The sequence below is a fragment of the Sphaerimonospora mesophila genome (genome assembly GCF_001417795.1).
In the GTDB taxonomy this organism is placed as follows: Bacteria; Actinomycetota; Actinomycetes; order Streptosporangiales; family Streptosporangiaceae; genus Sphaerimonospora; species Sphaerimonospora mesophila.
This window is the reverse complement of record NZ_BCBX01000053.1, coordinates 1-56998: the sequence shown is the minus strand read 5'-3', so window position 1 is coordinate 56998 and position 56998 is coordinate 1. Positions and strand designations below refer to the sequence as shown.

General features: G+C 68.2%; 55 protein-coding genes, 1 tRNA gene and 3 pseudogenes (1 of these 59 cut by a window edge). 39 read left to right on the top strand and 20 right to left on the bottom strand.

Going from position 1 to position 56998, the window contains the following annotated elements; all coding sequences use genetic code 11:
• From AP234_RS35585 to AP234_RS30800, 3 genes and pseudogenes are all read right to left on the bottom strand, one after another.
• Window positions 1-316: pseudogene (locus AP234_RS35585) on the bottom strand (IS701 family transposase) (it extends 963 nt beyond the left edge of the window).
• Window positions 317-414: 98 nt separating this feature from the next.
• Window positions 415-834, bottom strand: coding sequence for a DUF5980 family protein (locus AP234_RS30805; RefSeq protein ID WP_235558483.1), 420 nt, complete (start codon window positions 832-834; stop codon window positions 415-417).
• Between the two features lie 299 nt (window positions 835-1133).
• Window positions 1134-1445 carry an HAD hydrolase-like protein gene (locus AP234_RS30800; RefSeq protein ID WP_431999125.1) on the bottom strand — a complete coding sequence of 104 codons (312 nt, stop codon included), beginning with the start codon at window positions 1443-1445 and terminating at the stop codon, window positions 1134-1136.
• Between the two features lie 39 nt (window positions 1446-1484).
• On the opposite strand from AP234_RS30800, the pseudogene AP234_RS38230 reads away from it, so the two are divergent.
• From AP234_RS38230 to AP234_RS30780, 4 genes and pseudogenes are all read left to right on the top strand, one after another.
• Window positions 1485-2031, top strand: a pseudogene (locus tag AP234_RS38230) (transposase); the annotation flags it as partial.
• Window positions 2032-2115: 84 nt separating this feature from the next.
• Window positions 2116-2388 (top strand): hypothetical protein, encoded by a 273-nt coding sequence (locus AP234_RS30790; RefSeq protein WP_055483272.1) that lies wholly within the window; start codon window positions 2116-2118, stop codon window positions 2386-2388.
• 167 nt (window positions 2389-2555) lie between these two features.
• Window positions 2556-3725, top strand: coding sequence for a VLRF1 family aeRF1-type release factor (locus AP234_RS30785; RefSeq protein WP_055483271.1), 1170 nt, complete (start codon window positions 2556-2558; stop codon window positions 3723-3725).
• Between the two features lie 99 nt (window positions 3726-3824).
• On the top strand, window positions 3825-4316 hold the full coding sequence (locus AP234_RS30780; protein WP_152990711.1) for a hypothetical protein: 492 nt from the start codon (window positions 3825-3827) through the stop codon (window positions 4314-4316).
• A gap of 79 nt (window positions 4317-4395) precedes the next feature.
• On the opposite strand, the gene AP234_RS30775 is transcribed toward AP234_RS30780, so the two are convergent.
• The gene (locus AP234_RS30775) at window positions 4396-4974 is read right to left on the bottom strand and encodes a maltokinase N-terminal cap-like domain-containing protein (RefSeq protein ID WP_055483269.1); all 579 of its coding nucleotides are present in this window, start codon (window positions 4972-4974) and stop codon (window positions 4396-4398) included.
• A gap of 135 nt (window positions 4975-5109) precedes the next feature.
• Window positions 5110-5652 (bottom strand): hypothetical protein, encoded by a 543-nt coding sequence (locus AP234_RS30770; protein ID WP_055483268.1) that lies wholly within the window; start codon window positions 5650-5652, stop codon window positions 5110-5112.
• A 296-nt stretch (window positions 5653-5948) separates the two neighbouring features.
• Here AP234_RS30770 and AP234_RS30765 point away from each other — a divergent pair, with 296 nt between their 5' ends.
• The gene (locus AP234_RS30765; RefSeq protein ID WP_062414657.1) at window positions 5949-6380 is read left to right on the top strand and encodes a DoxX family protein; all 432 of its coding nucleotides are present in this window, start codon (window positions 5949-5951) and stop codon (window positions 6378-6380) included.
• Window positions 6381-6486: 106 nt separating this feature from the next.
• Entirely contained in the window at window positions 6487-7737 is a 1251-nt protein-coding gene (locus AP234_RS30760; RefSeq protein ID WP_055483266.1) for an FAD-dependent oxidoreductase, read from the top strand.
• 249 nt (window positions 7738-7986) lie between these two features.
• Here the strand turns inward: AP234_RS30760 and AP234_RS30755 are convergent, their stop codons facing one another.
• From AP234_RS30755 to AP234_RS30745, 3 genes are all read right to left on the bottom strand, one after another.
• Window positions 7987-9570 carry an FAD-dependent monooxygenase gene (locus tag AP234_RS30755; protein WP_055483265.1) on the bottom strand — a complete coding sequence of 528 codons (1584 nt, stop codon included), beginning with the start codon at window positions 9568-9570 and terminating at the stop codon, window positions 7987-7989.
• A gap of 178 nt (window positions 9571-9748) precedes the next feature.
• Complete coding sequence (locus tag AP234_RS30750; RefSeq protein WP_055483264.1) at window positions 9749-10372, bottom strand: TetR family transcriptional regulator; 624 nt, start codon at window positions 10370-10372, stop codon at window positions 9749-9751.
• Window positions 10373-10480: 108 nt separating this feature from the next.
• Window positions 10481-11701: a cysteine desulfurase-like protein gene (locus tag AP234_RS30745; protein ID WP_055483263.1), complete on the bottom strand. Its 1221-nt coding sequence runs from the start codon at window positions 11699-11701 to the stop codon at window positions 10481-10483.
• 475 nt (window positions 11702-12176) lie between these two features.
• On the opposite strand from AP234_RS30745, the gene AP234_RS39300 reads away from it, so the two are divergent.
• A complete protein-coding gene (locus AP234_RS39300) occupies window positions 12177-12305 on the top strand; it encodes a hypothetical protein (RefSeq protein WP_268778093.1) in 129 nt (42 codons plus the stop codon).
• A 4-nt stretch (window positions 12306-12309) separates the two neighbouring features.
• Here the strand turns inward: AP234_RS39300 and AP234_RS30740 are convergent, their stop codons facing one another.
• Window positions 12310-12897 carry a GNAT family N-acetyltransferase gene (locus tag AP234_RS30740; protein WP_083502593.1) on the bottom strand — a complete coding sequence of 196 codons (588 nt, stop codon included), beginning with the start codon at window positions 12895-12897 and terminating at the stop codon, window positions 12310-12312.
• A gap of 131 nt (window positions 12898-13028) precedes the next feature.
• On the opposite strand from AP234_RS30740, the gene AP234_RS30735 reads away from it, so the two are divergent.
• Window positions 13029-13979: a hypothetical protein gene (locus tag AP234_RS30735; RefSeq protein ID WP_160330524.1), complete on the top strand. Its 951-nt coding sequence runs from the start codon at window positions 13029-13031 to the stop codon at window positions 13977-13979.
• 698 nt (window positions 13980-14677) lie between these two features.
• Here AP234_RS30735 and AP234_RS36795 read toward each other — a convergent pair.
• From AP234_RS36795 to AP234_RS30725, 3 genes are all read right to left on the bottom strand, one after another.
• Window positions 14678-15889, bottom strand: coding sequence for a hypothetical protein (locus AP234_RS36795; protein WP_152990707.1), 1212 nt, complete (start codon window positions 15887-15889; stop codon window positions 14678-14680).
• Window positions 15890-15933: 44 nt separating this feature from the next.
• Complete coding sequence (locus tag AP234_RS35580; protein WP_200926790.1) at window positions 15934-16638, bottom strand: ATP-binding cassette domain-containing protein; 705 nt, start codon at window positions 16636-16638, stop codon at window positions 15934-15936.
• A 205-nt stretch (window positions 16639-16843) separates the two neighbouring features.
• On the bottom strand, window positions 16844-17179 hold the full coding sequence (locus AP234_RS30725) for a hypothetical protein (protein WP_055483260.1): 336 nt from the start codon (window positions 17177-17179) through the stop codon (window positions 16844-16846).
• 805 nt (window positions 17180-17984) lie between these two features.
• Here AP234_RS30725 and AP234_RS30720 point away from each other — a divergent pair.
• From AP234_RS30720 to AP234_RS30685, 8 genes are all read left to right on the top strand, one after another.
• Window positions 17985-19898, top strand: coding sequence for a glycosyltransferase family 2 protein (locus AP234_RS30720; protein ID WP_055483259.1), 1914 nt, complete (start codon window positions 17985-17987; stop codon window positions 19896-19898).
• A gap of 371 nt (window positions 19899-20269) precedes the next feature.
• The gene (locus tag AP234_RS30715; protein ID WP_055483258.1) at window positions 20270-21304 is read left to right on the top strand and encodes an energy-coupling factor ABC transporter permease; all 1035 of its coding nucleotides are present in this window, start codon (window positions 20270-20272) and stop codon (window positions 21302-21304) included.
• Between the two features lie 13 nt (window positions 21305-21317).
• On the top strand, window positions 21318-22082 hold the full coding sequence (cbiQ, locus tag AP234_RS30710) for a cobalt ECF transporter T component CbiQ (RefSeq protein WP_055483257.1): 765 nt from the start codon (window positions 21318-21320) through the stop codon (window positions 22080-22082).
• On the top strand, window positions 22079-22837 hold the full coding sequence (locus AP234_RS30705; protein ID WP_055483256.1) for an energy-coupling factor ABC transporter ATP-binding protein: 759 nt from the start codon (window positions 22079-22081) through the stop codon (window positions 22835-22837). Before cbiQ ends, AP234_RS30705 begins: the two co-directional genes overlap by 4 nt.
• A 37-nt stretch (window positions 22838-22874) precedes the next feature.
• Complete coding sequence (locus AP234_RS30700) at window positions 22875-23222, top strand: anti-sigma factor antagonist (RefSeq protein WP_055483255.1); 348 nt, start codon at window positions 22875-22877, stop codon at window positions 23220-23222.
• Window positions 23223-23255: 33 nt separating this feature from the next.
• On the top strand, window positions 23256-24035 hold the full coding sequence (locus tag AP234_RS30695; RefSeq protein ID WP_055483254.1) for an SDR family NAD(P)-dependent oxidoreductase: 780 nt from the start codon (window positions 23256-23258) through the stop codon (window positions 24033-24035).
• 36 nt (window positions 24036-24071) lie between these two features.
• Entirely contained in the window at window positions 24072-24836 is a 765-nt protein-coding gene (locus AP234_RS30690; protein WP_055483253.1) for a crotonase/enoyl-CoA hydratase family protein, read from the top strand.
• Window positions 24837-24928: 92 nt separating this feature from the next.
• Window positions 24929-25552: a rhomboid family intramembrane serine protease gene (locus AP234_RS30685; protein WP_055483252.1), complete on the top strand. Its 624-nt coding sequence runs from the start codon at window positions 24929-24931 to the stop codon at window positions 25550-25552.
• A gap of 97 nt (window positions 25553-25649) precedes the next feature.
• Here the strand turns inward: AP234_RS30685 and serC are convergent, their stop codons facing one another.
• The gene (gene serC / locus AP234_RS30680) at window positions 25650-26765 is read right to left on the bottom strand and encodes a phosphoserine transaminase (RefSeq protein WP_055483251.1); all 1116 of its coding nucleotides are present in this window, start codon (window positions 26763-26765) and stop codon (window positions 25650-25652) included.
• A 193-nt stretch (window positions 26766-26958) separates the two neighbouring features.
• Window positions 26959-28065 carry a citrate synthase 2 gene (locus AP234_RS30675; RefSeq protein ID WP_055483250.1) on the bottom strand — a complete coding sequence of 369 codons (1107 nt, stop codon included), beginning with the start codon at window positions 28063-28065 and terminating at the stop codon, window positions 26959-26961.
• A 169-nt stretch (window positions 28066-28234) separates the two neighbouring features.
• On the opposite strand from AP234_RS30675, the gene pdxH reads away from it, so the two are divergent.
• Window positions 28235-28891 (top strand): pyridoxamine 5'-phosphate oxidase, encoded by a 657-nt coding sequence (gene pdxH / locus AP234_RS30670; RefSeq protein WP_055483249.1) that lies wholly within the window; start codon window positions 28235-28237, stop codon window positions 28889-28891.
• Window positions 28892-28914: 23 nt separating this feature from the next.
• Here the strand turns inward: pdxH and AP234_RS30665 are convergent, their stop codons facing one another.
• The gene (locus AP234_RS30665; protein WP_055483248.1) at window positions 28915-29526 is read right to left on the bottom strand and encodes a UdgX family uracil-DNA binding protein; all 612 of its coding nucleotides are present in this window, start codon (window positions 29524-29526) and stop codon (window positions 28915-28917) included.
• 77 nt (window positions 29527-29603) lie between these two features.
• On the opposite strand from AP234_RS30665, the gene AP234_RS30660 reads away from it, so the two are divergent.
• The 3 genes from AP234_RS30660 (at window position 29604) to AP234_RS37705 (ending at window position 32915) form a co-directional block, all read left to right on the top strand.
• Window positions 29604-30308, top strand: coding sequence for a metal-dependent transcriptional regulator (locus AP234_RS30660; protein ID WP_055483247.1), 705 nt, complete (start codon window positions 29604-29606; stop codon window positions 30306-30308).
• A 144-nt stretch (window positions 30309-30452) separates the two neighbouring features.
• Window positions 30453-32687 carry a SpoIIE family protein phosphatase gene (locus tag AP234_RS30655; RefSeq protein WP_055483246.1) on the top strand — a complete coding sequence of 745 codons (2235 nt, stop codon included), beginning with the start codon at window positions 30453-30455 and terminating at the stop codon, window positions 32685-32687.
• A gap of 66 nt (window positions 32688-32753) precedes the next feature.
• Complete coding sequence (locus tag AP234_RS37705; RefSeq protein ID WP_162842224.1) at window positions 32754-32915, top strand: hypothetical protein; 162 nt, start codon at window positions 32754-32756, stop codon at window positions 32913-32915.
• A 421-nt stretch (window positions 32916-33336) separates the two neighbouring features.
• On the opposite strand, the gene AP234_RS30650 is transcribed toward AP234_RS37705, so the two are convergent.
• On the bottom strand, window positions 33337-34482 hold the full coding sequence (locus tag AP234_RS30650) for an acyl-CoA dehydrogenase family protein (RefSeq protein ID WP_055483245.1): 1146 nt from the start codon (window positions 34480-34482) through the stop codon (window positions 33337-33339).
• A 248-nt stretch (window positions 34483-34730) separates the two neighbouring features.
• On the opposite strand from AP234_RS30650, the gene AP234_RS30645 reads away from it, so the two are divergent.
• The 6 genes from AP234_RS30645 to AP234_RS30620 all read left to right on the top strand — a co-directional run bounded on the left by AP234_RS30645 (window position 34731) and on the right by AP234_RS30620 (window position 41626).
• Window positions 34731-36176, top strand: a complete 1446-nt coding sequence (locus AP234_RS30645; protein WP_152990706.1) for a hypothetical protein — start codon at window positions 34731-34733, stop codon at window positions 36174-36176.
• 13 nt (window positions 36177-36189) lie between these two features.
• Window positions 36190-37077 carry a class F sortase gene (locus AP234_RS30640; RefSeq protein WP_083502591.1) on the top strand — a complete coding sequence of 296 codons (888 nt, stop codon included), beginning with the start codon at window positions 36190-36192 and terminating at the stop codon, window positions 37075-37077.
• A gap of 239 nt (window positions 37078-37316) precedes the next feature.
• Window positions 37317-38243 carry a hypothetical protein gene (locus AP234_RS30635; protein WP_152990705.1) on the top strand — a complete coding sequence of 309 codons (927 nt, stop codon included), beginning with the start codon at window positions 37317-37319 and terminating at the stop codon, window positions 38241-38243.
• A 9-nt stretch (window positions 38244-38252) separates the two neighbouring features.
• Window positions 38253-39200: a class F sortase gene (locus tag AP234_RS30630; protein ID WP_055483241.1), complete on the top strand. Its 948-nt coding sequence runs from the start codon at window positions 38253-38255 to the stop codon at window positions 39198-39200.
• A gap of 90 nt (window positions 39201-39290) precedes the next feature.
• Window positions 39291-40373 carry a hypothetical protein gene (locus AP234_RS30625; RefSeq protein WP_055483240.1) on the top strand — a complete coding sequence of 361 codons (1083 nt, stop codon included), beginning with the start codon at window positions 39291-39293 and terminating at the stop codon, window positions 40371-40373.
• A gap of 107 nt (window positions 40374-40480) precedes the next feature.
• A complete protein-coding gene (locus AP234_RS30620; RefSeq protein ID WP_055483239.1) occupies window positions 40481-41626 on the top strand; it encodes an acetyl-CoA C-acetyltransferase in 1146 nt (381 codons plus the stop codon).
• A gap of 57 nt (window positions 41627-41683) precedes the next feature.
• Here the strand turns inward: AP234_RS30620 and AP234_RS30615 are convergent, their stop codons facing one another.
• Window positions 41684-43561 (bottom strand): acyl-CoA dehydrogenase family protein, encoded by a 1878-nt coding sequence (locus AP234_RS30615; protein ID WP_055483238.1) that lies wholly within the window; start codon window positions 43559-43561, stop codon window positions 41684-41686.
• Between the two features lie 176 nt (window positions 43562-43737).
• Window positions 43738-44469 (bottom strand): methyltransferase, encoded by a 732-nt coding sequence (locus AP234_RS30610; RefSeq protein ID WP_055483237.1) that lies wholly within the window; start codon window positions 44467-44469, stop codon window positions 43738-43740.
• 132 nt (window positions 44470-44601) lie between these two features.
• On the opposite strand from AP234_RS30610, the gene AP234_RS30605 reads away from it, so the two are divergent.
• Window positions 44602-45156 (top strand): RNA polymerase sigma factor, encoded by a 555-nt coding sequence (locus tag AP234_RS30605; RefSeq protein WP_055483236.1) that lies wholly within the window; start codon window positions 44602-44604, stop codon window positions 45154-45156.
• Complete coding sequence (locus AP234_RS30600) at window positions 45140-45874, top strand: hypothetical protein (protein WP_055483235.1); 735 nt, start codon at window positions 45140-45142, stop codon at window positions 45872-45874. Before AP234_RS30605 ends, AP234_RS30600 begins: the two co-directional genes overlap by 17 nt.
• A 333-nt stretch (window positions 45875-46207) precedes the next feature.
• Here the strand turns inward: AP234_RS30600 and AP234_RS30595 are convergent, their stop codons facing one another.
• Window positions 46208-47227, bottom strand: coding sequence for an adenosine deaminase (locus tag AP234_RS30595; RefSeq protein ID WP_083502590.1), 1020 nt, complete (start codon window positions 47225-47227; stop codon window positions 46208-46210).
• Between the two features lie 131 nt (window positions 47228-47358).
• Window positions 47359-48564: a pyridoxal phosphate-dependent aminotransferase gene (locus AP234_RS30590; protein ID WP_055483233.1), complete on the bottom strand. Its 1206-nt coding sequence runs from the start codon at window positions 48562-48564 to the stop codon at window positions 47359-47361.
• A 245-nt stretch (window positions 48565-48809) separates the two neighbouring features.
• On the opposite strand from AP234_RS30590, the gene AP234_RS30585 reads away from it, so the two are divergent.
• From AP234_RS30585 to AP234_RS30535, 11 genes and pseudogenes are all read left to right on the top strand, one after another.
• A tRNA-Trp gene (locus AP234_RS30585) sits at window positions 48810-48882 on the top strand.
• A gap of 77 nt (window positions 48883-48959) precedes the next feature.
• Complete coding sequence (secE, locus tag AP234_RS30580; RefSeq protein WP_055483232.1) at window positions 48960-49220, top strand: preprotein translocase subunit SecE; 261 nt, start codon at window positions 48960-48962, stop codon at window positions 49218-49220.
• Between the two features lie 61 nt (window positions 49221-49281).
• Complete coding sequence (nusG, locus tag AP234_RS30575; protein ID WP_055483231.1) at window positions 49282-50046, top strand: transcription termination/antitermination protein NusG; 765 nt, start codon at window positions 49282-49284, stop codon at window positions 50044-50046.
• A 79-nt stretch (window positions 50047-50125) separates the two neighbouring features.
• The gene (gene rplK / locus AP234_RS30570) at window positions 50126-50557 is read left to right on the top strand and encodes a 50S ribosomal protein L11 (RefSeq protein WP_055483230.1); all 432 of its coding nucleotides are present in this window, start codon (window positions 50126-50128) and stop codon (window positions 50555-50557) included.
• Window positions 50558-50680: 123 nt separating this feature from the next.
• Window positions 50681-51394 carry a 50S ribosomal protein L1 gene (gene rplA, locus AP234_RS30565; protein WP_055483229.1) on the top strand — a complete coding sequence of 238 codons (714 nt, stop codon included), beginning with the start codon at window positions 50681-50683 and terminating at the stop codon, window positions 51392-51394.
• A gap of 261 nt (window positions 51395-51655) precedes the next feature.
• Window positions 51656-52486: an LppX_LprAFG lipoprotein gene (locus tag AP234_RS30560; RefSeq protein ID WP_055483228.1), complete on the top strand. Its 831-nt coding sequence runs from the start codon at window positions 51656-51658 to the stop codon at window positions 52484-52486.
• A gap of 222 nt (window positions 52487-52708) precedes the next feature.
• Window positions 52709-53233, top strand: a complete 525-nt coding sequence (gene rplJ / locus AP234_RS30555) for a 50S ribosomal protein L10 (protein ID WP_055483227.1) — start codon at window positions 52709-52711, stop codon at window positions 53231-53233.
• An 81-nt stretch (window positions 53234-53314) separates the two neighbouring features.
• On the top strand, window positions 53315-53710 hold the full coding sequence (gene rplL / locus AP234_RS30550) for a 50S ribosomal protein L7/L12 (RefSeq protein ID WP_055483226.1): 396 nt from the start codon (window positions 53315-53317) through the stop codon (window positions 53708-53710).
• Between the two features lie 266 nt (window positions 53711-53976).
• Window positions 53977-54471: a hypothetical protein gene (locus tag AP234_RS30545; RefSeq protein ID WP_055483225.1), complete on the top strand. Its 495-nt coding sequence runs from the start codon at window positions 53977-53979 to the stop codon at window positions 54469-54471.
• A gap of 11 nt (window positions 54472-54482) precedes the next feature.
• Window positions 54483-54980, top strand: a complete 498-nt coding sequence (locus tag AP234_RS30540; RefSeq protein WP_235558480.1) for a hypothetical protein — start codon at window positions 54483-54485, stop codon at window positions 54978-54980.
• A 431-nt stretch (window positions 54981-55411) separates the two neighbouring features.
• Window positions 55412-56998 (top strand): annotated as a pseudogene (locus AP234_RS30535) (DNA-directed RNA polymerase subunit beta); the annotation flags it as partial.

Below are 56998 nucleotides of genomic sequence, written 5' to 3'. Positions count from 1 at the left end.
AGCCGTTCGCGTCGACGATCAGGACACCGCCCTCGCCGGGGTGCTCGCTCACGTAGCCGCGCACATCGTCGCGTACGGCCTCGGCGTCCCAGCGTGCGGTGCGCAGCAGGCGCTGCATGGTCTGCGGGCCGGTCAGCCCGGCGTGCTCGGCCAGGTTCCAGCAGTTCTTCCGCTCGACGTCCGACAGCAGGCCCCGGACGTAGGCATTCGCGGCCCGACGGGGCTCTACTCGGCCGAATCGGTGCGCGATCCGTGTCATCAGCTCGTTGAGGGTGACGATCCAGCGGTCAGGGTCTACGCTGTCGGCCACGGCCATCACGCGATTTTCAGGTGTCTTCACAAACTCCGCATGATCACGTGATGGCCGTTCTCATGTCACCTCAACGGCGAAGATCGCGAAGTGTCACTGGAGTATTAGTAGCAGCGCTCCTTAACCGTGATGGTGACGGGGTCGGACAGGGTCTGTGTTCCGTCCGAAGCGGTCATCTGCGCCGTGTAGACGCCGATTGGGAGCGGGTCGAACTCTGCGAAGACCCAGCCGTTGACCGTCGTCGAACCGTTGGGCTTGGTGTGATTCGAGCCGGGAGGGATCTGGGCGGACTCGGTGACGACCCCCCCGGGAGGCAGGTTTTCCACCGTGACGTGGACGGTCGACGACCAGGTGCCGACGACAGCGGCCAGGAAGTAGGTCCAGTGAGAATAGCCCTGCTGGATGCAGATTTGATTTTCCCCCATGAGGTCCCATGTCGATGCGGAGGTGGGTGTGCTGCCGGCTAATGCGATGGACAGTCCTGCCGTCACACCGAGCGCAGCTCTGGCGGCGCGGTGACTCATTTTCACGGCTGCCTCCCTTGATTCTCGCAGAAACCTCTGACTCGGCAATCATTGATGATTCAACGACTCTTGGCAAGAAGTTTCTGGTTCTTATGAAATTTTCATTTCCGAGGGCGCCGCGACGCGGTCCCCGATCCGCGCAGCCGCCGGGGACGCCGCTATCGGCTCGGCTCGCGCTCGCGTTATCCCTGCTCGCCGTACTCGGAGGGGGCAACCTCCCGCAAGGGTCGTCACCGACGGCGGCCACTAACTGTTTCTCGTCAAGGGTGACCAGCCCACCCTGCATCGCAGGTGAAACATCACTTGACACTCCCCAGGGGGCGCTTGTCGGAGTGCTCATCGGTGTGCGGTCGCGAGGACGGCGCTGACGACGGCCGGGGTGTCGCCGAGGTCGGTGAGGACGGCTCGGCGCCCGCCTCGCGAAGGGCGGCCGCGTCGTAGGTCCCGGTGGCGACGGCGATCACCCGGGCGCCGCCCAGGTGCCCGGCCAGGACGTCGTTCGGGGTGTCGCCGATGAGCACGGTGTTGCCGGCGGTGAACGCCTGGCCGTACTTGCGGGCGGCCCGTTCCTGGGCCGGGCGGACCAGTTCGGGGCGTTCCTCGTGGTCCATGCCGTACGCGCCGACCTCGAAGTCCACGAAATGATCGAGGTCGCCGCGCACGTCCCCGGCGACCATTGGCACCTCTACAGCGCCGGGCACGGCGCCAAGGGGCACCGCTGGTACGCCTGGGCCTGGACACGCATCCACCCACCGCCCCGGTCACCGGTGGCTGCTGATCCGCCGCAATCTGTCCACCGGGGAACTGGCCTTCTACCGCTGCCACGCACCCACCCCGGTGCCGCTGGCCGCCCTGGTGCGCATCGCCGGCATCCGCTGGGCGGTGGAGGAGTCCTTCCAAGCCGCCAAGGGCCAGGTCGGGCTGGACCACTACCAGGTCCGCAGCCGGGACGGCCGGCACCGCCACATCACCCTGGCGATGCTCGCCCTGGCCTTCCTCGCCGCGCTGGCCGCCACCCAGCCCGACGGCGGCGAAAAGCTTCCGCCCTTGACCATGCCCGAGATCCGCCGCCTGATGGCCGCCCTCACCATCACCCGACACCGCCGGACCGAGGAAATCCCGCACTGGTCACACTGGCGACACCACCATCAAGCCACCGCCCGCCGATGCCACCACAAGCGCAGATCCCAACCATGATCTCAAAGTGTCAGGAGTACTAGGTTGGTCTTCTGGTACCGCCAACGCACTGGATCTTGCTCGCGCCAAGGGGAGGTGCTGTGAATGCTCGTTGACATGCTGATCGTTTACGCTCTTCCCGTGGTCGTGACCGTCCTGTCTCTGCTGGTCACGTCCTCGCGACCGTGGCGCAAGGTCCTCTACCTCACGGCTTCCATCGGTGTCTGTGTCCTGCTGGCGGTGCTCGGCGGCCTGCTCATCGAAGACCGACCAGGGTTGTGGTTGTTCGTCTTCGGCCCAGCGGCGCTCATCACCGGAATCCGGTTGATCGTCACAGCCGTCCTCGACCTGCCTGCCTCGGAGCATGTCGCAGGCTGATCGTCGGATCATGAGCGGGCTCCGAAAGGGTGGCCGGTGCCATCGGTTCAGCGATCACACCTTATGGATGGTCTTGTGCCGATGTGTGCGGATTTGCCGCAGGGGTACGGATAGGCGCTAGGCGTGTTCGCGACCGCCGGTGCACCTCCGCGGAAGGGTGAGAAGACTTGACGACCATCGACCAGCTCGACGACAAGGAACTGCTGGAGCTGTCCCGTCGTACCGACCCGCTCGGTGTGCTGTCCCTCTATGTGAACGCCGACCCGACCGGGAGCCCCGAGGCGGCGGCGATCGACATCAACAATCGGTACAGGGAACTGCAGCGCCGGATCGGGGAGGATCGCACCTCCGAACGGAGCCGCGAGGTGAGCGCCGCGCTGGAGCGGCTGAAGCCTGAGCTGGAGCTTCTCACGCGCCCGGCCACGCCTGGCCGCGGCCGCATCGCGTTCGCCGCGCTGTCCGGCGACTGGATCCTCCGTCTGGACGGTCAGATGCCGGTGCCCAACCGCGTCGTGCTCGATGATGGTCCCTTCGTCCACCCGTTGCTGGAACTGCTCGACGAAGGCCGGCCGGCGGGCGTGATCCTGGTCTCGGGCCAGGACGCACGGCTCCTGGAATGGCGTCTCGGCAAGCTCCGACTCGTGAGCCTGCTGGAGCAGGAGGAGGCCGAGGCGTCGCACGAGAGGGCGGGCCAGATCGGAGGCGGCCCCACCGGCCAGTTTCACACCCCCATGCTCGAGCAGCGGCAGGCTCGTCAGCAGGAGCGTGCGCAGCGGTTCCTGGACCGGGTGGCGGAGACCGCCACGGACATGATGGATGAACGACGGTGGGAGCGGATCCTGGTCAGCGGTGGAGATCGCTGGACGCAGCCGGTCGCCGCGAAGCTCCCCGAAGCGCTCCAGGACCGGGTGATCCAGGACCTTCGGGTGCTCACGGGTATGGATGACGAAGGGCTGCGGAGCGCCGTCACCGAGCGGCTGCACGAGGACCACGCCTTGCGGGAGCGGCGGCTGGTCGAGCAGGTCCGGGAAGCCGCCCTCGCCAGGACCGGTGCCCTGGGCCTGTCGGAGGTGGCCGCTGCGCTGAACGAGGGTCGGGTCGCCCACCTGGTGTACGACCCGGAGGTCCGTTATTCGGGGTCGGTCGGAACCGATGGCGCGTTGTACGCGGGCGCCGAGGTCGGCACCGATGGTGGACCCGGCACACCCGAACCCCGCTTGACCGAGCGGCTCGTCGAGCGTGCGTTCTCCACGGGAGCGCGGGTGAGTCCGATCGAGGGCGCCGCCACCGGCGCGCTCAGCGAGGCGGTCGGCATCGGCGCGCTCCTGCGCTGGTGAGGCGCGGGTCGCAACCCGCAAAGGTCGTCGCGCCGGCGCCTCCCGGAGATCGCGATATCGCCGAGTGCTCTCCGGAGCCAGGGACGTATGCTCTCGATCATGCGCCGAAGCGTGGTGACGGTCCTGGTCGTGCTGGCGGTGGCGGGCTGCACGGCCGCGCCGGAGCAGCCCAAGCCACCTCCTGTGGTCGCGTTCACACAGGAGATGGCGGAGGCGGTCCTCGCCGAGGTCGTGGCCGGAGTCGGCAAGAACGGCATCGCCGATTTCTGCGCCGAGTTCGCGCGCAGTGAGGAGACCTGTGCGACTCTCCTGGAGGGTGCCTTAAGGGAGTGTCTGCTACCCGGAGACAAGCCCACCGTGAGGCAAGCGGTCCACGAGTCGGCCACGCGCGAGTACGAAGAGACCTGGCGGTTGGTCGTTCAGGGCAGAACGCTCGACGGCCAGCAGTACGTCTCGGATTTCCCGGTCGTCCTGTCGGCGGGTGAGCCGAAGGCGGCATTGGGCATCTACTGGACGGGTCAGGGGTCTGGCAGGGATATGAACGACCCTTCGAACCACACGGTCAACCCGAAGAACGCTTGTCCCAGGTGACCACTCGCCTCGCTGCGGATCGTGGGCGGAGACGTACTCAAGGGGCAACGGGACAAGCGGTTCGTCCGGGTCGGGGGACCTACGCCCGCGTGACGGCCGCGAACACGCCCCGCGCGGTCGTTCCATTCGGCCAGGTCCATCCGGCGATCAGGCGACCCGGCGATCCGTCCGCCGTCTCACCCGGCCGAAGGACGCGGTTGACCTGCACTTCGAGCCCGTCTTCAGGGCCGATGCCGTGCACGATGACGGTCGGGTCCGGGGTGTCGCTCTCGCTCTGATGCTGCGGTGTCGTCTCGCCGCGCAGAAGAGCGCGCAACTGCGCCACCACCACCGGGTCGTGGACACCGTCATAGATCCACCGGGTGCCGAGCACCCCGTGTTCGGCGGTGCCGATCAGCGCCCCGCCGGGGACGCCCTCCAGAGCCGCGCCACGGTAGCTCATCGGCACCAGGTACGCCACCGGCTCCTGCCCGGCGGTGTCCGTCACGACCATGAACTCGATCCCGACCTCGCCCTCCGGATCGTCCAACCGGAATCCACCGGCCTTGGCCAGTTCGGGCCTGGCCGATTCACCCGCGTACCAGCTCTGCTTCGGCAGCCACTCGGTGAGCAGCTCCACCTTGCCGGGTGTCATGGTGGTGCGGTGGATGTAGGCCATGTGGGTCCCTCACATGCGATTCCGGGCTCGTCTTCCAACGGTGTGATTGAACCTATAGAAGTCGATGATGCTTCCCGAAGCGACTGAAAATGGGCCGCCCGGCCCATGGGGGATCGCCGCCGCGCGGCCAGGCCGTCAGGAGTAGGCGGCGATCATGCCGACCACGATCACCACCAGGGACAGGGCGGTGAGCGCCGTTCCCATCCTCAGGGCGATTTTGCGCCCCTGTCCGGCTCGGAAGACGTACAGCAGCACATAGGGCAGGAAGGCCAGCGAGCCGAGGCCGGTGGCGGGGAGCGTCATCGCCCGCAGCACGCCCTTCGTGCCGGACGGTAGGGCCCGATCCCGCTCAGGGGTGAGCCGGGCCCGCGTGACGTCCCCCACCTCTGACTCGGGCGGTACGGCCACCATGATCGCGTCTCCGCCCCCGTCAGGGACGAACCTGCCCGCGCAGTCGTACCGTCCTCGTCCGAGGGAGACGCAGGAGACGACGGTGAGGGTGCCCGGGGTGCCGATCTTCCCGGTCGCGAGCCGGAGGTCCGGCGCCGCGGTCACGATCGGCAGCACGCCGAGCGTGAGCCAGCAGATCAGGAGGACGCTCATGCCGAACTTTCCCGGCATGCGGCGGCCCGGGGTCGCGGTCGGGGTGGGCTCCCCGGCGGCATCGGTCAGGTCCATGGAGTCAGCTTGGATTCGCGGACTTGGGGCTGACCTGTGACCGGCTTGCCGGACCGCGAGGCCGTTGCGGATCCCGGGGTGGTCGCCGTCTCACCTCGAGCGAAAGGCTGCCGTGACCGACGCGGCCTGGGCAGGCGGGAGGCGAATCGCTGGACAGAGCATTGACCGGACAAGGTTGTGCGTCCCCTGGACTGCCATAACGTCAGATAAGGCTCTGTCGGTCCGAGGATCTGTCCACCGCTCGTCATGATCGGGCGTGGATGTCCGTGAGTGGTGGCAGGGAACAGGGGACTCCTGTGATTGAAAAGGCACGGCCGATCGCCCTGCTGCTCGCCCGCCTCGCTCTCGGCTTCATCTTCTTCGCGCACGGATGGGAGAAATTCGCATCCGGCATCGACGCCACGGCCGCCTATCTCCGGTCGGAGGGCGTCCCGCTTCCCTGGCTCTCCGCCCTGGGGACCGCCGTCCTCGAACTGGTCGGCGGCGTCGCCCTGGTGCTCGGACTGCTGCTGCCGGTGTTCGGCACGTTGTTCACGCTCGACATGCTGGGCGCGTTCGTCTTCGTGCACGCGAACAAGGGCATCTTCGTGAGCACCGATGGCTTCGAGTTGGTTCTCGGCCTGGCCGCCGCGAGCCTGGCCATCGCCTTCACCGGCGGGGGCGCCCTGGCCGCCGACGACCTGTGGCGAGGCCGCCGGAACAGAGCCGCCGAGCACCCGGTGCGTTGAACCTCTCCGGTCCGGCTTGCCCACAAGGATGACGGGACACTGATTTAATCTAATCGTCTTTAGTCAAAATCGTCCCATCACTCACCGGCAGCAGGGAGCACGCGAGATGGCACAGTCCACGTTCGTGATAGTCGGAGCGAGTTTGGCCGGTGCGAAGGCGGCCGAGGCGCTGCGCGGACAGGGGTTCGACGGACGCATCGTGCTGATCGGGGACGAGCAGGAGCCGCCGTACGAGCGTCCGCCGCTGTCCAAGGGATATCTGCAGGGTAAGCAGGAGCGAGAGAAGATCTTCGTACACCCGCCGGAGTGGTACGCCGAGCAGCGCGTCGATCTGCGCCTGGGCCGTACGGTCGACGCCATCGACCGGGATCGGCGCGTGGTCACCGTCTCCGGCGGCGACCAGGCGGGTCTCGACGAGATCGGCTACGACAAGCTGCTGCTCACCACCGGAGCCTCCCCGCGCCGCCTGCCCGTCCCCGGCGCCGACCTCGACGGCGTCTTCTACCTCCGCAGCGTCGGCGACTGCGAGCGCATCCGGCAGGTCTTCCAGACCGCCTCCCGCGTCGTCTTCGTCGGGGGAGGCTGGATCGGCCTGGAGACGGCCGCCGCCGCCAGGCAGGCCGGCGTCGCCGCGACCGTCGTGGAGGCGGACGAGTTGCCGCTGCTGCGTGTCCTGGGTCCGCGTATCGCGTCCGTCTTCGCCGACCTCCACCGTGAGAACGGCGTGGACCTGCGACTGGGTGCGCAGGTCACCGAGATCGTCGGCGAGCGCGGCCGCGCCACCGGAGTGCGGCTCGCCGACGGCACCCGGATCGACGGCGACGCGGTCGTGGTCGGCGTCGGCATCACGCCGAACATCCGGCTCGCCGCCGAGGCCGGCCTGAAGGTCGGGAACGGCATCGTGGTCGACGCCTCGCTGCGGACCGGCGACCCGGACGTCTACGCCGCCGGAGACGTGGCCAACGCCTACCACCCGGTGCTCGGCAAGCACATCCGGGTGGAGCACTGGGCGAATGCCCTGAACCAGCCTCAGGCGGCCGCGCGGTCGATGCTGGGCGAGCCCGTGGCGTACGACCGCATTCCGTACTTCTTCACAGATCAGTACGACCTGGGCATGGAGTACGCGGGCTACGCCGAGCCCGGTCAGTACGACGACGTGGTCGTACGCGGTGACCTCGCCCGGCGGGAGTTCATCGCGTTCTGGCTGGCGGACGGCCGGGTGCTGGCCGGGATGAACGTGAACATCTGGGACGTCATAGGGCAGATCCAGGGTCTGATCCGGTCGGGTGCCCAGGTCGACCGGGACAGGCTCGCCGACCCCGACGTGCCCCTGGACCAGTTGACGGCCGGCGGGTGACGCGGGGCAGCAGCCCTGGCCGGGATCTGGACTAGCTCGAGAGATCCGAGTAAGGCGGCACCGGTACGTTCGAGGTGCCGCCTCAGCCAGGGACCCGGGCCCGTCCGAGGGGATGGCGGTAGGAGGGCGGCGATGCCGTCGAGGACGAAGTCCAGGCCGGGTGCGAACCGTTCCTCCAAGGTGGGGCCTCCGGCGTGGCGAGCCACTCCGTCAGCTCGTCACCCCCGACCGGTCCGCGCTCGATCAGCGTCATGCCATCGAGTGGGCGGCGCCGAACCACCCGGCCATGGCCGTACGGAGCCCGTCACGTTCCCGTTCGTCGGGGTACGGCGAGGCCGAGGCCCACGCCACGTAGCAGTCCGGACGGAGAAGCAGGGCGGACGGGGAATCCGACGGCGCCGTGGTGGGCCGGGGGCGTGCCGCGATGGCGTCCACCCGGTCGTGCCGACCGGACACCGCCTCGGTGAGCGATCCGTCGGGGGTCATGTCAAGAAGCAGCGGCCGCGCGGTCCTGGTCAGCTCGGCGAGCCGTACGGTGCCCTTCTCCGTCTCCAGGAGCAGGTCGGGGGCCCACCGGCCGACCAGCGGGTGGGCGTCGGCGGAGCCCGGGGCGTACCTGATGTCCGCCCCCGACATCATGTCGGCGATGTGCCGGACGTTCCTGCGGTCGCGCAGCAACTCGGCGAACAGCTCGCGCAGCGCGGTGACCTCGCTGCCGGGGGCGATCAGCGCCGACTGCGCCTGGGTGTGCATGACCACCCGTTCGGCGGCCGGCCGCCGCTCGGTCTCGTAGCTGTCCAGCAGCCCCGGAGGGGCCCAGCCGTGAATCTCCGCGGCGAGCTTCCACCCCAGGTTGATCGCGTCCTGCAGGCCCAGGTTGAGCCCGGGGCCGCCGAGCGCGCTGTGCACGTGCGCCGCGTCGCCGACCAGCAGCACATGACGGTCACGGAACCGGGCGGCCAGCCGCGTGTTGCCGCCGACCACGCGGCGCAGCAGGTGAGGTCCCGGGCCGTCGGGCGGGCCGAGCGGCACGTCGACCCCGAGCACCCGGCGGATGCTCTCGCGCATCTCGTCCAGCGTCAGCTCCGGGGCGGACCCGTCGTCGGTCCGGTCCGGCTCCCACTCCAGCGTCGTGACCAGGGGCGAACGGGGTGGAAACGATGCGAACGCGAATATTCCTCCGCGTTCTGTGCGGTGGTGCATGTTCAGCGGGATGAGTCCGTAGCCGGGCACGTTCAGCCCGCCGGTCGTCGGGTCGACCAACTCGGGCGGCACGCTGACACTGGCGGTACGCGAGATCGTCTCGTCCCTGGTCACGCCGGGGAAGCCGATGCCGGACAGCTTGCGTGTCACGCTGCGCCCGCCGTCGGCGCCGACCAGATAGCGGGCGCGCAGGCGGTAGGCGCCGCCGGGCCCGGACACGTCCACGACGACCGCGTCCTCGTCCTGCTGGAGCCCGGTCAGCTCGTGACCCCGGCGGATCTCCACGCCGAGTTCGACGGCGCGTTCCTCCAAGACCTGCTCGATGCGGAGTTGCGGCACCGGCAGCAGGTGCAACGGGTTGTCGGCGCCGAGCGGGCCCAGGTTCAGGGGGAGCGCGCCGAACATGTACCGCGGCGTGGGCCGGGGCGACTCGTCGCCGCCGAGGCGCTCGTACAGACCGCGGCGGTCGAGCATACGCACGACCTGGCCCACCAGGCCGTTGGCCCGGTTCTCCGTGGTGCGTTCCGGCAGGCGCTCCAGCACGATCGGCCGTACGCCGGCCAGGGCCAACTCGCAGGCGAGCATCAGCCCGTTCGGGCCTGCTCCGGCGATCACGACGTCGATGGACATGACGGTCCTCCTCGGGGACGTGTTCGAAGGCATGGTGAACCGACCCGGCGGCGCGCGGACTCGCGGACGGGTGATCGGTCGCGGCGGGGTGATGGCGTCGCGGCGGACGACGCAGGCTTGGGTACGGAAGCCCGGGTATGGAAACCCGACTACGGGAACCCGGGTACGGGGATCGGGGTCAGGGTTCTGGCAGCCCGGCGGAGAGCCGGCGGAGCGCGTCCTCCATCAGCGATGTGATCGGCACCGGCGGCTCGGCGTGCAGCCACTGCTCCGTGACCACCCTGATCGCGGCTCCGACCGCGCCCGCCACCAGGCGTGGATAGAGGTCGCGGGCGGCGTCGGTGCCCGTGCGTTCGGCGATCGTCGCGGCCAACTCGGCCTCGATGATGGTGCCGCCCTTGAGGAAATCGCCCTGCAGTGACGGTTCGCTCATCATCACGCGAACGCCGTCCTGCCACTGCTGGTCGGGCAGGTCGGGGCCGGGCGTCGGCCCCAGCGCGAGTCGTGTCAGCACGGCGGTGGTGATGGCCTCCCACAGGGGCTCGGAGGCCGGGCGACGGCGCAACTCCTGCATGATCAGGCGGGCTCGGTCGAGGTGCCGGGCCACGATCGCCTCGCCTTTGCTGGAGAAGTAGTTGTTGAAGGTGCGTGGAGAGACACCGGCTTCTGCGGCGATGTCCTCCACCCGGACGTTGTCGAACCCCCGTTCCACGGTGAGCCGGATGGCAGCCCAACTCAGCGCGATGCGGGTCTCCTGCTTCTTGCGCTCGCGCAGACCCATTCGCTCAGCGGGCTCATCCATGCTCACGGACACCACCCTAGCAAACTTTGCGGGTCACGCAAAGATACGCGTCACGCAATGGTGCGTGACGCGCAAACTTCTCGAGAGTTCGGAACCGGGTTCCCGTCGCTACCCGCGGCCGCCCTGCCGCGGCAGATCGTCCAGCGCCTCGAGGAGCCGGTCGACGTCCGAGCGGTCGTTGTAGTGGACGAGTCCGGCCCGTACGGCGGAGCCCTCGTCGCGGATGCCGAGAGCCTGTGTGAGCTCCCAGGCGTAGCAGTGTCCGTCCCACACGTTGATCTTGCGGGCCGCGAGGTGCTCGGCGACCCGCTGCGGCGAGTGTCCGGCCACGTTGAAGTAGACGGTGGCCGTGCGACGGCTCGGCGAGCCGATCGGTCTGACGTGCGACAACGACGACAGCCCCTTGAGCAGATGGGCCAGCTCGGCCTGCTCGTACGCCTCGACCGCCGCCATCGAGGCGAGCAGCCGTTCCCTGCGGGTCCCGGTGGCGTCCGGATCCAGCTCGGCGAGGTGATCGACCGCCGCGGCGACCCCGGCCAGGTCGGCGAAGGGCAGGGTGCCGGTCTCGAACCGGTCGGGCACCTCCGACGGGGAGGAGGCCAGTTTGTCGGGCCGGAGCCGTTCCAGCAGCTCGGGCCGGGCGATGACGGCTCCGATGTGCGGGCCCGACCACTTGTACGAGCTGGTCGCGTAGAAGTCGGCGCCGAGCGCGGCCACGTCGATCGGCTTGTGCGGGGTGGCGTGCACGCCGTCCACGTACGTCAGCGCTCCCACCGCGTGGGCACGTTCGGTGATCCGCGTGACGTCGGGCATGGTGCCCAGGATGTTGCTCGCGGCGGTGACCGCGACGAGCCTGGTGCGTTCCGTGACGAGCTCGTCGTACTGCTCGGCGGGCAGTTCTCCGCTCGGCACGTCGACGGAAGCCCAGCGGATGCGGGCTCCGGCCCGGGTCGCGGCCTGCACCCACGGCCGTACGTTGGCGTCGTGGTCGAGCCGGGACAGCACGATCTCGTCGTCCGGCCCCCAGTCCTTCGCCAGCGCGTACGCGAACCGATAGGTCAGCGTGGTCATATTGGGGCCGAAGACGACGCCGCGTGGATCTCCGCCGACGAGGTCGGCGACGGCCTGCCTGGCCCGGCCCACGATGGCGTCGGAACGCGCGCTGGCCGGGAACGCCCCGTGCGAGTTGCCGATGCCCGTGGTGTAGGCGGCGGCGATGGCGTCGATCACCGGCTGGGGCACCTGCGTGCCCGCGGCGGCGTCCAGCCAGGCGTAGCCGTCGGACAAAGCGGGATAAAGGGCGCGGACACGTTCGATGTCGAAGCTCATGGCTCACCAGTGTCGTGAGATATCGGGCCGGAGGGAAGGGGCGGATATCCGTCGATATCGGGAGGAACATGGCGAAAGTCGTGATCGCCCTTGGCGGCACGATGGTCGGTCTCAACCGAGACTCCTGGCCGCGTGGCCGAAACCTCCCTGATCGATCTTCCGTTCTCTTGATACGCAGAGTTGAGCTGGGAGAAAGAGTTGAGCTGGGAGAAAGAGTTGAGCTGGGAGAAAGAGTTGAGCTGGGAGAAAGAGTTGAGCTGGGAGAAAGAGTTGAGCTGGGAGAAAGAGTTGAGCTGGGAGAAAGAGTTGAGCTGGGAGAAGGAGTGCGTCGAGGCGGACCTGACCATCGACGGGACCACGATCCCCAGTGTCGGGGTCCGGCTCACGGGCAACTCCACGGAAGGGGCGGTGCCGGACACATGGCACCCAGAAGCCCCTGGCCGACGGGACCGCCGGCGAACTGCTGGACGACATCGTGGCGTCCTACATGCTCGACGCCCGGGCCGATGCCGCCAGGGCCGAAACCGCGGCCGACACTCTCCGCACCACCCCCGAGGCGAGGACCGAGCCGTTGCGCGCCGACGAAGCAATCGCCGGTTTGTAGCCGATTAATGGCGGGTGCTGTCGGACGCTGCCGGGTTCATCGGCGATGATTCCTGCACAGGAGAGCTTCCGCTGTGTCTCACGTCTTTTGCATATCTGACCTCCGGAATCGAGATTCCGTCGACGGACCATTCGGCCTGCGACCCGTCGAAGCCGAACCCGGCGCGCTCGTAGAAGCGTCTCGCGCGGTGGTTTTCGGCCAACACCCACAGGGTGAGAGCAGTGAACCCGGCCCTTTCCGCCCGCCTTATCAGTTCTTCCATGAGCGTGCGGCCGACCCCTGTGCCGATCCGCGCCACTGCCACGTACAACGCGTACACCTCACCGTCGGTGTCGGTGGCGTCGTCGTCACGGCAGGGGCCCAGGACTCCCCAGCCCACCACACCCCGATCGTCCTCGGCGACGACGTTCTGGATGCGGGGATCCTTCTGGAACACGCTCCTGCGACGCTCCGCGTCGGCCTCGACGCTGAGTCCGTCCAGATAATCGTCGGGAACGATCCCGCGATATGCCGTTCTCCAGCCGGTGACCCGTAGCGTGGACACCGCCCAGATGTCATGGGCGGCCATATCGCGGGTGCTGACACCACTCACGAGAGCTCTCCCCGGTCAGGCGAATCCGATGCCGAGATCCTATGGTCGAGATGAAATCCAGCCAATCGGATATTCTCAGTGGCCCTGATCGTTGCCTGACGGCGTGTCCATCGGCGAGGAAGAGGAAATTCATGGCGCCCCGACATTTTCCGGCCGTTGCGATAGGCGTCCTGCTGGCGGGCCTGGTGACCGCGGGTGTCGCCACTGTTTTCAGCAGAGGTAGCGCAGGGGCGGACAGGTCGTCGGTGCCGGTGCCCACGTCCACCGCCGACCTCGTCCTCCCGATGGACGCCCACGACCTGACGCCCGCGCAGCAGCTGGAGGTGGCGCGGGCTTATGCCGAGCTTGTCGAAGAGTGCATGCGGGTGTTCGGGCACGACTTTCGGATCAAGGTGGCCGACTCGACCCCTTATCCCCGAAATGTGGGCTATATCACCTGGCTCGGCGACAATCAGGTTGAAAGATACGGTTACGGGACACCGCCGGGTCGAGTGGACGATCCATACGAATCCCGTAGTGTTTCGGACGCGGAGTTTCGCGTTCTGGAGGGCAAGGCCGCCCACGTGGGCGGCAAGAAGGTCCCCGTCGGAGGATGCAGCGGTGCGGCCGAAGGAATCCTCAACGCCGGCGCGCCGAGCTTCGACGGCCGGAGGACGCCAGGGAGGGTGGACGCCTTGCGCCTCCCGAACTTCATGGACGACGTGTCCTGGTCCGCGCACAAGGATCCAGGACTCCACGTTGCCGATGCGGCCTGGGCCGAGTGCATGCACCACGCCGGTTACGCCTACTCTCAGCCGCTGGAAGCCGTGGGCGATCCGCGCTGGGCCATCACGGCCAAGAACGACCATGATCCCCCTCCGCAGGGGACTCCGGCGGAGATCCAGACCGCGGTGGACGACCATCGGTGCCGCCTGGAGACCAACTACTACGGGAAGCGCCAAGCGATCTACGCCGCGTACCAGCAGAAAATCATCGATGCGAATCCGCGGTTGTTCGCCGACTTGCGGATCCTGATGGACACGCGCCTGCGCAACGCCCGGCAGGTCAACAGCGGCGCACCGGCCGTACGTCCCTGGGACTGAACACCGCGCCTCCGGATTTCGACGGACGGACGAGGGAAAGGGCGAGCCGCCTTCACCTCACGCAGTCGACGTAGATGAGCTGAACCTGGTGATCGTCAGTCCGAATATTCGGGGTGGGAGTGTCAGGGCGGCCAGGCCAGCGGCCAGTACGGCACCCGCCGCGATCCAGGACCAGCCGTTGTCGTAGACCTGGAACTGCCAGGCCCACCAGTGGGGGTGAGCCCCGTCGACCCCCCCAGAAGTCGACGATAACGAAGTCGGCGATCGGGAGGATCCACGAGAGTGACCGGCCGAAGAGACGGCCAGATACGAGTGCGAGTCCGGCGTAGAGGGCAAGATTCCGGATCGCCTCGACGGCACCGCCGACAGATCCGGCCACCACTGTGACCGTGCTGATAAGCGTGGCAGCGAGCAAGAGCGATAGCACTACATGTACCACTTCGGCTCTCACCAATCGCTGGGTGGCCGCCTGTTCAAGTGATCCCATGGAACTATGAAGGCTACCTGCTGCGAAGGCGGCGAAGGGAATAGTCGTCGCGGCCACGCTCGCCATCTCGGACCATCCTCGGCTGTTGGCGGCGGGTAGGACGATATCGCCACTACCCGCCCAGCAGGCGATCGCTGTCGCCGCCGCATAGCCGATCAACATCTGCGGGAGATGATGTGCCCGAGAATAGAGCAGGGTATTGGCCAACAAGTCAGCCATGACAGTTTGCGCCGATCTGCCGGATTGCCGTCAGGCGGTCCTTTATCCAATCGGCCTGCCCTGACTCCGGCAGGTGAATAACCTGCACGATCTCCTTTATATCGACCCCCGGTGGGCCGCCGCCCTCCCCCAGGGCTGCGGCGTTCCCAAAAGTTCGTACCTGCAGATATGCGTCAAGGCGGAAAACCTCGTGGCTGAATTGCTGCTCGACGTCCTGGGGTACTTCACAGTCGGGCACTGTGCGCGCGGTGACCGCTGATGACAGGAAGAAGGGCACTGACACAGGGCCGGCGAGGATCTGGAAATCTGATCCTGCTTCGGGAACGGACGCGTCGCGTAGCCCTCGTTCGTAGAAAGTGTCCGGGAGTTTGAGCATGCCGTTCGGAAGAGCGACCAGTCGAGCGACCATCGCATCGATCGTTCCGAGGTATTTCCTGTTCTCCGGCCATACGCATACTCTTGGAGATTCGTCAGAGCACAGGGGATCAGCGGGAGCGGGTCGGGCAACTAGTAGAGGCCCCGCCGTGACCACCGTGGCAAGGCCGGAAAACAGCATGGCCGCCGCGATCCCCCTGATAGGAGCAGTATTCAGCCGCCATCCCGCATCGCGGACAACCTGCCGTGGTGGAAGTGTCAACGCCATTGCGGTCAGTAAGAGGGTGAGGGTGAATCGGGTGATGAGTGCGGAAGGCGAAACCTCTGCCTGGACATGTCCTGAAAGAACGTAAAACCGTATGGGAGGAACCATGACCTGCCCGAACAGGCATACCGCGACCGCGATGGGCGGGATGAATCTGGACTGCCAAAGCTTGCCGGCCAGGTGCCCGATGCTGACGCTGAGTGTTATCAGACATGCGCCGAGGAGGAGATAGGACGGCCAGAGGAAACCCGGTCCCGCGTCCGGCGCACTCACGATGAAGGCGAGCGCCACGCCGGGAACGTAGGCGATCAGCCCAAAGATCAACGAGCTTAGCCATACCGGCAGTTCGATCCGCCACCGCGGCTGCATGGCGGCAGCGAGTTGCTCTGTGGTGCCTGCCCGGTGGACTCGTCCAGCGGTCCAGGCCGCGCCACCTCCAAGGAGGATTCCAAAGAAGAACGCGGGAAGTTGGGCCGCCGCGCTGGCCTCCGGCCAGACACCGATCCACCAGGTGCTCCTGCCGAACAGCATGGCAAGGTCCAGAGCGATGAGCAGGGGTAGCAACCAACGCAGCGGAGAGCGACGTAATTCTATCCGTAGCACATGCCTCATGCGGACACCCTCAGCCCTGCAAGCAGACTCATGTAGCCACGTTCCAGAGGGGTGTCGCCGTCGGAGGTAGGGTGGGCGGCGGCGGCAAGGCTATCCGGATCGCCCTGCCAAATCAGACGTCCATTCGCCATCACCGCAATGTCGTCGCAGACTGCTGCCACATCTTCCACGAGATGAGTGCTGAGTACGACCCCGGTCCCAGAATCACGGAGCTTGCGCACTACGGATCGGAATTCCAATCGCTGAGCTGGATCGAGACCCACGGTTGGCTCATCCAACAGCACAAGCCTCGGCCGTCCCACGATCGCCGAGGCGATCCCGCATCGGCGGATCATCCCACCCGACAAAGACTTCATTTTGGCTCTCGACCGATCGGAGAGATCGACGAAGGCGATGGCCTCGTGCGTTGCGGCATCAGCGGCGGAATCTGGCAGGCCGCGAAGCCATGCGCAATATCGGACGAAGTCGTGTACGGTGAAGCCTGGATAAAAACCGAAATGTTGCGGGAGATATCCAATATGTCGCCGTGCTCGCTGCGCATCGCGCTGCGACTCCACAGGAACCCCGCAGATCCACACAGTGCCGCGGGTGGGCGGCACCACGGTCGCCAAAGTTCGCAACAGTGTGGTTTTGCCGGCACCGTTCGGTCCTAGCAGGCCGAGAACTCCCGGACGCACGTCTAGATCCAGATCGAGGATCACTTCACGTCTGCCGTATCCCTGCCCGACACCCCGAAGTATCGCGACTGGTCCCACGTATTCCCCCTAGCCCTGTCAACGACCCATTAGTACGGGTGCCCACAACTGTGGGCACCCGCTGAGGAGATCGTGCTCTCTCGTTCTGTTGAGAGCTTACGCGGAGGGCTAGTACTTCAGGCCCGGAACCACCCGCAAGCTCTCGCATTCATTACCAGAACTCGAGCCACGCCCTGTTCACCTTGAACGTGCACTCGTTACTGTCGAAGGTACCGGAGAAACCCTTCTGGATGGTGAACGGGCCATCTTCCTTGTCTAGCTCCCAGTCGCAGTCACCCTCGACGTAGACGGGCCAGATTGTTTGGGTTGCCTTCGAACACTTGCCCGCAAATGCGGTGTTCCACCACTGCGCGTAGCAGCCATACGTCGAAGGTGAGGTACCGGCGGCGCTTGCGGTGGGAGCTATTCCGACCACGGCTCCGGCGACCAGTGCGGATCCGAGAGCCAGGCCGACTCCGGCCCGCTTGAGGCCCAGCAGGGGTCTCATTTGGTGATACTCTCCTTACTGCATCGTAGATGCGCTGCGGGCGCTGATTCTTCGCGGGACTGGCGTCCGCAGCTCTGACGCGCCTAAGCGGATCATAAAACTCTGTGACATTGCAAGCGAGGCGCACAAAAAGGGTCAAGTTGCCAGTAAATGTATGGCTGTTGACGCTGGTCTAGGCTCAGCCGCTCAGGACCTCGGAGTCGCGATCTGCCTTGCCGGTTGTCAGGTTCGCAGACAGGCCCCGTTTCGAAGTGATACGAGATGAACGATCTGGCCATGCATCGAGGTGTCCCGAGCCTTGGCGGGCAGAGCGGCCGGCAGATCCGACGCCGAACCTCGTACGGATAGAGATCGTTGCTCTCTGGCGGTCAGGCCGCGCCGGTCTGCTTGTGGCGCATTCTCGCTGGCATGCCGCAAGGCAACCATCGATCCGGCGCCGCCTGGCAACGGACCGTAAGACCGAGATCAACTGTTGTGCTCGGTCACGCCGGCGGAGCCGGACGGCCAGACCTGCCCAAATGACCTGCGGGATCTCGGCTGGGGTGGGTTTGGAATCCGCGGGACCCGTGTTGGCCGCCGTCGATGGGGCGGGGGCGGTTTCCCTGTATGGCAAAGGAACACTCCGGGAGGCCGCCCGTGCAAGCCACACGCCGGCGGGCGGCAGACGGGTTCTGATCGACCCGAGACCAAACCCTGCGACTCGGGGCTATCAGGGCCCAAGGCAGGGGCCCGAGGAAAGCGCCATCCGGCGGGTCGCGGCGGATGGCCGATGCTTCACCCCCTCCGCGTCACATAATGGTGGACGATGGATACGGAGCGTGATGGAAGGGTCGACGTCAGCATCGTGGTGCCGACGTACAACTGCCGCGCGCACCTCGACGACTGCCTGACGTCCCTCCTCGTGCAGCGCGTCAGCAAAGAGATCATCGTCGTGGACGACGGCTCCCGTGACGGCACGCCCCGGCTCCTCGACCTCTACGCGACACACCATCCCCGCCTGATCACCGTGATCCATCAGCGGCACGCCGGCCTGCGCGGCCGGCTGCGCAATGTGGGGCTCGCGGCGGCGACCGGGCGCTATGTCCTCTTCTTCGATCCGGCGGACCGGCTCGGTACGGAAGCGCTGCGGCGGATGGTCGCCATGGCCGACCGGAACGGCTCCGACATCGTGCTCGGGAAGAGCGTCGGCCGGGGCCGTACCGTTCCCCGTCCGCCCGCGGCGCTCTACCGCGAGAACGTCGAGCGAGTGTCCTTACGCGGCGGCGCCGTCTACGACGATCTCTCCTGCGCCAAGCTGTTCCGCCGAACGCTGCTCGAACGGCATGACATCCGCTTCGACGAGACACTCCGCCTCGGTGCGGACGCGGGGGCGGACTCCGCGGTGGATTCCGACACGGACGCCGCCCTGGACATGGTCTTCGCCGTGCACGCCTACTGCCATGCGCGAGTGATCTCGGTGGTCGCCGACCACGACTGCTATCACCGGCATCCCCATGCCGTCCGCTTCGACATCCAGGCCTCGGATCCGGATCAGGACGGTCCCGACCCTGAGCCGGTGCGCCGGCAGTCGCCGCCGGCGGGCCCGGAACCGCTCGCCTGGCTGCGCATGGTCCGTACGCCGATCGAGCTGATGGCGCGGCATGTCCCGCCGGGGCCGCTGCGCGATCACCTGCTGCTGCGTCATTTCCGGCTGGACGTCTTCGCCCAGCTCGGCGCGCCGTTCCTGGCGGCCGGCGAGGCCGAGCGCGAGAAGATCGCGCATGAGGTCGCCGGCATCTGCGCCGACTGGCTGACCGAGGGGGTGCGAGACCGGCTGGACGGCGCCGACCGTGCCAGGGCCGGGGCGCTGCACGATCCAGAGCGGCTCGTACGGCTCGCGCGGGTGGAGACGGCACTCCTGCGGCACCGCCTGACCGGCGTCGAGTGGCACGGCGGCCGAATGGTGGTCTCCGGACACATCTCGCTCGCCGGTCTCGGTGGGCGGCCCGGGGTCGTGCTGCGTGAGCGTACCTCGCTCGAGGAGCGGCGGCCCCCGGTCACGCGGGTGGCCGACCTGTTCAGTGCCGTGATCGAGGCGTCCTCGCTCCCCACCGGCGTGTGGGACGTGTACGCGGCCGTGGAGTGCGAGGGCGCGTGCAGGTCGGTCAGGCTCGGCCGCAGGCGGACCGCCGACCTGTGCGTTCCCGGTCCCCGGTTCGCCGACGGCGTCGTGGTCGTGCCGTTCCTCACCCGGGCGCACGGCCATCTCAGTCTCGACGTCGGAGGCCACGTATCCAGGGTCCCCGGCTCGGTACGGCTCACGCGCACCCGATGGGTGGGCAGACGCCTGCGGATCGAGGGCAGCGTGCACATCGGCAAGGCGCCGGGAGCGGCGGCGGCACGACGGCTGATCTGGCGCGAGCGGGCATCGGGCCTGGAACGCCGAGCGGTGGTGCGGGCGATCGGGCCGCAGAAGTTCGCGGGGGAGACGGGCCGCCTCCGCCCCGGGATCTGGGACGCCCATCTGGAGCTCGACGTGGGCGGCCCGCCCGCGAGGTTCCCGGTGAAGGTGGTCGGTGGGCCGGAGACGCTGGAGCGGCCGCTGCGCTGGTGGTACGGCCCGGCGCAGTGGACGGCCAGGCCGTACGCCACGGCGGTCAACCGCCGTCTCAGCGTCGCGGTGCGCGTGGCCACCCCGCTCACGCTGCTCCGGCGGGCGCTTCGCCGCTTCCGCCTCTGAACGTCAGAGCCCACCGACCCCTGCCCGTGATCTTGCGAATACTCTCACTTCGAGCCATGAGCAGGGATTTCACATCCGGGATCTTGCGGTTTCTCGCCGACTTATCCCCTGAGCGGCGAAAACGCTCTTCCTGATCTTGCACTCACGACTGCAAGATCAGCGTGCCCATAAGCGCAGGTCGGGCGACTGGCCCGCGAGTATCTGCAAGATCATGGATTCTGTTTGTGCAGGTCAAAGGTGTGGCTTGCGAGAAACTGCAAGATCACGGGGAGGTTGTTGGGGGGATAGGGGGAGTAGCTGCAAATCATTTGCAACTACAATTCGATGTCTTACAGTTGGCGGGTAGCCACCCACCATCGAGGGGGTTCGCCGTGCACGTGCCCGATGGATTCTTCGATCTGCCCGTATCGGTCGGCGCCGGTGCCGTCGCCGTGGCCGGGCTGGCCGTCTGCCTGCGCGGCGCCCGACGCGAGCTGGACGACCGGACCGCGCCGATGGCCGGTCTGGTGGCGGCGTTCATCTTCGCGGTGCAGATGCTCAACTTCCCCGTGGCGGCCGGGACCAGCGGGCACCTGCTCGGCGGGGCGCTGGCGGCGATACTCGTCGGGCCGTACACCGCGGTCTTATGCGTGTCCGTGGTGCTGCTCGTCCAGGGATTCTTCTTCGCCGACGGCGGCCTGACCGCGCTGGGCGTCAACATCACGCTCATGGCGATGGTGACGGCGATCGTCGGCTGGGGCGTCTTCCGGCTGATCACGCGGAGCGCGCCGGGCAGCCGTGCCGTCATCGTGGCCGCGTCGTTCGTGGCCGCGCTGGTGTCCGTGCCGGCCTCGGCGCTCGTGTTCACGCTGCTGTTCTGGATCGGCGGCACCGCGCCCATCGACGTCGCGTCGGTGGCCGCCGCGATGGGCGGCGTGCACGTGCTCATCGGGATCGGGGAGGGGCTGATCACCTCGCTCACCGTGAGCAGCGTGCTGGCGGTCCGGCCCGATCTGGTGTACGGCGCACGCGGCCTCGCCAAGCGCCTGGTGCTGCGTACGGCCGAGGGCATCGAGGCCCCGCTCGTAGCGGCTCCGGCCACGGGAGAGGCTCCGGTCGGTCGCATCCGTCCGCTGCTCATCGGCGGCGGCCTCGTCGCGATCCTGCTCGCCGGCGTGGTGTCCTTCTACGCGTCCGGTTCCCCCGACGGTCTGGAGAAGGTCGCAGCGGACAAGGGGCTGAACGCGCACGAGGAGGAGCACGGCCTGAGCGACGCGCCGCTTGCCGACTACGGCGTCAAGGGCATCGAAGACGAACGGCTCTCCGTCGGACTCGCCGGGGTGGCCGGTGTCGGCATCACCGTTCTCGCCGGTGGCGCGGTCTTCTACACCGTACGGCGCCGCCGCCGGCACAGGGCCGCCGTGTGATCATGGAACGTCAGTGAGCGCCGGGCACCACCACCGGCTCTATCTGCCGGGTGACACTCCCGTGCACCTGCTGCCGCCGCAGTGCAAGCTGGTGGCGGTGGCGGCGTTCGCGGTGGCCGTGGTCGCGACGCCGCGCGAGCGGCTGTGGGCCTTCGCGGTCCACGCGCTGCTGCTGACGGTCGTGGCGGCGGTGGCGCGGGTGCCGGCCGGGCTCATCCTGCGTCGTATGGTCATCGAGGTGCCGTTCGTACTGTTCGCCGTGGCGATTCCGATCATCGGCACGGGTGAGCGGACCGAGGTGCTGGGGATGTCGCTCAGCGTTCCGGGTATGTGGGCGGCGTGGAACATCCTGGCCAAGGCGAGCCTCGGCGTGGTCGCCTCGATCCTGCTGGCGGCGACCACCGAGCCCCGGGCGATGCTCCTGGGCGCGGAGCGGCTCCGCCTGCCGCCGCTCCTCGTGCAGATCGCGTCGTTCATGCTGCGCTATATGGATGTGATCCTCGACCAGATGCGCCGGATGCGGGTCGCCCGGGAGTCGCGGGCGTTCGTGGCCAGGGACCTCCGCCAGGCCCCGGTGCTGGCCAGATCGGCGGGTGCGCTGTTCATCAGGTCGTACGAACGGGGGGAGCGGGTGCATCTCGCCATGCTGAGCCGGGGCTACACCGGGGAAATGCCGATAACGCGGGATCTGTCGGCGTCGGGACGAGACTGGGGGATGGCCGCCGTGCTGCCCTGTCTCGCCGCGGCGACGGCCGTGCTCTCCTGGAGTCTCACGTGACGGGGACGGGCGCGCCGCCGTCGCTGCGGGTCAGCCGGTTGGCGTACGCGTACCCCGACGGCACGCAGGCGCTGTTCGGCGTCGACCTGACGATCCGGCGCGGAGAGCGGGTCGCGCTGCTCGGCCCGAACGGCGCGGGGAAGACCACGCTGGTCATGCACCTCAACGGCATCCTGACGGCCGGGCACGGCACGGTCGAGGTGGCCGGGCTGCCGGTGCGCAAGGACACCCTCCTCGAGATCCGCCGCCGGGTCGGCCTGGTCTTCCAGGATCCCGACGACCAGCTCTTCATGCCGACGGTCCGAGACGACGTCGCCTTCGGCCCGGCCAACCTCGGGGTGCGGGGCGACGAGCTCGACCGGCGGGTGCGGGACGCGCTGACCAGGGTCGGCATGCTGGATGTGATCGACCGGCCGCCGCACCATCTGTCGTTCGGACAGCGGCGACGGGTGGCGGTCGCGACGGTGCTGGCGATGGAGCCGGAGATCCTCGTGCTCGACGAGCCCTCGTCCAACCTCGATCCCGCCTCGCGCCGCGAGCTGGCCGACATCCTGAAAAATCTGGATGTGACGGTGCTGATGGTCACGCATGATCTTCCGTACGCGCTGGAACTGTGCGAGCGCTCGCTGATCCTGTCCGACGGCGTGATCGCGGCGGACGGACCGACGCGTTCGCTGCTCGCCGACGCCGATCTGCTCGCCGCCCACCGCCTGGAACTGCCGTACGGCTTCGCCGTCCCCGCTCTTCAGCAGTGATCGCCCAGTAAAGTGGGCCTCGTTGGGAGGTGGGACGATGAAGCTGCGGCTCGCGCGCCGTTCGCTCCCCGATGCCGTCGTCGTGGTGGCGGTGGAGGGAGAGCTGGATCTCTTCACCGCCCCGTTCCTGCGGGACGAGGTGCGCGACGCCATCCAGAAGGACGGCCCGACACTCGTCCTCGACCTCACGGATCTGTCGTTCATGGACTCGAGCGGGCTCAGCGTGCTGATCGAGGCGTGGCGGCTGGCCACCAGCGAGGGCGGCATCGTCTCCCTCGCGGCGCCGCAGCCACCCGTGGCCCGAATATTGCGCACTACCGGTCTCGATCGGCGCATAAAGGTATATCCGGATGTCGAGACCGCGATTTTGCCCGACCCTGAGTAGAACTTCATTCGGTTGCCACGTTAAGGTCCGGCTATGGATCTGAACGGAGCATCAGCAATCGTCTCAGGTGGTGCGAGCGGCCTCGGCGAGGCCACGGTACGCGAGCTGGCGCGGGTCGGCGCGACAGTGGTGATCGCGGACCTGAACGCCGAACGCGGCAAGGCGATCGCCGACGAGATCGGCGGTGTGTTCGCGCAGACGGACGTGTCCGACGAGGCATCCGTGCAGGCGGCCGTGGAGGCGGCGGTCGCCACCGGCAAGCCGCTGCGCGCCGTGATCAGCAGCGCGGGCATCGGCTGGGCGCAGCGGACCGTCAACCGCGACGGGTCGCCGCACGACCTCGCGTCGTACCGCAAGGTGATCGACGTCAACCTCATCGGCACCTTCAACCTCATGCGCGTCGGCGCAGCGGCCATGGCCAGGACCGAACCGGTCGACGCCGACGGCGCGCGCGGCGTGGTCATCAACACCGCCTCGGTCGCCGGCATCGAGGGCCAGACCGGTCAGGTGGCGTACTCGGCCTCGAAGGGCGGCATCATCGGCATGACGCTGCCGGCCGCACGCGACCTCGCAGCCATCGGGGTGCGCGTGCTGACCATCGCGCCCGGCATCATCGACACCCCGATCTACGGCAAGATCGGGGACAAGAACGCCGATGAATTCAAGGCGAAACTCATCGCCCCGGTGGCGTTCCCGAAGCGGCTGGGCCACGCCTCCGAGTTCGCCCACCTGGTCCGCTCGCTGATCGAGAACGACTACATGAACGGCGAGGTCATCCGCTTCGACGGCGGCATCCGCTTCCAGCCGAAGTGAGCCAGTCCGACTCAAACGCCATCGGCGGAGGTGTGCATGTCCGATGAGGTTCTCGTAGCGGTCGACGACGGGGTGGCCGTCATCACCATCAACCGGCCCAGGGCCAGGAACGCGATCAACGGCGCGGTGGCGCGCGGGATCGCCGCCTCCCTCGACGAACTGGACGAGCGCAAGGATGTGACCGCGATCGTCATCACCGGGGCGGGCGGCACGTTCTGCGCCGGTATGGACCTGAAGGGCTTCCTCGGCGGCGACTTCCCGGTCGTCGAGGGGCGCGGGTTCGGTGGGATCATCGAGAGCCCGCCGCGCAAGCCGCTCGTCGCGGCCGTCGAGGGATACGCCCTCGCCGGTGGTTTCGAGATCGCACTCTCCTGCGACGTCATCGTCGCCTCGCAAGAGGCGAAGTTCGGCCTGCCCGAGCCCAAACGCGGCCTGGTCGCCGCCGCGGGCGGGGTCATACGGCTGCCGCGCCGGATTCCCTACCATGTGGCGATGGAGATCGCGCTGACCGGCGATCACTACCCCGCCGCCCGGCTCTACGAGCTGGGGCTGGTCAACCGCGTCACCCCGGTCGGCGAGGCGCTGGCAGGGGCGCTCGAGCTGGCCCGCAAGATCGCGGCGAACGCGCCGCTGGCCGTCGCCGCGACCAAGCGGATCGTCGTCGAGTCGGCCGACTGGTCGCGGGAGGAGATGTTCGCGAGGCAGAACGAGATCACCGGCCCGGTCTTCGCGTCGAAGGACGCGATGGAGGGCGCCGCGGCCTTCGCCGAGAAGCGCTCCCCCAACTGGTCGGGGGAGTAGCTCTCCTCGGTCCTACGATCCCGGCGCGGTTCCCGCCTTCCGCGCCGGGATTGTCGCACCCGTTCCGGCCCGTCACTGCGTACGGTAAAGGCATGAGTGATTTCGGGCCGGGGCTTCCCCCGGCGGGCCGGCCGACGGGTGGTCGCGTCCTCGGCCTCGTGAGCGGGGCGCTGGGCAGCGCGGTCTTGATGATCGCCCTCGTGTCCGCCATGTGGCTGATCGAGTTCGTCGACTACTTCGGCGGCATGGGGCTGGACAACTACGGCATCGTCTCCCACGAGGTGGACGGCCTGCCGGGCATCCTGCTCGCCCCGTTCCTGCACGCGGGCTTCGACCACCTCATGGCCAACACGCTGCCGCTGCTCATCCTGGGCTTCCTGGCCGCCATCCGGGGGATCGGCAGGTTCCTCGCGGCCAGCCTCGTCATCATCCTGGTCAGCGGGCTGGGCGTCTGGTTCGTCAACGCGCCCGACACGCTGACCGTGGGCGCGAGCGGCCTGGTGTTCGGCTATTTCGGCTATGTCGTGGCCCGCGGCCTCTTCGACCGCCGGGCTCTCGACATCGTCCTCGGCGTGCTCGTCGCCGTGCTCTACTACTCGATCCTGTGGGGGGTCCTGCCCACCCAGCCCGGCATCTCCTGGCAGGGGCACCTGTTCGGCCTCGTCGGCGGCGTCCTCGCCGCCTGGCTGCTGCGCCGCCGCCCGGCGGCTCTGTGAGCCGCCGAGTCACGCCAGGCCGTACGGCACGGGCATGCGCGAGCCGTACGGCACGGACACGCCTGGAGCCGTGCCGTACGGCCTGTGCTGCGGAGGCTCAGAGCCGGTCGACGACGTAGTCGACGCAGGCGGTCAGCGCCTCGATGTCGGCCGGGTCGATGGCCGGGAACATGGCGATGCGCAGCTGGTTGCGGCCGAGTTTGCGGTACGGCTCGGTGTCCACGATGCCGTTGGCGCGCAGCACCTTGGCGACCGCGGCGGCGTCCACCTCGTCGACGAAGTCGATCGTGCCGACGACGTTGGAGCGCTGCGCCGGGTCGGCCACGAACGGCGTGGTGTAGGAGGTCTTCTCCGCCCACGTGTACAGCCGGGAGGCCGAGTCGGCCGTCCGGGCCGTCGTCCAGGCCAGGCCGCCCTGGGCGTTCATCCACTCGATCTGGTCGGCCAGCAGGAACAGCGTGGCGACCGCCGGGGTGTTGTAGGTCTGGTCCTTCACCGAGTTGTCGATCGCGGTCGGCAGGCTGAAGAACTCGGGGACGTACCGCCCGCTTTCGGCGATCTCGGTCACCCGGGCCAGGGCCTTCGGCGAGAACAGCGCGATCCACAGGCCGCCGTCGGAGGCGAAGCTCTTCTGCGGCGCGAAGTAGTAGACGTCGAACTCCGACGCCGAGACCGGCAGGCCCCCGGCGCCGCTGGTGGCGTCGACGAGCACGAGGGAGTCGTCGCCCTCGGTCGGCCGCTTGATCGGCATGGCGACGCCGGTGGAGGTCTCGTTGTGGGTGAGCGCGTAGACGTCCACCCCGTCCTCGGCGACGGCGGCCGGGTGGCTGCCGGGGTCGGCCTTGATGACCGAAGGATCGGCCAGCCAGGGGGCCTTCTTGGCCACGGTGGCGAACTTGCTGGAGAACTCTCCGAAGTGCAGGTGCTGCGACTTCTCCCGGATGAGCCCGAAGGCCGCGATGTCCCAGAACGCCGTGGTGCCGCCGTTGCCCAGCACGACCTCGTACCCCTCGGGGAGGGAGAACAGCTCGGACAGGCCGGCCCGGACCCTGCCCACGAGGTTCTTGACGGGCTTCTGGCGGTGGGACGTCCCCATCACGCTCGCTCCGGCATCGGCGAGAGCCGCGAGCTGCTCGGGACGTACCTTCGAGGGCCCGCAGCCGAAGCGGCCGTCGGCGGGCTTGATGTCAGCGGGAATCACGATGTCAGCCACGGGTTCCAGAGTAGTGAGCCGCGGCGGTGGTCCAGACCGCAGGTCCGGATGGTGAGACGGATTGTCCGTGAAACCGCTGCGGCCCAGGTAGAAGCACGTGCGGCCGGTGACGTAAGAGAACAAGGAGGCCGAAACGGTGAAAAGGGCCCGCGGCGGTAGGCGGCCGCGGGCCCTCAGGGGGTCGTGACGTCAGTCAGGGCTTGCCGATGACCTCGGCGGCGCCGGGCACGTCGCCGATCGAGCGCTTCGGCGGGCCCACGTAGTTGGCGCTGGGGCGGACGAGCCTGCCCGTGCGCTTCTGCTCCAGGATGTGGGCGGCCCAACCGGCGGTGCGGGCGCAGGTGAACATCGAGGTGAACATGTGGGACGGGACCTCGGCGAAGTCGAGGACGACCGCCGCCCAGTACTCCACGTTGGTCGCGAGCACCCGGTCGGGCTTGCGGGCGTGCAGCTCCTCCAGCGCCGCAGTCTCCAGCGCCGCCGCGACCTCGTAGCGCGGCGCACTCAACTCCTTCGCGGTACGGCGCAGCACCCGGGCGCGGGGGTCCTCGGCCCGGTAGACCCGGTGGCCGAAGCCCATGAGGCGGTTGCCCCGGTCCAGCTCTCCCTGGACGTACTTGCGCGCGTCGCCCAGCTTCTCGACACCTTCGATCATGTGCAGCACCCGGGCCGGAGCGCCGCCGTGCAGCGGGCCGGACATCGCGCCGACCGCACCGGACAGGGCGGCGGCCACGTCGGCCCCGGTGGAGGCGATCACACGTGCGGTGAACGTCGAGGCGTTCATGCCGTGCTCCGCCGCGGAGGTCCAATAGGCGTCGATGGCCTTGACATGCTTGGGGTCGGGCTCACCCCGCCAGCGGATCATGAAGCGTTCGACGATGCTCTCCGCCTCGTCGACGCGCTTCTGCGGCACCATCGGCAGGCCGAGACCGCGCGCCGACTGCGCCACGAAGGACAGGGCGGTCACCGAGGCGCGGGCGAGGTCTTCGCGTGCCTGGGTGTCGTCGATGTCGAGCAGCGGCCGGAAGCCATAGGTGGGCGCCAGCATCGCCAGCGCGCTCTGTACGTCGACGCGGATGTCGCCGGAATGGACGGGAACGGGGTACGGCTCCGCCGGAGGCAGCCCCGGCAGGAACTCGTTGTCGACGAGCAGCCCCCACACGTTGCCGAAGGGGACGTTGCCCACGAGCTCTTCGATGTCGACGCCCCGATAACGTAGGGCGCCCCCTTCTTTGTCCGGTTCCGCGATCTCGGTCTCGAACGCCACCACGCCTTCGAGCCCGGGTTTGAAGTCGGACATTCTCGGCCGCCTCCCTCTCTTGTGAAGTCCAGAGCCTTGATGTCGAGATACCGGCGCGTCAATTTAACCCTCACGGTGACCTTGCCGTGCCGCCGCCCCTCCCTAACGCCGTTCTCCCTGGTAGGGGTGATGCTCCGGGCATGCGCTGAGCGCGCAACAATACCGTTCCGTGGACAGCGCGCATCTGCCGGGGCTCCGGCACAGCTACGAGGGAGAGCCCCTGCTCGAATCGGATCTGGCCGACGACCCGGTGGCGCAGTTCACGCTGTGGTTCGCCGACGCGGTCGCCGCCGGTCTGCCCGAGCCCAACGCCATGGTCCTCGCGACCAGCTCGGCCGGGGGGCGCCCCTCCGCCCGCACCGTCCTCCTCAAGGGGTTCGACGAGCGCGGTTTCGTCTTCTTCACGAACTACGAGTCCCGCAAGGGGCGCGACCTCGGCGAGAACCCGCTCGCCTGCCTGCTGTTCCCCTGGCATCCGATCAGGCGGCAGGTCAGGATCGAGGGCCACGCCGTACGGCTCCCGCGGGAGGACAGCGCGGCCTACTTCCGGTCTCGCCCGTACGGCTCCCGCATCGGCGCGTGGGCCTCCCGCCAGTCGGCGGTGGTGGAGTCGCGTGAGGCACTGGACGCCCGCTACCGGGAGCTCGCCAGACGGTGGCCGGAGGATCCGCCGGTGCCGGACTTCTGGGGCGGGTTCCGCGTGGTGCCGTCCGAGGTCGAGTTCTGGCAGGGACAGACCGACCGCATGCACGACCGCATCCGCTATCGGCTGACCGGCGGCGTCGGCGCGCGCGACGGCTGGACGCGGGAACGCCTGGCTCCTTAGAGACCTCCCGGCACGGGCCGAGATCACGTGATCGCGGCGGCGGCCCGCAGGTCGGCGAGGAACCCGGCGTAGGCCGTGTCACGGTCGGGCGCCCGCAGGATCGCCGACGGATGGATCGTGGCCACATAGTAGGCGCCGTCGCGGCGGGGCACGGGCTCGCCACGGTGCCGGGTCACCCGGAACGACGGTCCGAGCAGCGCGCGTGCCGCCGTCGCGCCCATCACGATCGTCACGTCCGGGTCCACCAGCAGCATCTCGGCCTCAAGCCAGGGGCGGCAGGCGCCGATCTCGGCCGCCGTCGGTCTCTGGTGGATCCTGCGTCCGCCGCGCGGCTCGAACTTGAAGTGCTTGACGGCGTTGGTCAGGTAGACCGCTTCCCGGTCGATCCCCGCCTCCTCGAGCGCTCTGTCGAGCATCCGGCCGGCCGGTCCGACGAACGGGGCGCCGCGACGGTCCTCCTGGTCGCCGGGCTGCTCGCCGACGAGCATGAACCGGGCATCGGGGACGCCCTCCCCGAAGACGGTCTGCGTGGCGTTCCGGTAGAGATCGCAGCCCTGGCAGCGGCGTGCGGCGTCCGCCAGCGCGGGCAGGTTCAGCTCGGCCGGAAGGAATCGCTCCGCACCGATGTTTCCCATCCTGAGACGCTTCCCCAATATGGTCAGCTGGGAACGCGCAGAAGGTCGTAGCCTCATTTACAAGGACTGGAGGAGCCTTGACCGCACACGGCCTGATCGATACGACGGAGATGTACCTTCGCACGATCTTCGAGCTTGAAGAGGAAGGCATCGTGCCGCTGCGCGCCCGGATCGCCGAGCGGCTGCAGCAGAGCGGACCGACGGTCAGCCAGACGGTTGCGAGGATGGAGCGTGACGGTCTTGTGAAGGTGCAGGGGGACCGGCACCTCACCATGACCGATCTCGGGCGCAGGCTCGCCATCAGGGTGATGCGCAAGCACCGGTTGGCCGAGTGTCTGCTCACCCAGGTGATCGGCCTGCCGTGGGAGGAGGTCCACGTCGAGGCGTGCCGTTGGGAGCATGTGATGTCCGAGGCGGTGGAGACCCGGCTTGTCGATCTTCTTGGCAACCCTCAGATCTGCCCGCACGGCAACCCCATCCCGGGTCTGGCGGAGCTGGGCGTGGCGCAGTCCGCTATGACCGGGGATGAGACGATCTCGACCATGGCGAGCGTCGCCGGGCCGGGCCCGATCCCCGTTGTAGTGCGGCGAATCAGCGAACAAGTGCAAAGCGACCCCGCCGTGATGCTTAAACTCAAGCAAGTTGGGATACAACCCGGACGCGAGGTGACGCTCGCGGCTAGCGACGACGGTGTGCGGGTGACGGGTGATGGTGAAGCGGGCGGCACTGCCGTGGACCTACCGCGGGACGTCGCCGCGCACGTCTTCGTCACCAGACGATGACGGAAAGAGTTGTGCCTGGTTGAATCCGGATAGGGAGTCTCTCCTCCTCTCTCAGACCCAGCAGCCCCTCATGACCTCAGGAGCCCCTGCAGGAGCGCATGTGGCAGCCATAGCGAACACGCGTCCCCGGGGGGTGGCCGGGGGATGAAACGTTGGGGAGACCTGTCCCAGGAGACGGCCGACCATCTGACCGCCGGATCGGTGCTCGACCAGGCTGAGATGGCGGTGGTCGTCACCGACCGTTTCAGCAACGTCCTCTACTGGAATCCGTACGCCGAGCGACTGTTCGGCAGGACGGGGACACCATCCGGCGACGAGCCCCTGGTGTCCCTCGGAATCATGGAGAAGGACCACCCGCACGCCATCGACCTGGCCAGGCACGTGCTGCGCGGCGGGGTGTGGGAGGGCACGTTCGACGTCGTACGCGACGACGGCACGGTGGTCTACGTACGGGCCCAGGCCGTACCGCTGCGGCACCCGTCGGGTCCGATCAGCGGCATCGTGGTCATCGCGCGCGAGGCGATGCGCAGCAACGAGCGGGAGAAGGACCGGTTCGGCCTGCTCGAGCGCATCGGCGAGCGGCTCGCCGGATCCCTGTACGTCGAGGAGACGCTCAACCGGGTCGCGGAGATGCTGGTCCCGCAGTTCGCCGACCACTGCTTCATCGAGCTGGTCCAGGGCGACCGGCTGGTGCGCAAGGTGTCCAAGCACGTGCACGGCTGGATGCCGCCGCCGGGCACCTGGCTGCCGGTGGGCTCGGAGATCAGATATCCGCTCGGCCACTACGCCGACACCGCGCTGCGCCGGCAGGAGACCATCCTCGTCGAGGACTTCTCGCAGGTGAGCTTCCCGATGCCGAGCGAGGGCTCGGCCCGGCTGTTCGCCGAGGTCGGGATGACCTCAGCTATCGTCGCGCCACTGTGCGTACGCGGTGAGACGCTGGGCCTGATGTATCTCGGGCTGTCCAACCTCACCGACCGGCGCTCCCCGCACTACGACACCTTCGACCGGGACTTCCTGGGCGCGGTCGCCACCCGGGTCGCGCTCGCCGTGGACAACGCGCTGCTGTTCGAGGAGGAGCGGCACACCGCCGAATCGTTCCAGAAGCATCTGCTGCCGCGTGATCTCCCCTCGTTCGACGGGCTGGAGATCGCCCACCGCTACTGTCCCGCCGCACCGCTCGCCTCGCACGGACAGGGCATTCAGACCCAGGTGGGCGGCGACTGGTACGACGTGATCCCGCTGTCGGCCGGCCGGGTCGGCATCGTCATCGGAGACGTGGAGGGGCGGGGCGCCAAGGCGGCCGCCGTCATGGGCCAGCTCAGGGCCGCGTTGCGGGCCTTCGCGCAGGACGACAAGCCGCCCGCCGACATCCTCGCCCGGCTCGACGAGTGGACCCGGGTCGTGGCCGCGCCGGAGCGCGACGACTTCGGCGCCGACATCACCAATCCGCCGATCGTCACCTGTCAGTACCTCGTGTACGACGCGTGGTCGCGGCAGCTCTCCTTCGCCAACGCCGGTCACGCGCCGCCGCTGCTGATCGTCGACGGCAAGGTCACGGAGCTGGACATCACCGAGGTGGGTCAGCCGCTCGGCGTCCGGGCCAAGGGCGTGCACGCCGATCTCGTCTACAAGGAGGAGACCCTGACCCTGCCGCCCGGCGCGACGCTGCTCCTCTACACAGACGGCCTGGTCGACCGCCGCCCCCTCCGTGACTTCGGCGGCCCCTCGTCCGAGGACCCGGAGGAGGACGAGGCGCTGCGGATGCTCCGCGACGAGCTCGCCAAGGTCTCCGCCGAACCGGTCGAGCGCATCGCGGACGCGGCCACCGTCGCCGTTCCCGGCGAGATCGACGACGACATGGCGATCCTCGTGGTCAGGTCGGTCGGCACCGAACTGGAGCTACAGGAGCGTACGTTCCCCGCGCAGCCGATCATGGTGGGGGAGGCCCGGCGGATGGCGTCCGAGGCGTTCGAGCGCTGGCAGGTACCCCAGGAACGGGCCGACCTCGCCTGCCTGCTGGTCTCCGAGGTCGTGACCAACGTCGTGCTCCACGCGGCCGGTGCCAGTGTGCCACGCCGTGAGCTGGTGCTCGAAGGCCCGCCGCTGCCGTTCGACGAGTCATGGGACGTGCCGGGTTTCGAGGAGGACATCGCCGGCGAGAAGGAGTTCACGCTCCGGTTGCGCTGCGGCAAGGACGCGATCTGGGTCGAGGTGTTCGACCAGGATCTGCGTCTGCCCCGCATCCGCAGCGCCGCCGAGACCGATGAGGGCGGCCGGGGCCTCTACCTCGTCGACCAGCTCGCCAAGCGCTGGGGTTCCCGGCCGACCAGGGAGGGCAAGGCCGTCTGGTTCGAGATCCCCGTCGGCGGTCGCTGAGCGTTTCCGCCGACGGCTGGGCCGGTTGCCCGCGCGCACAGGGGAAAACGGCCGCATACTGATCGCATGGACCCTGGACTCATCCTTCTGGTCTTCCTGGCGTTCCTGTTCGCGTGGCTGCTGAACCGGGTCCGCAGGTTCTTCCGGCTGGGACCGATGGGCTACGCGGGCGTGATGATCGTTTTCGTCATCGTCATGCTCGCCATCTGGGGCCAGCACGTCACCTGACCCCTGACCGCACCCCCACCGACCCCATGCCCGTGATCTTGCGAATTCTCGCACTCCGGGTCCCTGAGCAGGCCGGGCGACCTTCGTGATCTTGCAGAAACTCGCACGCGATGCCTGCGATCAGCACGGATATCGTTAATGACCTTGCAATGGGAGATCGCGTACGGCACGGTCGCAGGCGGGCGACGTCCCTCAGAGGCGCCAGGGCATCGGCCGAGTAACGGACACCGCTGAGGACGTCCCTGATCAGTTCCGGTCGCTGCGCCGGGAGGAAGCTCCGGTCCGCTGCCAGGCCCCGCTGAGCGGGGCCTGGCATGCGGTCCTCGTTCCCTCCCGCTCCGCTCCCTGCCGCCCCGGCTGACGACTCTTGACTGACCGACCCTCTAGAACTCGACGGACCTTCTAGAACTCGACGGATCTTCTAGAAGTCGAAGGAGCGACCGATGATCTCCTTCATGATCTCGGTCGTGCCGCCGTAGATGGTCTGGACACGACTGTCCAGCCAGGCCTTGGCGACGGGATATTCGAGCATGTAGCCGTACCCTCCGTGGAGTTGGAGGCAGCGGTCGATCACCTTGTTCTGCAGCTCGGTCGTCCACCACTTGGCCTTGGCGGCGTCCACGGCCGTGAGTTCGCCCGCGTTGAGGGCGAGCACGCACTTGTCCACATAGTGGCGGGCGATCTCCACCTCGGTGGCCAGCTCGGCCAGCAGGAACCGGGTGTTCTGGAACCGGCCGATGCTCTTGCCGAACGCCTTGCGGCCCCGGCAGTACTCGATGGTCGTTTCCAACGCGGCCTCGGCGGCGGCCACCGCCGCCACCGCGATCGACAGGCGCTCCTGCGGCAGGTTGTTCATCAGCTGGATGAAGCCCTGGCCGTCCTCGTCGCCGAGCCGGTTGGTCACCGGGACGCGGACGTTCTCGAAGAACAACTCGGCGGTGTCCTGGGCGTGCATGCCGACCTTCTCGAGGTTGCGCCCGCGGGTGAACCCCGTCATGCCGCGCTCGACCACGAGCAGCGTGGTGCCGCGGGCGCCCGCCGTGGGGTCGGTCTTGGCGACGACCACGACCAGGTCGGAGTTGATGCCGTTGGTGATGAACGTCTTCTGTCCGTTGACCACGTAGTGGTCGCCCTCGCGAATGGCGGTGGTACGGATGCCCTGCAGATCGCTGCCGGCCCCCGGCTCGGTCATCGCGATCGCCGTGATCAGCTCCCCGGAGACGAACCCGGGCAGCCAGCGCCGCTTCTGCTCGTCGTCGGTCAGGTCAACGAGGTATGGCGCCATGATGTCGTTGTGCAGGCCGAACCCCAGACCGGTGGCACCCGCCCGGATGATCTCTTCGACGATGACCGTGTTGTAGCGGAAGTCCGTGATGCCGGCCCCGCCGTACTCCTCCGGGACGGAGAAGCCGAACATGCCCAGCTCGCCGGCCTTCTTCCACACCTCGCGGGGGACGATGCCGTCCTTCTCCCACTGGCCGTGACGGGGGATCACCTCACGGGCGAGGAATTCGCGGACAGTCTCGCGGAAGAGCAGGTGCTCCTCGTCGAAGAGGTCTCGCCGCATCTGGTACGCCTCCGGTTCGTGGGCTGGACGACTGGACGGATCGGGCGACCCGACCAGAATACGATTCTGTTACCGATGGGTCGATGGGTCGATCGACATGGTCACCCATCCCATTGGGGGCATGGGGTCACAAATCCGCCAACATCACTGCATTCGCCCGTGTAGGTCCAGGGCCAAGCCGTAAGATCTACCTTCGATTTACTGTGCTCTCGCCTGTCTGGGGCGGCCCCTCGCGATCGGAGTGTGCGGTGGTTCGGTGGAATGCGCGGCGGCGCAACGTGCTCGCCGTCGCGGTCGTGAGCGTCGTCGGAGGTGGTTTGCTCGCGCTTCCGCTGACCACGGCCCAGGCGGAGATGGCCCAGGTCGACCTGATCTACAGGTGCACCAGGGGCGTCGCGACGACGCCCGACAGTCGGCCGGTCGAGTTGAAGGTCACCCTCACCGTGCAGACCGCGCTGGCCGTCGGGGAGCCGCTCAACGTCAAGTGGAACGTGGCCTACCAGAACAACACGAGCTTCCTGTCTCCCGGCCTGTTCCAGCCGGGCGGACGCCTCCTGGCGACCGGCAAGGTCGGCGTCCTCGGCGATCCATGGCAGGGGGAGCTGCACTCGCTCGGCGCGAAGGACCAGGAGCTCCTGCAGGCCGGAGGGAGCCTGGCGCTGCCCGAGGCGATCTCCGGGGCGGTGAGCACGACGGAAAGCGGCGTGTTCGAGATCGAGCCCCGCAACCTCCTCATCGACTTCACTCCGCCGGCATCGGAGGAGGTCGTCAACGACGACGCCGGTGTACCGGTGATCGAATATCACGGTGACGGCTGGCAAGACTTCAACGATCGCGACCCCAAGTTCAATGACATCCACAACGACGTACACGCGACCGAAAAGAAGTATTCGACGGCGACGTTCAAGTTCACCGGCACGGGTGTCGACTTCATCACCGAGCAGGACCATCGTGCCGGCAAGGTGGGGTTCAAGATCGACGGCAAGCCGGGCATCCCGGCGACCGCCGACGCATCCAAGGACGCCAATGGCAATCCGGTCGTGGTCGTCAACCAGGGCAACCACACGCTCTGGGGCGTGCGCGACCTGCCGTACGGCGAGCACAAGCTCGTCGTCGAGAATCTCGACGACAAGTGGATGATGGTGGACGGCTTCCGGGCGGTCACGGAAGAGATCCTCACCCCGCCGAAGCAGTTCCAGGCGACGTGCAAGCCGGTGAAGAAGCCGACGGCCATCAGGGTCGTCATCGGCGGGGGCTCGGCCACGAACCCACCGGAGAGCCCGGGAACGACACCGTCGGTCACCCCTTCGGGTTCGGACGGCCCCCCGACGAGCCCAGCGACCAGCCCCGGGCAAAGCCCGAACGGCAGCTCCAGCCCCAGCCCCGGCACGAACAATCCCGGGACCAACGGGAGCCCGCGTCCGACCGTGACCGTGACGAACACGGCGACGGCGTCGACCTCGCCGAAGCCGACCACGACGACCACGGTGACGATGACCGCGACGCCGACCGTCGCCCAGGTGGAGGTGACCCCCAAGGGCGGGGCGCAGACCGGTGAGGCTCCGGAGGACGCCTCGTCGGGAGGGCTGCTCCTCGGCTCGGGCGGTCTGATGCTGCTCGTCGGCGTCTGGGGCGGCGTGGCGCTGCTCAGGCGCAGGGCCGCCCACTCGGGTGAGTCGGCGGAGACGCTCTGAGGGGATCGCGACGATGACGTCCACTCCAGCCGGTGGCCCCTCCCCAGGGGAGGGCGCCGTACCCGCCGAAGGGGCTTCCCCCGCCACAGCCGCCAAGCCGGCGCGTAAGTCGCTGCCGCAGCCCGTCCTCGCGACGTTGCTCGTGGGCGGCTCCTTCGGCGGGATCATCGCGGTGATGATCGGGATGCTGGCCGTGCTGTCGCCGTCGTCCCCGGCTGAGCCCGATCCGCTGCCCGGCGGGCGGGTGAACGTCCAGGGCGCGGGCAACATCGCCTACCTTCCGCCGACCGTCGGGCCCGGGGGGCCGGACGCTCCGCTGACCGCGGCCGACCCGGCGGCGCCTCCGCCCTCTCCGGCGCTCGAGCCGTTCCCCCCGCTCACGCTCACTCCGAAAACGGCCTCGGCGGCGTCGAAGCGGGTGTCGGCGGCGAAGAAGGCCAAGGGCAGGCCGACGAGGATCAGCATCCCGTCGATCGGGGTGTCCGCCCCGGTCGGTTCGATCGGCGTCGACAAGAACGGCGAGATCGAGGCCCCGCCGCTGAGCAAGCCCAACCTCACCGGTTGGTACCGTTTCGGCCCCGCGCCCGGCGACCAGGGTCCCGCGGTCATCCTCGGCCACGTGAACACCCGGCGTGGCGCCGCGGTGTTCAGCCGGGTGCGCGAGCTCAAGCGCGGCAACAAGATCGCCGTGCGGCGCGCGGACGGCAAAACCGCCATTTTCACCGTGGACGGGGTCGAGCAGGTCAGCAAGCTGAAATTTCCGACCAATCGGGTGTACAGCAACACCGCCACGGCGTCGCTTCGACTGGTCACCTGCGGCGGGGTCTTCAACGCCAAGGCGCACCACTACACCGACAACATCATCGTGTACGCCACACTGACCTCGACCCGCGGCAAGTGACCCCCGCTGTTCGATCGCGACGTACCGCCGCCCGAGCGGTCTCCCCGCACATCGATGTCGTGATCGATCAACTGACACGGTGGGGGAGGGGGTTGACTGATAGATTGCATAACTGTGGGGAGATCATGACAGTTCCGCGTTCCGCGCACCGATCCCGGTACATCTCCGGTTGTGCGGATCGCTACCCAAGCGTGACCGAGTCTGAGATCCTGGTACGCCGGTTATTGGGGTGATTTGGGATGGGAGACAAGCCAGTGCCGAGATCGGGGTTGCGGGGTCCTGTCGTCAGGAAGGCCGCCGTAGCCGGGGTGGTCGGCGCGGGTGTCGTCTTCTTCGGGCTGCCCGCCCTGGGCACGCTGGCGCCCTCTCCCCGAACCATGTCGTACGCCTGCACGCCGACGACGGGGGACGCCCCGTCTCCCGAGCTGCTGGTCACGCTGGGCGGCCCCGCGAGCGCGACGGCCTCCCAGGCGGTCACGCTGACCTGGTTGAGCACCCAGTCGAACGACACGACCAAGCAGCTCAAGGCCACGGCCCAGATCCCGACCACCGAAAAGATCGTCATGACGGGCGAGCTGGTGATCATCGGTCCCAGCCCCAACGCGACGGCCACGGTCACGGCGACGGCGACCGGCGCGCCGCTGACGGGGGAGATCCAGGCCGGCTCGCCCATCCCGTTTCCCACGGTCACCGCCACGGTGACGCCGAACGTGGCCGGGACGATGGTGGCCAAGGCCGACAAGTTCACCCTTCGGATCGGCCCGGAGACCGGTGGCGGCGTCACCTACACCTGCGTGATCGGGACCGCCGGACACACCGTACCGGCGGAGGTCTCCGTCATCGTCTCGCCCTCCTCGTCGAGCTCGCCCAGCACCTCGCCCAGCGCCTCGCCGAGCGCCTCGCCCAGCCACACGCCGAGCCCGACGCCGACGCCCAAGCCGACGAGGACCATATACGTGACGGAGACCGCCACTCCGTCGTCGACGGCGACGAAGAAGAGCAAGGGGCAGGTGACCCACACACCCGGGGGTGGCGTGTCCACGGGCGGCGGTGGCGAGGTCGGGCCGGACGCGCGGGTCCTCATCCTCACCGGCGCGGGACTGATGCTCGCGGCGGCCACCGGAGGACTCGTGCTGCGCGCCCGGCGCCGGACCGTACGGCACTAGAGCGGGCCCATGGGTACGCCACCGCCCGGACACCATCCGCCGGACGCGTCCGGCGGGCCGTACGGGTCGCCCGCAGGCGACGCCGGGCCCCAGGGCACACCCGGTGTGTTCGCGCCGCAGGGTTATCCCCAGCCGGTGTACGGCCAGCCCGTCTTCCAGCCGGTCATGCTGCCCCAGCTTCAGCTCCAGCCCCAGCAGCGGCAGGAGACCGAGAGACCGGACGGGGGCGGCACGCAGGCGATAAGGGGCGTGCTCATCCTGGCCGCGGTCGTCGGCCTGGTGATCGTCGTCATCGGCGTCGGTTTCATGATCATGTCACCCGACGAGTACGCGTCACCGGATCGCACGTCGTTGCAGCGGCCGGGCGGCGTGGACCGGATGGCGGCCACGGTGGGGCCCGGGGGCCCCGGGAACCCGCTGACCCAGGCCGACCCGAACGCACCTCCTCCGGTGCCGGCGCTGCCCGCCGCTCCGCCGATGCAGCCGTCCTCGCCCAAGCGGCTGATCATCCCCAAGCTGCACGTCAACGCGCCGATCAAATCGGTCGGTACGGACAAGTCCGGCGCCATCGAGACTCCGCCGATCAGCAACCACAACCTCGTCGGCTGGTATCGCGGCGGCCCGACCGCCGGCGAGGTCGGCCCGGCCATCATGCTCGGCCACAAGGACACCCAGACCCGCAGCGCGGTCTTCAGCAGGCTGCACGAGATGCAGTACGGAGACAAGATCGAGGTCGTCCGGATGGACGGCACCGTCGCGATCTTCACGGTGGGCGGCGTCGAGCAGGCGGCCAAACAGACGTTCCCCACCAACAGGGTGTACGGCGACGCCGACAACGCGGAGCTCCGACTGATCACATGCGGGGGCACGTACAACCGGACGACCGGTCATTACGTCGACAATGTCATCGTTTATGCCGTCATGACGGGAACGCGACTTGCCAAGGCCGCATCCTGACCCCGTTGAACGTGCACAGGCCTGTGGAACGGCTCGTGGAGCGTACCCGGTTGCGGCTAAGGTCTCATCGAGCGATCACGAGGAGGAGTTGTGGGCTGGTTCTCCGATCTCCTGCTGCCGGGCCGGCTGCGCACCGGACCCACCGTGCTGCTGCCCACCCGGCCGGATCCGAAGACACTGCTGGCCGTCGCACAGCTCGCCGATCCCGAGGCGGTCTTCGACGGTGACGACATCATCGCGGGCGGCTCCCGGATCCTCGCGGCCATCGAGCTGACCGGCCCGATCCTGGCCAAGCTCGGCATCCGGGACGAGGAGCGGCTCTGGGCGTGCCGGATCACCGCCGAGGGACCACTGCCGGTGGACTTCTTCGACAAGAGTCTCGCCGAGGGCATCGCCTTCCGCCTGGGCGGCTGGACCCTGTGTCAGGGGGAGCCGACCGATCCGGCGGAAAGCGAGCGGCGCGATCCCGTCGTCTACCTGCCGGCGGCGCCCTCGCCGGAGGAGACCATCGAGATCCTCAGGGAGTTCGTGAGCCCGGCCGAGTCCCTCGACGCCGACCGCTGGCCGGACGGCGAACTGGTCGACGGCATCGTGCGCGTCCCGCTGAGACAGGGCGTGCTCACGGACGTCTACATGGGGGCCGACACGGTCGTCACCATCGAGGAGGGCCGCAGGATCCCCCCGGCCGCCCGGGCTCGCTGGCCGTACCTCACCGAGATCGTGATCGCGAAGATCTCTCCGCTCGCTCCATCGGACGCGGACGAGCCCGCCGGCGCGACGGACGACAACACGACACCCGCACCCGAGACCGGCGACGTCACCGGCGACGAGGCCGCGGACGCGACCCCCGGCGAAGCCTCCGGCGAAGCCCCCGACGAGACTTCCAACGAAGCCTCCGTCGAGACCTCCGACGAGACCTCCGGCGAGGTTCCCGGCGCGACCGGTGACGAGACCGCGAGGGAGGCCGCGGACGAGAGCCTCGCCGAGGCCGCCGACGACGACGAGGCGCCCGACGACGACGAGGCCGAGAGCGAGAGCCCCGGCGAACAGGCGCTGATCGTCCGGGCGGTGGCGGCACTGGCCCTGGCCCAGCGGCTGAGTGGCATCGCCGCCGACGAGGGAGGCTTCCAGCTCGCCGAGCCCGCGGACCTGCTGCCCGGCCGTTACACCTGATCACGGGCCCGCCGTCGGTGGTCGCCCCGCCACCGTTCCGTCCGTGTGCCGGGCCGATGTAGCCTCTGAGGTAACCGAACATTGCTCGGTTTCCTTGGAGGACTCCTGTGGCAGAGGCGTACATCGTCGGCGCGGTCCGCAGCCCCGTCGGCAAGAAGAAGGGCGGGCTGTCCACGGTCCACCCGACTGATCTGGCCGCGCACACTCTCGCGGCGCTCGTCGAACGCACCGGTGTCGATCCCGCCGCCGTCGATGATGTGATCATGGGCTGTGTCATGCAGTTCGGCCCGCAGTCGATGGACATCGCGCGTAACGCCTGGCTCAGCGCGGGCCTCCCGGAGAGCGTCGCGGGCGTCACCATCGACCGGCAGTGCGGATCGTCGCAGCAGGCCGTCCACTTCGCCGCCCAGGGGGTGCTGTCCGGCACGCAGGATCTGGTGGTCGCCGCCGGCGTCGAGTCGATGTCCGTCGTCCCCATGGGGTCGACCATCACGGCCGCGCTGGAGAAGGGCATGCCGCTCCCGTTCGGCCAGAAGTGGGCCGAACGGTACGGCACGCAGGAGATCTCCCAGTTCCGCGGCGCCGAGCTGATGTGCGAGAAGTGGGGCCTGGAGCGCGACGAGCTGGAGCGGTACGCCTACGAGAGCCACCGGCGGGCCGCCAAGGCGATCGCGGACGGCTACTTCAGGGACCAGATCGCGCCGCTGGCCGGCGTCGAGGACGACGAGGGCCCCCGGCCGGACACGACGCTGGAGAAGATGGCCGAGCTCAAGCCCCTCCGCGAGGGCGGCCGGATCACGGCGGCCACCTCGTCGCAGATCTCGGACGGTTCCGGTGCGGTGCTCGTCGCCTCGGAGCGGGCGGTGCGCGAGCACGGCCTGACCCCGCGCGCCCGCATCGTCACGCTGACGCTCGCCGGCGACGATCCCGTCTACATGCTGACCGCGCCCATCCCCGCGACGCGCAAGGCACTTGAGCGGGCCGGTCTCGGCGTCGAGGACATCGACGTCATCGAGATCAACGAGGCGTTCGCGCCGGTGCCGCTCGCCTGGCTGCGCGAGATCGGCGCCGACCCCGAGAAGACCAACCCGAACGGCGGCGCCATCGCCCTGGGGCACCCTCTCGGGGGCACCGGCGCGATCCTGATGACCAAGCTGCTGCACGAGCTGGAGCGCACCGGCGGCCGTTACGGCCTGCAGACCATGTGCGAGGGCGGCGGCCAGGCCAACGTCACCATCATCGAACGCCTCTGATCTCCGTACGGCTTCGAAGGGCACCCGGCGCCGGGTGCCCTTCGTGGTGACGGAGGACTACCGGACGTGCCGGTGCACGTCCTCGAACTCCGACGGCCCGGGGTTCGACGGGGCGATCCAGGGACCGTCCAGCGAGGGGTCGAGGATGCCCTCCTCCAGGAAGCCGTACCGTCCGTCGAGGACCAGGCGGGCCAGCCGTACGTCACGGGAGTCCGTGTTGTCCCACAACCGGGCGAACAGCGCCTCGGCCCGCAGGCGTGCCTGATGGCAGAAGGTGTCCGCCAGTTCGTACGGCTTGCGCCCGAACTCGACGGTGTCCTCCTGCGCCTGGACGCACACGGCGGTCATGGCGAAGAGTTCGGCGCCGATGTCCACGATGCGGGAGAGGAAGCCCTGCTTGTGCTCCAGCCGACCCTGCCAGCGCGACATGCCGTAGAACGTGGACCTGGCGAGCTTGCGGCTGGTGCGCTCGACGTAGCGCAGATGCTGGGCGAGCGGACCGAACTCGGCGTAGGAGTTCGGCAACTGTCCCGGCCCGGCGACCAGGCTCGGCAGCCACCTGGCGTAGAAGCCGCCCGCCTTGGCGGCGGCCCGTCCCTTCGTCTTGAGGTCGGCCCTGGGATTGACGAGGTCCCCGGCGACCGACAGGTGGGCGTCCACGGCCTCGCGGGCGATGAGCAGATGCATGATCTCGGTCGAGCCCTCGAAGATGCGGTTGATGCGCAGATCGCGCAGCATCTGCTCGGCGGGCACGCCGCGCTCGCCGCGGGCGTGCAGGGACTCGGCCGTCTCGTAGCCGCGCCCGCCTCTGATCTGGACCAGTTCGTCGGCGACCTGCCAGGCCATCTCAGAGCCGTACAGCTTCGCCAGGGCCGCCTCGATGCGGATGTCGTTGCGTTCGTCGTCGGCGAGGCGGCTGGCGAGGTTGACGACGGCCTCAAGGGCGTACGCCGTGCTCGCGATGAAGGCGATCTTGTGGGCCACCGCCTCGTGCTCGCCGATGCGGCGCCCCCACTGGACCCGTTCTCCGCCCCACTCCCGGGCGATCTTGGCGGCCCACTTGGCCGCACCGGCACAGTTGGCGGGCAGTGAGAGGCGCCCCGTGTTCAGCGTGGTCAGCGCGATCTTCAGGCCCTGCCCCTCGCGGCCGATGAGGTTGTCGGCGGGCACGCGGACCTGGTGGAACCGGGTCACGCCGTTCTCGATGCCGCGCAGACCCATGAACGCGTTGCGGCGCTCGACCGTGATCCCGGGGCTGTCGGCCTCCACCACGAACGCCGAGATCTTGGCGCCCGTGCGGGCCATGACCACGAGCAGGTCGGCGACCACGCCGTTGGTGGTCCACAGCTTGACGCCGTCGATGACGTAGGAGTCCCCGTCGCGGACGGCGGTCGTGGCCAGCCGCGCCGGATCGGACCCCACATCGGGCTCGGTCAGGAGAAACGCGGAGATCTCCCCTCGCGCGCATCGCGGGAGGAAGCGCTCCTTCTGCTCGGGCGTACCGAACAGCCGCAGCGGCTGGGGGACGCCGATGGACTGGTGCGCCGACAGCAGGGCGCTGACCGAGGGACAGTACGACGCGGTGAGCTGCAGCGCCCGGCAGTAGTAGAGGTGGGCCAGGCCGAGTCCGCCGTACTCCTCCTCGGTGGTCATCCCGAACGCGCCGATCGAGGCCAGGCCCTTGACCACCTCGTCGGGGATGACGGCCGTGCGTTCGATCTCGGCCGGATCGACCTTCTCCTGCAGGAACCGCCGCAGCGCCCGCAGGAAGCCGTCCCCCTTCTTGATCTCCTCCTCCGGCAGTTCCGGCGCGGGGTGGACGAGGTCGAGCCGGAAGTCGCCGAGGAACAGTTGTCTGCCGAAGCTCGGCCGGGTCCATTCCGCCTCGCGCGCCTGCTCGGCTACTTCTCGTGCGGTGGCGTAATCGGTGGTCATCGCGGCCTCCTCAGGCAGTGGGCCTCCCGTCGTGTCCCGGCGACGAAGTCCGCGGGACGCGCCCCATGACGAGATACTTACCCACCAGTAGCCTGATAAGCGCTGCCGATGTGAATGCTCTCCTGATACCTTCGGCGGATTTCACATGCGGGCGTTACCGGGGCACCGGGCCGGGTTTACCCGGGAACCCGGGCCACGCAGAAGACGGTCTGGCCGAAGGGCGGTCTGATGACGCGCTCGATCAGCCGCGTCATCGGCACGACGGTCCGGTCGTAGATCTTGACGAGCCGGGGGTCGGGATAGCCGACGCCGCCCCGTCGTACCGCGGCCCACCAGGCGATGCCGCCCAGGAAGTTGATCGGCTTGAGCACGTCGACCCCCAGGCCGGCGGCGGTGACGGCGGCACGGAGCGTGGCGGGGGTGTATCGCCTGACATGTCCGACCTTGCGGTCGAAGTCTCCGTACAACTGCATGTATCCGGGGACCCAGATCACGATCCGTCCACCCGGCGCTGTCACCTTCGCGAGGGAACGCAGGGCCTCGGCGTCCTCCTCGATGTGCTCCAGGACGTTCATCATCACGACCGTGTCCACCGGGTCGGCCAGGGGGATCTCGGCGGGCAGTCCGAACTGGAGTACGGAGACGTCGTCGCGAGAGGCGAACCGCTTCTCGAGCTGCTCGACGCAGTAGGGATCGAAGTCGCTCACGACCAGCCGGTCGAGGCGCGGGAGGAACTGCTCCGCGAAGTGGCCCAGGCCGGACCCGATTTCGAGCATCGAGCGTCCGACATGCGGAGCGACCATGTCGTACTCGTACTGCCGGTAGTTCCTCGCCTCGTCGCCACCGAGATGGTTCTCCAGGGCATCGTCTCCGGCCGCCGGCTGGACTACACGGTCATACCCAGACATAAGATCCTCTTTACGCGCTGACGGACGTCGAAAGTTTAGTGGTCATCGGATTCCGGAGCGTCGCCTTCGGCGGCCTTCACCCGATGACCTACCCCGAATGCGCCGGCTGTCGACGGCACGACCTAGGACGCCATGGACGACGATGAGGCAGTGACCCGGTCGCTCGCCGGTGACCTCGACGCCTATGAGGTGCTGGTCACCAGGTACAGCATGGTCGCACACCGTACGGCGAGCTTCCTGGGCGCGGGCGACGAGGCCGAGGACGTCGTCCAGGAGGCGTTCGTCAAGGCGTTCCGTCACCTGGCGGGCTTCCGCCGCGACGCGGCCTTCAAACCGTGGTTGCTGCGCATCGTGGCGAACGAGACGCACAATCTCACCCGGTCGCGTGGCCGCCGTGCCGATCTGACGCTGCGGCTGGAGTCGGAGCCGGGGCGGGCGCGTGGGCCGTACGAGCCGGAGGACCCCGAGGGGGTGGCGCTCGCCACGGACAGCAGGACGCGGCTGCTCGACGCCGTGCGCACGCTGCCCGAGCGGGAACGTGAGGCGGTGACCTGCCGGTATTTACTGCAGTTGTCCGAGGCCGAGACCGCCGAGGTCCTCGGCGTACGGCTGGGGACCGTGAAGTCGCGCACGTTCCGCGGGCTTCGGCGGCTGCGAGAGGAGGTGGGCCGTGACCTCCTCGGATGATGACCGGTTCGGCCGGTTCGCCGATCTGGAGGCCGACCTGCGTGCGCTCGGCGAGGCCCTGGAGGTCCCCGCGCCGCCGCCGGCGGACGTGGCCCGTGCCGTACGCACCCGCCTGGCCGAGCCCGTCGTCCGGGTGCGGCGCGCGCCGCGGCGCCTGACCGCGCTCGTCGCGGTCTTCCTGGTCGCGCTGATCGCGGTCACCCCGCAGGGCAGGGCGGCCGTGGTGACGATGCTGAGGTTCGCCGGGGTGGAGATCAGCGTCGGCGGGCCGGGTCCACTTCCGACCGGCGTCCCGCGCCCGCTTCCCGACGAGCGGAGGGTCACCCTCGACGAGGCCCGCCAGGCCGCACGCTTCCCGATCGCCATGCCGTCGGCGCTGGGCGATCCGTCGGACATCAGGATCGCCGACGGCGGCAGGGTGGTCACGCTGCTGTGGCCAGGACTCCGGCTCGACGAGTTCGACGGAACGCTGGAGGTGGTCTTCCGCAAGGACCTCGGCGAGCCGTGGCCGCTGCAGGTCTCCGGCGTCAACGGATGGTGGATCCGGCAGCCGCACGCCGTCTCCTACGTGCCGCGGCACGGCGGCGCCCCCCGCGAGGAGCGGGTCGCCGGCCCCACCCTCATCTGGCAGCGGGACACGGGCGACGCCAACGTGGGCATGCGCCTGGAGTGCGAGGACTATCAGGAGGCGCTGCGGATCGCCCGCTCCGTCAGGTAGCCGCGGATCGAACAGCCGGGATGGCAGGGAGCGGGGTGGCAGGGAGCGGAGCGGGAGGGAGCGAGGACCGCACGGGAAACCGCGGCCGGCGGGCTTAGCGGCGGACCGGAGCTTCCTCCCGGCGCAGCGACCCGCAGCCGCGGCAGCGGTGACGATACCTGATCGATGCTCTGGGTCGTGTTTCAAAAGTCATGTCCTGCTGCGCGCGGCCCAGATGGCGCCTCGCGGCGTTGGACTCGTCGCCCGTAGCCTCCGGCTACGAGCTCCTCCTCCGCCTTGCGATGCATCCATCTGGATCCACGCTCGCGACGGACAGCACTTTTTCAACACTCCCTAGACGGGGTCGGCCAGCCAGGCGTCGATCTCGCCGATGATCTCCTTCTTGACCGTCTCCGGCGCCGCCGACGACCGGATCGACTGCCTGGCCATCTCGGCGATCTCCGCGTCGGTGAAACCGTACACGTCCCTGGCGAGTTGGTACTGCGGCAGCAGCCGGGCCCCGAACAGCAGCGGGTCGTCGGCGCCGAGCGCGATCGGGACGCCCGCGTCGAACAGCCGTCGCAGTGGCACGTCCTCGGGCCGCTCCGCCACGCCCAAGCCCACGTTGGACAGCGGGCACACCTCGCAGGTGATCTGCCGGGCGGCGAGCCGCTCCATGAGCCGCGGCGACTCGGCGGCGCGCACGCCGTGCCCCAGCCGGTCGGCGTCCAGGTCGTCGACGCACTCCTCGACGCTGGCCGCGCCCAGCAGTTCACCCCCGTGCGGTACGGACAGCAGTCCGGCCCGCTTGGCGATCCGGAAGGCGTGGTCGAACTCCCTGGCCCGCCCGCGCCGTTCGTCGTTGGACAGACCGAAGCCCACGACCCCCTTGCCCGCGTACTGCGCGGCCAGCCGGGCGAGCGTCCGCGCGTCGAGGGGGTGACGAGTGCGGTTGGCCGCCACGATCACGGCGATGCCGATGCCGGCGGCCCGGGCGGCCTGCTCGGCCGCGTCGAGGACGAGTTCGAGCGTCGAGGTCAGCCCGCCGAACCGCTGGGCGTAGCCCGAGGGATCCACCTGGATCTCCAGCCAGCGGGAGCCCTCACGCGCCTCGTCCAGCGCGGCCTCGTTCAGCAGTCGCCGTACGTCCTCCGGTCGTCGCAGCACCGACCGCGCGATGTCGTAGAGCCGCTGGAACCGGAACCAGCCCCGCTCGTCGGTCGCCCGCAATCTGGGCGGCCATTCGCGCACGAGCGCGTCCGGCAGATGGACGCCGTGCTCCTGGGCCAGCTCGATCAGCGTCGTGTGCCGCATCGAACCGGTGAAGTGCAGATGCAGGTGGGCCTTGGGCAGCGTGTTGAGCGGACGTGCCATTTCCATATCGTGCCGCATCCGCGAGCGCATGTGACGCGGAAACCCGTCTCCCTGACCCCCAAGCCCGTGAAATGTCGGCACACGGCGCCGTATGCCGACATTTCACGGGCGGGGGTCGGCGGGTGAGAGCGTCAGTGGGCTTCGCTGAGGAACTTGGCCAGGCGGCTGACGCCCTCGACCAGGTCGTCGTCGCCCAGCGCGTACGACAGCCGGAAGTAGCCGGGCGTGCCGAACGCCTCACCGGGCACGAGGGCGACCTCGGCCTCCTCAAGGATGATCTCGGCCAGCTCGGCCGACGACTGCGGCCGCCTGCCGCGGATCTCCTTGCCGAGCAGCTCCTTGACGGAGGGATAGGCGTAGAACGCGCCGAGCGGCTCGGGGCAGACCACACCGGGGATCTCGTTGAGCATCCTGACGATGGTCTGGCGGCGACGGTCGAAGGCGGTGCGCATGGTGGCGACGGCGGACAGGTCGCCGGAGACGGCGGCGAGGGCGGCGGCCTGCGCGACGTTCGAGACGTTGGACGTCGCGTGCGACTGCAGGTTGGTCGCCGCCTTCACGACGTCGGCCGGGCCGATGAGCCAGCCCACCCGCCAGCCGGTCATCGCGTAGGTCTTCGCCACGCCGTTGAGCACGACGACGCGGTCACGCAACTCGGGTACGGCGGTGGCCACGCTGGTGAACGTGGCGTCGCCGTACACGAGGTGCTCGTAGATCTCGTCGGTGACGATCCACAGGCCCTTGTCGTGCGCCCAGCGGCCGATCTCCGCCACCTGCTCGGGGGAGTGGACGGCGCCGGTCGGGTTGGACGGGGAGACGAAGAGCAGCACCTTGGTGCGCTCGGTCAGCTTCTCCTCGAGCTGTTCGACCGAGGCGAGGTAGCCGGTCGTCTCGTCGGTCACGACGTCGACCTGGACACCGCCCGCCAGCTTGATCGCCTCCGGGTACGTCGTCCAGTACGGGGCCACGACCAGGACCTCGTCACCCGGGTCGAGCAGCGTGGCGAACGCCTCGTAGACCGCCTGCTTGCCGCCGTTGGTCACGAGCACCTGGGCGGCGTCGACCTGGAACCCGCTGTCGCGCAGCGTCTTGTCGGCGATCGCCTGCTTCAGCTCGGGCAGGCCCCCGGCCGGCGTGTACTTGTGGAATCTGGGGTTGCGGCACGCCTCGACCGCGGCCTCGACGATGTAGTCGGGCGTGGGAAAGTCGGGCTCGCCGGCGCCGAAGCCGATGACCGGGCGACCGGCGGCCTTCATTGCCTTGGCCTTGCTGTCAACTGCCAGCGTCGCGGACTCGGAGATCGCGGAGATACGCGCGGAGATGCGAGGTCGGGTCATGCCTCCATCGTTCCAGATCCACTGCGTGGTTTCCCCGCCATATGCGGCCGTTCGGGGGCGTGCTGCGGTACGGTTGAAGGGCACGGAGGCGATCTCCGGGCAATGCTGTGGGCCGGAGATCGGTCGGTGTGGACGGCATGGTTCGACGTAGCCGCCATTCACCCGTACACTTCTCCGTCTAGTGGGCCACGCGAGGAACGTGCGGACGCATCAGGGCGTTTCTCGGGTATCGTGGTGCACGGCTTAGGGCACTGGCGCAATTGGTAGCGCACCGGTCTCCAAAACCGGCGGTTGGGGGTTCGAGTCCCTCGTGCCCTGCGGAGTGCGGTCCGCGCAACAAGGGCGTGAAAAGCGCGCCGCAAGCTGCGACGGACACGACGGATCAGGTGAGGACTGTGGCGATCGACACCCGCGGCGAGACCGCTGGAAAGCCAGGCAAGTCGACCGGTGAGAAGAAGACCAAGCGCACCTCTCCCGCCCTCTTCTACCGACAGGTCGCCGCTGAGCTACGCAAAGTCATCTGGCCACGACGGAACGAGCTCGTCTCGTACACGGCCGTGGTCTTGGTCTTTGTGGTGATCATGGTTGGCTTCGTGTTCGGGCTCGACACCTTCCTGGGCAAGGGTGTGCTCTGGCTCTTCGGCAACGGATCCTGATCCGGATCCGGCCCGAGACGTCTCAGTACGTCAAGTCACCGAGCGAAGAAGGAAGAGTCCCGTGTCCGAGTCCCCGATGCCGGCCGACCACTCCCGCGACGAGTGGGAGACCGAGCAGGACGAGGCCGTAGCAGAGGCCGGCGACACCGAGGCCGTCGACTCAGACGCCGCCGACGGTGACACCGACTCGACCTCGGCCACGCCGGAAGTCGACGAGGACGGCGACATCGTCCCGGACGTCGACCCGGTCGAAGAGTTCAAGCGTCAGCTGCGCGGACAGATCGGCGAGTGGTATGTGATCCACTCCTACGCCGGCTACGAGAACCGCGTGAAGCAGAACATCGAGAGCCGGATCGGCAACCTCAACATGGAGGAGTACATCTTCCAGGTCGAGGTGCCGACCCACACGATCACCGAGTTCAAGGGCGGCAAGAAGACTCCGATCAAGGAGCGTGTGCTGCCCGGTTACGTGCTGGTCCGCATGGAGCTGACCGACGAGTCGTGGGCCGCCGTACGGAACACGCCCGGTGTGACCGGTTTCGTCGGCCTCTCGAACAAGCCGAGCCCGCTGAACCTCGATGAGGTCGCCAAGCTGCTCGCGCCGGAGCCGTCCGAGGAAGTCAAGAAGACGACGACCAAGGCCGTCACCGCGATCGTCGACTTCGAGATCGGCGAGTCGGTCACAGTGATGGACGGGCCGTTCGCCACGCTCCCGGCCACCGTCAGCGAGATCAGCGCCGAGTCGCAGAAGCTCAAGGTGCTGGTGTCGATCTTCGGACGGGAGACGCCGGTCGAGCTGTCGTTCAACCAGGTCTCGAAGATCTGACAGTCTCCTTTAGACTCGATAGTCGTCCTCGCGCGCGTACGCGAGGATTTTGTAGGACAAAGGACCCGGAGAAGGACACATGCCTCCAAAGAAGAAGGTCGCGGCGCTGGTGAAGGTCCAGCTTCCCGCTGGACAGGCCACGCCCGCGCCGCCGGTCGGTACCGCGCTCGGTCCGCACGGCGTCAACATCATGGATTTCGTCAAGCAGTACAACGCCGCCACGGAATCCCAGCGGGGCAACATCATCCCCGTCGAGATCACGATCTACGAAGACCGTACGTTCACCTTCGTCACGAAGACGCCTCCGGCGCCTGAGCTGATCAAGAAGGCGGCCGGCCTGCAGAAGGGCAGCGCGAGCCCGCACAAGGACAAGGTGGGCAAGCTCACCCGCGAGCAGCTTCGCCAGATCGCCGAGACGAAGATGAAGGACCTCAACGCCAACGACGTCGAGGCCGCGGAGAAGATCATCGCCGGCACCGCCCGCTCCATGGGCGTCACGATCGCCGACTAGGGAGTGCCCGGCACGCCCCGGCGCCGGTCGGCATAGACCGGCACCCACGGGCGAACCGAGCGAACCGAGCACTGTGGCAGGGCCTGCGCCGGCCCGGACCACGAACTCCACGAGGAGCATCAAGTGAAGCGCAGCAAGAGCTGGAAGAACGCGGCGACCCAGATCGACCGCGAGAACCTGTACAGCCCGCTGGAGGGCGCCCGGCTGGCCAAGCAGACGGCCACCACCAAGTTCGACGCCACCGTCGAGGTCGCCCTGCGCCTGGGTGTCGACCCGCGCAAGGCGGACCAGATGGTCCGTGGCACCGTCAACCTCCCGCACGGCACCGGCAAGACCGCCCGGGTCCTGGTCTTCGCGACCGGTGCCCGTGCCGAGGAGGCCCGCGCCGCCGGCGCCGACATCGTCGGCGCTGACGAGCTCATCGACGAGGTGTCCAAGGGCCGTCTCGACTTCGACGCGGTCGTGGCGACTCCGGACCTGATGGGCAAGGTCGGCCGTCTGGGCCGCGTGCTCGGTCCGCGTGGTCTCATGCCCAACCCGAAGACCGGTACGGTCACCCCCGACGTGGCCAAGGCCGTCACCGACATCAAGGGCGGCAAGATCGAGTTCCGGGTCGACCGGCACGCGAACCTGCACTTCATCATCGGCAAGGCGTCCTTCACCGAGCGTCAGCTCGTGGAGAACTACGCCGCCGCCCTTGACGAGGTGCTGCGTCTCAAGCCGTCGGCGGCCAAGGGCCGCTACCTCAAGAAGGTCAGCTTCAGCACGTCCATGGGCCCGGGCATTCCGGTCGACCCGAACGCGACGCGTGCGGTGGGCGCCGAGGCCGAGGCCTGAGCCCCAAAGGGCCGTTCGAATTTCTCCAGAGAACCCCTGCCCGTCTCCGGGTGGGGGTTCTTTCGTGTTTTCGCGTGATGTGCATCACCGCTGCCTCCCTTGATAAGGGTGGATCGATACGAGTCCGGCATGGCCGTACGAGCAGGGAGAACATGCGGGAACCATGCATGTCTCGTGCAATTTCCAGCGGATCGCCGCATTTGGTTCCCCGGCCGAATAGGGTCAAGGGTAAGTAAAACGGGGAACAGAAGGGATGCAAGGATGCGCCGACTTCTGGTGGCCGCTTGTGCGGCGGCCGCGATCACGGTGGCGGGGTGTGGCACGACCGCCACGCCGACGCTGGAGAACACCGAGCTGTCGGCCGCCGCGGTGCTGACGCAGAGCGCGAAGAAGGCCGATGAGGTCACTTCCTACGCCGCCGACATTGTCATGGACATCACGGCCGGTGCGCAGGGCAAGGGGAACATCCAGGGGACGATGCTCTACCAGAAGACCCCTGAGCTCGCCACCGACGTCACGCTCAACAAGGTCTCGTTCGGCGGCCAGGACCTGCCCGGGGGCATGCGGGTGATCCTCACGGGCGACATGATGTACATGAAGATGGACATGCTGAAGACCCTCACCGGCTCCACCAAGCCCTGGGTCAAGCTGGACCTCAAGCAGCTCGGCTCCTCCGCCGGAATCAACGTCGACCAGCTTCTCGGGCAGTCCAAGCAGATAGACCTCGAGACCAGCGTCAAGATGCTCACGGCGTCCAAGGACGTCAAGGAGGTCGGTGCCGAGCAGGTCGGGGGCGTGGACACGACGCACTACGCGGGCACGTTCCCGATCGAGGAGGCGATGAAGCAGCTGCCGGCGGAGGCCCAGAAGAACATGAAGGGCCAGATTCCGGCGGAGATGAAGGACATGAAGTTCGACGCCTGGATCGACGGCGACGGGCTGCCCCGCAAGGTGCAGCTCGGCGGGAAGCAGGCGGAGGGCGAGTTCGCCGCCACCATGGTCTTCAAGGACTTCAACGCCCCCGTCGAGATCAAGGCGCCGCCGGCCGACCAGGTGGGCGAACTGCCGCAGAACGCTCCGACGGGCAGCTGATTTGGCGTCCTGAAGGTTGACACGTATTCTGTCTTCTGCCGAAGACCGCCGGTCGTCGCCGGGCTCACAGCCTGGCGGCCGAAGGGTCCACCTGAGTGGACGGCCCGCATAGGTGTATGAAGACGCTTGGGACGTGTCGCGTCCATCCAAGCCCCGTGCGCCTACGCCGGGGCTTGTCCGTTTTTGTGGGCCTTTGCCGGTGGCACATCTGGAAGGAGGCCCATGGCGAAGGCAGACAAGAGCGGTGCGATCGCCGAGCTCAGGAGTGAGTTCGAGAGCTCCAGCGCCGCCGTTCTGACCGAGTACCGCGGTCTCACCGTCGCCCAGCTCAAGGAGCTGCGCGTTTCGCTCGGTGGGAATGCGAAGTTCGCCGTGGCGAAGAACACGCTTACCAAGATCGCGGCGAACAACGCCGGGATCACCGTCCTGGACGACCTGTTCCAGGGCCCGACCGCCATCGCCTTCGTGAAGGGCGACGTGGTCGAGGCGGCCAAGGGTCTGCGTGATTTCGCCAAGGCCAACCCCCTCCTGGTGATCAAGGGGGGTGTCGTCGACGGCAAGTCGATGACCCCGACCGAGATCACGAAGCTTGCCGACCTCGAGTCCCGTGAGGTGCTCCTCGCGAAGCTGGCCGGTGCGCTGAAGGCCAAGCAGTCCCAGGCTGCCGCCACCTTCGCCGCGCTGCCCACCAACATGGCTCGACTGGCCGAGGCTCTGCGCGCCAAGCGCGAAGAGGCCGGCGAGTAAGGTCCGCGCAGGCGGCGGGGGGAAGCGCGCACCGCGGTCCCTTTACACGTTTTTCGCTAGATCCACGAGAGGAACACCATCATGGCGAAGCTCAGCACGGAGGAGCTGCTCGACACTTTCAAGGAGATGACCCTCCTTGAGCTGTCCGAGTTCGTGAAGGTCTTCGAGGAGACCTTCGATGTCAAGGCCGCCGCTCCGGTCGCCGTCGCCGCCGCCCCCGCGGCCGGTGGCGGTGCCGCCGCCGCCGAGGAGGCCGAGGAGCAGGACGAGTTCGAGGTCATCCTCGAGGCCGCCGGCGACAAGAAGATCCAGGTCATCAAGGAGATCCGCGCCCTGACGAGCCTGGGCCTCAAGGAGGCCAAGGACCTGGTCGACGGCGCTCCGAAGCCGGTCTTCGACGGCAAGGTCAACAAGGAGCAGGCCGAGAAGGCGAAGGCGGCCCTTGAGGGCGCCGGCGCCACCGTCACGGTCAAGTAAGTACACGAGCTCACGCTCTTCTGAAAGGGGCGGGTTCATCCAGGTGCCGGATGACCCGCCCCTTTCGCATGCCCCGAGCCGTACGCCTCCGGGCGGCGCGTGCGGGTGCGGCCTCGGGCCGCGGGAGCCGTACGGCGAAAGCCGGAACCGGTGGGCAGATCGCATCGGCTGATCTATGTTCGGAATGACCGCCCGACGGCACGGCGAGCAAGGGAGCGGCGGGCGCGGCAGGAGCGGCGAGAACGGCGGGAGGAGCGGGGGCAGGGGTGGCGGGCATGCGGCGGCGGGTGCCGGTCATCGGTCTCGTCATCCTCGTGGTGGGCCTCGCGGGAGTGGCACTGTGGGTCAGGTCGGCCCGAGACGCCTCCTGGGCGGCGGCACAGGCCCGTCAGGCGGCGGTGCGGGCGGCCGCCGCGCACGCGGTGGGACTGCTGTCGCTGAACCACCGGACCGTCGACGAGGACCTGAAACGGGTCCTCGTCACCTCCACGGGACGGGAACGTGAAAGGTACGCCGACGGCCAGGCCGCGTTGAAGGCCGCGACCCTGAAGAACAAGGTGGTGCAGACCGGAGTGCTCCGTGCGTCCGCGCTGGAGTCGGCCGACGCCGACAGGGCACGGGTCCTGATCGTCGCCGACGCGGTGATCCGCTGGGAGAACGGCGAGAAGACCGCACCAGAGGAGCGGTTCTTCCGCTGGCGCATGGAGGTCAGCAAGGTCTCGGGCCGCTGGCTGGTCTCGGACTCGGAGCTGGTGCAGTGAGGCGGCGCCGCGTGCTTCCGGTGCTGCTGACGCTGGTGGCGGCCGGGCTGGCCGTGGCGGCGTGGGCGGCCTTCCTCGACCTGCGTCAGCTGCGACAGAGCGAGGCGGCGGCCGCGCAGGCGCTCACCGCTGCCCGGTCATATGCCGCGGAGATGTTGTCGTACGACTACCGTACGATCGACCGCGATTTCGCCAGGGCGAGCGCACACGCGACGGGAAACCTCGTGGCGCAGTTCCGTGAGTTGGCCGGGACGCTCGGCCCGCGGGCCAGGCAGCGCAAGACCGTCCAGCAGGCCGTGGTGGCGGCGGCGGGAGTGGAGTCGGCGACCCCGGACGAGGTCCACGTGCTGGTGTTCGTGAACATGGTCACGACCAGCACGTCGCCCGGCGAGACGAGTCCGCGGCAGGAGATCAGCCAGGGCCGGGCGCGACTTGTCCTGGTCACGCAGGGCGACGACTGGCGGGTCGCCCGGCTGTCGACCCTGCTGGGCGACGCCCCCGGCCGGTAGCCGCGTTATTCAATTGTTAGCAAAGGTCATGTTTGGGACGCGGATACGGATGGGATACCAACGACACGGCAGCGTCGACCGTTGGTCAGCGTTGGCCCCTTCGCGTGACGGAGCGTTACCCGGACCGGCTCTCGGGTAGGGACTGGAACCCCGGCGTTCGCACGTCGACGTGAAGGGAAACACCCAGCGTGATGCCTGCGAATTAGGCGAAATGTCGGCTCTCGGGCTTGACGTATCGCCGCTGACGGGTGATGCTGCCAGCAACGTGGAACGTAGAGCGAAAGCGGAGTGGACAGGTGTATGCCCATCGGCTACACTGCCCCTTTGCGCTGCCCTTTGACGACCGCTTCGCTGAGTGACTCCGTAAACTCCTTGATCCTGGTCGTCTGGCGTGCGTGTAGTCAGTCCGCGAGCCCTCGGAAGGACATCTGTTGGCAGCCTCGCGCAACGCCTCCGCCGTTCCCGCCGGTCCCCGTACCGTGTCGTTCGCACGTATCGAGGAACCGCTTGAAGTTCCCGACCTTCTCGCTCTGCAGACCGAGTCGTTCGACTGGCTGATCGGCAACGAGAAATGGAAGGCCCGGGTCGAGGCAGCTCGCCAGGCCGGTCGCAAGGACGTTCCCACCCAATCAGGTCTCGAAGAGATCTTCGAGGAGATCAGTCCCATCGAGGACTTCTCCGGAAACATGTCCTTGTCGTTCCGCGACCATCGGTTCGAGCCGCCCAAGCACTCCGTGGACGAGTGCAAAGACAAGGACATGACCTACTCCGCCTCACTCTTCGTCACGGCGGAGTTCATCAATAACGAGACCGGTGAGATCAAGAGCCAGACGGTGTTCATGGGCGACTTCCCGCTCATGACCTCCAAGGGCACGTTCATCATCAACGGCACCGAGCGTGTCGTGGTCTCTCAGCTCGTGCGTTCGCCGGGTGTCTACTTCGACCGCACGGTCGACAAGACCTCCGACAAGGACCTGTTCGGCTGCAAGGTGATCCCGTCCCGGGGCGCGTGGCTCGAGTTCGAGATCGACAAGCGCGACAGCGTCGGTGTGCGTATCGATCGCAAGCGTAAGCAGCCGGTGACGGTGCTGCTCAAGGCGCTCGGCTGGACGAACGACCGGATTCTGGAGCGTTTCGGTCAGTACGAGTCGATGCGGGCCACGCTGGAGAAGGACCACACCTCCGGCGAGGAGGACGCGCTGCTGGACATCTACCGCAAGCTGCGTCCGGGTGAGCCGCCGACCAAGGAGTCGGCGCAGACCCTGCTGCAGAACCTCTACTTCAACCCCAAGCGTTACGACCTGGCGAAGGTCGGCCGCTACAAGCTCAACAAGAAGCTCGGGGTCGACGCGGAGATCATGCAGGGCACGCTGACCGAGGACGACATCGTCGCGACCATCGAATACCTCGTACGGCTGCACGCCGGTGAGGAGACGATGGGCGAGAACGGTTCGGTCATCGTCGAGACCGACGACATCGACCACTTCGGCAACCGGCGTCTGCGTACGGTGGGCGAGCTCATCCAGAACCAGGTCCGGCTGGGCCTGGCCCGGATGGAGCGGGTCGTCCGCGAGCGGATGACCACCCAGGACGTCGAGGCGATAACGCCGCAGACGCTGATCAATGTCCGCCCGGTCACCGCGTCGATCAGGGAGTTCTTCGGCACGTCGCAGCTGTCGCAGTTCATGGACCAGACCAACCCGCTGGCCGGCCTGACGCACAAGCGGCGTCTTTCCGCCCTCGGTCCCGGTGGTCTGTCCCGTGAGCGCGCGGGCTTCGAGGTCCGCGACGTGCACCCGTCGCACTACGGCCGGATGTGCCCGATCGAGACGCCGGAAGGCCCGAACATCGGCCTGATCGGTTCGCTTTCGTCCTTCGGCCGGGTCAACTCGTTCGGCTTCGTCGAGACGCCGTACCGCCGGGTCATCGACGGCAAGGTCACCGATGAGATCGACTACCTGACCGCGGACGAGGAGGACAGGCACGTGGTGGCGCAGGCCAACACGCTCCTGAACTCC

Excerpts from the sequence above, each read along its gene's own strand:
- AP234_RS30805 (WP_235558483.1), bottom strand. The coding sequence starts at position 834 with ATGAGTCACCGCGCCGCCAGAGCTGCGCTCGGTGTGACGGCAGGACTG.
- AP234_RS30800 (WP_431999125.1), bottom strand. The coding sequence starts at position 1,445 with ATGGACCACGAGGAACGCCCCGAACTGGTCCGCCCGGCCCAGGAACGG.
- AP234_RS30790 (WP_055483272.1), top strand. The coding sequence starts at position 2,116 with ATGCTCGTTGACATGCTGATCGTTTACGCTCTTCCCGTGGTCGTGACC.
- AP234_RS30780 (WP_152990711.1), top strand. The coding sequence starts at position 3,825 with ATGCGCCGAAGCGTGGTGACGGTCCTGGTCGTGCTGGCGGTGGCGGGC.
- AP234_RS30775 (WP_055483269.1), bottom strand. The coding sequence starts at position 4,974 with ATGGCCTACATCCACCGCACCACCATGACACCCGGCAAGGTGGAGCTG.
- AP234_RS30770 (WP_055483268.1), bottom strand. The coding sequence starts at position 5,652 with ATGGACCTGACCGATGCCGCCGGGGAGCCCACCCCGACCGCGACCCCG.
- AP234_RS30760 (WP_055483266.1), top strand. The coding sequence starts at position 6,487 with ATGGCACAGTCCACGTTCGTGATAGTCGGAGCGAGTTTGGCCGGTGCG.
- AP234_RS30755 (WP_055483265.1), bottom strand. The coding sequence starts at position 9,570 with ATGTCCATCGACGTCGTGATCGCCGGAGCAGGCCCGAACGGGCTGATG.
- AP234_RS30750 (WP_055483264.1), bottom strand. The coding sequence starts at position 10,372 with ATGGATGAGCCCGCTGAGCGAATGGGTCTGCGCGAGCGCAAGAAGCAG.
- AP234_RS30745 (WP_055483263.1), bottom strand. The coding sequence starts at position 11,701 with ATGAGCTTCGACATCGAACGTGTCCGCGCCCTTTATCCCGCTTTGTCC.
- AP234_RS30735 (WP_160330524.1), top strand. The coding sequence starts at position 13,029 with ATGGCGCCCCGACATTTTCCGGCCGTTGCGATAGGCGTCCTGCTGGCG.
- AP234_RS30725 (WP_055483260.1), bottom strand. The coding sequence starts at position 17,179 with ATGAGACCCCTGCTGGGCCTCAAGCGGGCCGGAGTCGGCCTGGCTCTC.
- AP234_RS30720 (WP_055483259.1), top strand. The coding sequence starts at position 17,985 with ATGGATACGGAGCGTGATGGAAGGGTCGACGTCAGCATCGTGGTGCCG.
- AP234_RS30700 (WP_055483255.1), top strand. The coding sequence starts at position 22,875 with ATGAAGCTGCGGCTCGCGCGCCGTTCGCTCCCCGATGCCGTCGTCGTG.
- AP234_RS30695 (WP_055483254.1), top strand. The coding sequence starts at position 23,256 with ATGGATCTGAACGGAGCATCAGCAATCGTCTCAGGTGGTGCGAGCGGC.
- AP234_RS30690 (WP_055483253.1), top strand. The coding sequence starts at position 24,072 with ATGTCCGATGAGGTTCTCGTAGCGGTCGACGACGGGGTGGCCGTCATC.
- AP234_RS30685 (WP_055483252.1), top strand. The coding sequence starts at position 24,929 with ATGAGTGATTTCGGGCCGGGGCTTCCCCCGGCGGGCCGGCCGACGGGT.
- AP234_RS30675 (WP_055483250.1), bottom strand. The coding sequence starts at position 28,065 with ATGTCCGACTTCAAACCCGGGCTCGAAGGCGTGGTGGCGTTCGAGACC.
- AP234_RS30665 (WP_055483248.1), bottom strand. The coding sequence starts at position 29,526 with ATGGGAAACATCGGTGCGGAGCGATTCCTTCCGGCCGAGCTGAACCTG.
- AP234_RS30655 (WP_055483246.1), top strand. The coding sequence starts at position 30,453 with ATGAAACGTTGGGGAGACCTGTCCCAGGAGACGGCCGACCATCTGACC.
- AP234_RS37705 (WP_162842224.1), top strand. The coding sequence starts at position 32,754 with ATGGACCCTGGACTCATCCTTCTGGTCTTCCTGGCGTTCCTGTTCGCG.
- AP234_RS30650 (WP_055483245.1), bottom strand. The coding sequence starts at position 34,482 with ATGCGGCGAGACCTCTTCGACGAGGAGCACCTGCTCTTCCGCGAGACT.
- AP234_RS30640 (WP_083502591.1), top strand. The coding sequence starts at position 36,190 with ATGACGTCCACTCCAGCCGGTGGCCCCTCCCCAGGGGAGGGCGCCGTA.
- AP234_RS30635 (WP_152990705.1), top strand. The coding sequence starts at position 37,317 with ATGGGAGACAAGCCAGTGCCGAGATCGGGGTTGCGGGGTCCTGTCGTC.
- AP234_RS30630 (WP_055483241.1), top strand. The coding sequence starts at position 38,253 with ATGGGTACGCCACCGCCCGGACACCATCCGCCGGACGCGTCCGGCGGG.
- AP234_RS30615 (WP_055483238.1), bottom strand. The coding sequence starts at position 43,561 with ATGACCACCGATTACGCCACCGCACGAGAAGTAGCCGAGCAGGCGCGC.
- AP234_RS30610 (WP_055483237.1), bottom strand. The coding sequence starts at position 44,469 with ATGTCTGGGTATGACCGTGTAGTCCAGCCGGCGGCCGGAGACGATGCC.
- AP234_RS30605 (WP_055483236.1), top strand. The coding sequence starts at position 44,602 with ATGGACGACGATGAGGCAGTGACCCGGTCGCTCGCCGGTGACCTCGAC.
- AP234_RS30595 (WP_083502590.1), bottom strand. The coding sequence starts at position 47,227 with ATGGCACGTCCGCTCAACACGCTGCCCAAGGCCCACCTGCATCTGCAC.
- AP234_RS30590 (WP_055483233.1), bottom strand. The coding sequence starts at position 48,564 with ATGACCCGACCTCGCATCTCCGCGCGTATCTCCGCGATCTCCGAGTCC.
- rplK (WP_055483230.1), top strand. The coding sequence starts at position 50,126 with ATGCCTCCAAAGAAGAAGGTCGCGGCGCTGGTGAAGGTCCAGCTTCCC.
- AP234_RS30560 (WP_055483228.1), top strand. The coding sequence starts at position 51,656 with ATGCGCCGACTTCTGGTGGCCGCTTGTGCGGCGGCCGCGATCACGGTG.
- rplJ (WP_055483227.1), top strand. The coding sequence starts at position 52,709 with ATGGCGAAGGCAGACAAGAGCGGTGCGATCGCCGAGCTCAGGAGTGAG.
- rplL (WP_055483226.1), top strand. The coding sequence starts at position 53,315 with ATGGCGAAGCTCAGCACGGAGGAGCTGCTCGACACTTTCAAGGAGATG.